This window comes from Tsukamurella strandjordii (assembly GCF_039525985.1).
GTDB lineage: Bacteria > Actinomycetota > Actinomycetes > Mycobacteriales > Mycobacteriaceae > Tsukamurella > Tsukamurella strandjordii.
In genome coordinates this window covers 546804-603353 of the sequence record NZ_BAAAII010000004.1, presented here as the reverse complement: position 1 = coordinate 603353, position 56550 = coordinate 546804, and the positions used below count along the sequence as shown (strand labels likewise).

At 70.3% G+C, this 56550-nt stretch carries 53 protein-coding genes and 1 riboswitch (2 of these 54 running past the window's edge); of the genes, 22 read left to right on the top strand and 31 right to left on the bottom strand.

What is annotated here, in order from left to right; genetic code table 11:
• The 4 genes from ABD108_RS08990 to mrf all read right to left on the bottom strand — a co-directional run.
• Positions 1-34, bottom strand: the 5' portion of a protein-coding gene (locus ABD108_RS08990; RefSeq protein WP_220658057.1) for a trimeric intracellular cation channel family protein. The gene continues 635 nt to the left of window position 1, outside the view; the window shows 34 of its 669 coding nt (coding positions 1-34); it begins with the start codon at positions 32-34; its stop codon lies off the left edge, out of view.
• Positions 35-118: 84 nt separating this feature from the next.
• A complete protein-coding gene (gene rpmF, locus ABD108_RS08985) occupies positions 119-292 on the bottom strand; it encodes a 50S ribosomal protein L32 (RefSeq protein WP_013127873.1) in 174 nt (57 codons plus the stop codon).
• A gap of 80 nt (positions 293-372) precedes the next feature.
• On the bottom strand, positions 373-636 hold the full coding sequence (locus tag ABD108_RS08980) for a type B 50S ribosomal protein L31 (protein WP_305110999.1): 264 nt from the start codon (positions 634-636) through the stop codon (positions 373-375).
• Positions 633-1841 carry a ribosome hibernation factor-recruiting GTPase MRF gene (mrf, locus tag ABD108_RS08975; protein WP_425579773.1) on the bottom strand — a complete coding sequence of 403 codons (1209 nt, stop codon included), beginning with the start codon at positions 1839-1841 and terminating at the stop codon, positions 633-635. Before mrf ends, ABD108_RS08980 begins: the two co-directional genes overlap by 4 nt.
• 55 nt (positions 1842-1896) lie before the next feature.
• On the opposite strand from mrf, the gene rpmB reads away from it, so the two are divergent.
• From rpmB to ABD108_RS08940, 7 genes are all read left to right on the top strand, one after another.
• The gene (rpmB, locus tag ABD108_RS08970) at positions 1897-2133 is read left to right on the top strand and encodes a 50S ribosomal protein L28 (RefSeq protein ID WP_305111001.1); all 237 of its coding nucleotides are present in this window, start codon (positions 1897-1899) and stop codon (positions 2131-2133) included.
• A complete protein-coding gene (gene rpmG, locus ABD108_RS08965; protein ID WP_220658053.1) occupies positions 2133-2297 on the top strand; it encodes a 50S ribosomal protein L33 in 165 nt (54 codons plus the stop codon). The genes rpmB and rpmG overlap by 1 nt, the downstream gene beginning before the upstream one ends.
• Positions 2297-2602 carry a 30S ribosomal protein S14 gene (rpsN, locus tag ABD108_RS08960; RefSeq protein WP_013127878.1) on the top strand — a complete coding sequence of 102 codons (306 nt, stop codon included), beginning with the start codon at positions 2297-2299 and terminating at the stop codon, positions 2600-2602. The genes rpmG and rpsN overlap by 1 nt, the downstream gene beginning before the upstream one ends.
• Before the next feature lie 4 nt (positions 2603-2606).
• The gene (rpsR, locus tag ABD108_RS08955; protein ID WP_220658052.1) at positions 2607-2837 is read left to right on the top strand and encodes a 30S ribosomal protein S18; all 231 of its coding nucleotides are present in this window, start codon (positions 2607-2609) and stop codon (positions 2835-2837) included.
• 95 nt (positions 2838-2932) lie between these two features.
• The gene (locus tag ABD108_RS08950) at positions 2933-3862 is read left to right on the top strand and encodes an AEC family transporter (RefSeq protein ID WP_220658051.1); all 930 of its coding nucleotides are present in this window, start codon (positions 2933-2935) and stop codon (positions 3860-3862) included.
• Between the two features lie 135 nt (positions 3863-3997).
• Positions 3998-5077, top strand: coding sequence for a hypothetical protein (locus tag ABD108_RS08945; RefSeq protein WP_343930076.1), 1080 nt, complete (start codon positions 3998-4000; stop codon positions 5075-5077).
• 27 nt (positions 5078-5104) lie between these two features.
• Positions 5105-5707, top strand: coding sequence for a DUF1707 SHOCT-like domain-containing protein (locus ABD108_RS08940; protein ID WP_343930075.1), 603 nt, complete (start codon positions 5105-5107; stop codon positions 5705-5707).
• On the opposite strand, the gene ABD108_RS08935 is transcribed toward ABD108_RS08940, so the two are convergent.
• The 4 genes from ABD108_RS08935 to ABD108_RS08920 form a co-directional block, all read right to left on the bottom strand.
• Entirely contained in the window at positions 5708-7681 is a 1974-nt protein-coding gene (locus ABD108_RS08935) for a vWA domain-containing protein (RefSeq protein ID WP_343930074.1), read from the bottom strand.
• On the bottom strand, positions 7674-9098 hold the full coding sequence (locus ABD108_RS08930; protein WP_343930073.1) for a sigma 54-interacting transcriptional regulator: 1425 nt from the start codon (positions 9096-9098) through the stop codon (positions 7674-7676). Before ABD108_RS08930 ends, ABD108_RS08935 begins: the two co-directional genes overlap by 8 nt.
• A gap of 87 nt (positions 9099-9185) precedes the next feature.
• The gene (locus ABD108_RS08925; RefSeq protein WP_220658046.1) at positions 9186-10049 is read right to left on the bottom strand and encodes an SCO6745 family protein; all 864 of its coding nucleotides are present in this window, start codon (positions 10047-10049) and stop codon (positions 9186-9188) included.
• 43 nt (positions 10050-10092) lie between these two features.
• Entirely contained in the window at positions 10093-10557 is a 465-nt protein-coding gene (locus tag ABD108_RS08920; RefSeq protein ID WP_343930072.1) for an SRPBCC domain-containing protein, read from the bottom strand.
• Positions 10558-10573: 16 nt separating this feature from the next.
• Here ABD108_RS08920 and ABD108_RS08915 point away from each other — a divergent pair, with 16 nt between their 5' ends.
• On the top strand, positions 10574-10909 hold the full coding sequence (locus ABD108_RS08915; protein WP_343930071.1) for an ArsR/SmtB family transcription factor: 336 nt from the start codon (positions 10574-10576) through the stop codon (positions 10907-10909).
• An 84-nt stretch (positions 10910-10993) separates the two neighbouring features.
• Here ABD108_RS08915 and purH read toward each other — a convergent pair whose 3' ends face one another.
• The 5 genes from purH to ABD108_RS08890 all read right to left on the bottom strand — a co-directional run bounded on the left by purH (position 10994) and on the right by ABD108_RS08890 (position 16785).
• On the bottom strand, positions 10994-12538 hold the full coding sequence (gene purH, locus ABD108_RS08910; RefSeq protein WP_343930070.1) for a bifunctional phosphoribosylaminoimidazolecarboxamide formyltransferase/IMP cyclohydrolase: 1545 nt from the start codon (positions 12536-12538) through the stop codon (positions 10994-10996).
• A complete protein-coding gene (gene purN, locus ABD108_RS08905) occupies positions 12535-13149 on the bottom strand; it encodes a phosphoribosylglycinamide formyltransferase (protein ID WP_343930090.1) in 615 nt (204 codons plus the stop codon). Before purN ends, purH begins: the two co-directional genes overlap by 4 nt.
• An 83-nt stretch (positions 13150-13232) precedes the next feature.
• On the bottom strand, positions 13233-14705 hold the full coding sequence (locus ABD108_RS08900; protein WP_343930069.1) for a cell division protein PerM: 1473 nt from the start codon (positions 14703-14705) through the stop codon (positions 13233-13235).
• A 57-nt stretch (positions 14706-14762) separates the two neighbouring features.
• Entirely contained in the window at positions 14763-15827 is a 1065-nt protein-coding gene (locus ABD108_RS08895) for a DUF5336 domain-containing protein (RefSeq protein ID WP_343930068.1), read from the bottom strand.
• Positions 15828-15885: 58 nt separating this feature from the next.
• Positions 15886-16785: a LysR family transcriptional regulator gene (locus tag ABD108_RS08890; protein ID WP_220658040.1), complete on the bottom strand. Its 900-nt coding sequence runs from the start codon at positions 16783-16785 to the stop codon at positions 15886-15888.
• 74 nt (positions 16786-16859) lie between these two features.
• Here ABD108_RS08890 and ABD108_RS08885 point away from each other — a divergent pair, with 74 nt between their 5' ends.
• Positions 16860-18071, top strand: a complete 1212-nt coding sequence (locus ABD108_RS08885) for an MFS transporter (RefSeq protein WP_220658039.1) — start codon at positions 16860-16862, stop codon at positions 18069-18071.
• Positions 18072-18144: 73 nt separating this feature from the next.
• Here the strand turns inward: ABD108_RS08885 and sucD are convergent, their stop codons facing one another.
• Both sucD and sucC read right to left on the bottom strand, forming a co-directional pair.
• A complete protein-coding gene (sucD, locus tag ABD108_RS08880; RefSeq protein WP_220658038.1) occupies positions 18145-19047 on the bottom strand; it encodes a succinate--CoA ligase subunit alpha in 903 nt (300 codons plus the stop codon).
• 16 nt (positions 19048-19063) lie between these two features.
• Positions 19064-20227 carry an ADP-forming succinate--CoA ligase subunit beta gene (sucC, locus tag ABD108_RS08875; protein WP_343930067.1) on the bottom strand — a complete coding sequence of 388 codons (1164 nt, stop codon included), beginning with the start codon at positions 20225-20227 and terminating at the stop codon, positions 19064-19066.
• Between the two features lie 307 nt (positions 20228-20534).
• Here sucC and ABD108_RS08870 point away from each other — a divergent pair, with 307 nt between their 5' ends.
• On the top strand, positions 20535-21314 hold the full coding sequence (locus ABD108_RS08870; protein ID WP_343930066.1) for an LppX_LprAFG lipoprotein: 780 nt from the start codon (positions 20535-20537) through the stop codon (positions 21312-21314).
• 31 nt (positions 21315-21345) lie between these two features.
• The gene (locus ABD108_RS08865) at positions 21346-21726 is read left to right on the top strand and encodes a DUF4189 domain-containing protein (protein ID WP_305111013.1); all 381 of its coding nucleotides are present in this window, start codon (positions 21346-21348) and stop codon (positions 21724-21726) included.
• A gap of 53 nt (positions 21727-21779) precedes the next feature.
• On the opposite strand, the gene ABD108_RS08860 is transcribed toward ABD108_RS08865, so the two are convergent.
• The 8 genes from ABD108_RS08860 to ABD108_RS08825 all read right to left on the bottom strand — a co-directional run bounded on the left by ABD108_RS08860 (position 21780) and on the right by ABD108_RS08825 (position 32056).
• Entirely contained in the window at positions 21780-23666 is a 1887-nt protein-coding gene (locus tag ABD108_RS08860) for an acetoacetate--CoA ligase (RefSeq protein ID WP_343930065.1), read from the bottom strand.
• Between the two features lie 4 nt (positions 23667-23670).
• Positions 23671-25296: an AMP-binding protein gene (locus tag ABD108_RS08855; RefSeq protein WP_343930064.1), complete on the bottom strand. Its 1626-nt coding sequence runs from the start codon at positions 25294-25296 to the stop codon at positions 23671-23673.
• A gap of 28 nt (positions 25297-25324) precedes the next feature.
• Positions 25325-26167 carry an HpcH/HpaI aldolase/citrate lyase family protein gene (locus tag ABD108_RS08850; RefSeq protein ID WP_343930063.1) on the bottom strand — a complete coding sequence of 281 codons (843 nt, stop codon included), beginning with the start codon at positions 26165-26167 and terminating at the stop codon, positions 25325-25327.
• A gap of 3 nt (positions 26168-26170) precedes the next feature.
• Positions 26171-26680 carry a MaoC family dehydratase gene (locus tag ABD108_RS08845; protein ID WP_305111018.1) on the bottom strand — a complete coding sequence of 170 codons (510 nt, stop codon included), beginning with the start codon at positions 26678-26680 and terminating at the stop codon, positions 26171-26173.
• A complete protein-coding gene (locus ABD108_RS08840; protein ID WP_305111019.1) occupies positions 26677-27825 on the bottom strand; it encodes an acyl-CoA dehydrogenase family protein in 1149 nt (382 codons plus the stop codon). The genes ABD108_RS08845 and ABD108_RS08840 overlap by 4 nt, the downstream gene beginning before the upstream one ends.
• 2 nt (positions 27826-27827) lie before the next feature.
• Complete coding sequence (locus tag ABD108_RS08835; RefSeq protein ID WP_343930062.1) at positions 27828-29795, bottom strand: acetyl/propionyl/methylcrotonyl-CoA carboxylase subunit alpha; 1968 nt, start codon at positions 29793-29795, stop codon at positions 27828-27830.
• 8 nt (positions 29796-29803) lie between these two features.
• On the bottom strand, positions 29804-31336 hold the full coding sequence (locus ABD108_RS08830) for a carboxyl transferase domain-containing protein (RefSeq protein WP_220658028.1): 1533 nt from the start codon (positions 31334-31336) through the stop codon (positions 29804-29806).
• Positions 31337-31435: 99 nt separating this feature from the next.
• Positions 31436-32056: a TetR/AcrR family transcriptional regulator gene (locus ABD108_RS08825; RefSeq protein WP_220658027.1), complete on the bottom strand. Its 621-nt coding sequence runs from the start codon at positions 32054-32056 to the stop codon at positions 31436-31438.
• 57 nt (positions 32057-32113) lie between these two features.
• Positions 32114-32289: riboswitch (M-box (ykoK) riboswitch) on the top strand.
• Positions 32290-32563: 274 nt separating this feature from the next.
• Here ABD108_RS08825 and ABD108_RS08820 point away from each other — a divergent pair.
• The 4 genes from ABD108_RS08820 (at position 32564) to ABD108_RS08805 (ending at position 37598) form a co-directional block, all read left to right on the top strand.
• Positions 32564-33286, top strand: a complete 723-nt coding sequence (locus ABD108_RS08820; protein ID WP_220658026.1) for an MgtC/SapB family protein — start codon at positions 32564-32566, stop codon at positions 33284-33286.
• A complete protein-coding gene (locus ABD108_RS08815) occupies positions 33283-35049 on the top strand; it encodes an ABC transporter permease (protein ID WP_255585674.1) in 1767 nt (588 codons plus the stop codon). Before ABD108_RS08820 ends, ABD108_RS08815 begins: the two co-directional genes overlap by 4 nt.
• Positions 35050-35097: 48 nt before the next feature.
• Complete coding sequence (locus tag ABD108_RS08810; protein WP_343930061.1) at positions 35098-36420, top strand: ABC transporter ATP-binding protein; 1323 nt, start codon at positions 35098-35100, stop codon at positions 36418-36420.
• A gap of 191 nt (positions 36421-36611) precedes the next feature.
• Entirely contained in the window at positions 36612-37598 is a 987-nt protein-coding gene (locus tag ABD108_RS08805) for a M23 family metallopeptidase (protein WP_305111023.1), read from the top strand.
• Positions 37599-37663: 65 nt separating this feature from the next.
• Here the strand turns inward: ABD108_RS08805 and pcrA are convergent, their stop codons facing one another.
• The 3 genes from pcrA to ABD108_RS08790 all read right to left on the bottom strand — a co-directional run bounded on the left by pcrA (position 37664) and on the right by ABD108_RS08790 (position 44078).
• Positions 37664-40084 (bottom strand): DNA helicase PcrA, encoded by a 2421-nt coding sequence (pcrA, locus tag ABD108_RS08800; protein WP_305111024.1) that lies wholly within the window; start codon positions 40082-40084, stop codon positions 37664-37666.
• 193 nt (positions 40085-40277) lie between these two features.
• Complete coding sequence (locus ABD108_RS08795) at positions 40278-42122, bottom strand: hypothetical protein (protein ID WP_343930060.1); 1845 nt, start codon at positions 42120-42122, stop codon at positions 40278-40280.
• 204 nt (positions 42123-42326) lie between these two features.
• The gene (locus ABD108_RS08790; RefSeq protein WP_343930059.1) at positions 42327-44078 is read right to left on the bottom strand and encodes a hypothetical protein; all 1752 of its coding nucleotides are present in this window, start codon (positions 44076-44078) and stop codon (positions 42327-42329) included.
• A gap of 67 nt (positions 44079-44145) precedes the next feature.
• On the opposite strand from ABD108_RS08790, the gene ABD108_RS08785 reads away from it, so the two are divergent.
• The 5 genes from ABD108_RS08785 (at position 44146) to ABD108_RS08765 (ending at position 49048) form a co-directional block, all read left to right on the top strand.
• Positions 44146-44430, top strand: a complete 285-nt coding sequence (locus ABD108_RS08785; RefSeq protein ID WP_013127915.1) for a chorismate mutase — start codon at positions 44146-44148, stop codon at positions 44428-44430.
• Positions 44431-44527: 97 nt separating this feature from the next.
• A complete protein-coding gene (stf0, locus tag ABD108_RS08780) occupies positions 44528-45325 on the top strand; it encodes a trehalose 2-sulfotransferase (RefSeq protein ID WP_220658021.1) in 798 nt (265 codons plus the stop codon).
• Complete coding sequence (gene cysD, locus ABD108_RS08775; RefSeq protein ID WP_220658020.1) at positions 45322-46248, top strand: sulfate adenylyltransferase subunit CysD; 927 nt, start codon at positions 45322-45324, stop codon at positions 46246-46248. The genes stf0 and cysD overlap by 4 nt, the downstream gene beginning before the upstream one ends.
• Positions 46248-48137, top strand: coding sequence for an adenylyl-sulfate kinase (gene cysC, locus ABD108_RS08770; RefSeq protein ID WP_343930058.1), 1890 nt, complete (start codon positions 46248-46250; stop codon positions 48135-48137). Before cysD ends, cysC begins: the two co-directional genes overlap by 1 nt.
• Positions 48134-49048 carry a formylglycine-generating enzyme family protein gene (locus tag ABD108_RS08765; RefSeq protein WP_343930057.1) on the top strand — a complete coding sequence of 305 codons (915 nt, stop codon included), beginning with the start codon at positions 48134-48136 and terminating at the stop codon, positions 49046-49048. Before cysC ends, ABD108_RS08765 begins: the two co-directional genes overlap by 4 nt.
• Here the strand turns inward: ABD108_RS08765 and ABD108_RS08760 are convergent.
• A complete protein-coding gene (locus ABD108_RS08760; RefSeq protein ID WP_343930056.1) occupies positions 49022-50482 on the bottom strand; it encodes a sulfatase family protein in 1461 nt (486 codons plus the stop codon). The two genes, ABD108_RS08765 and ABD108_RS08760, sit on opposite strands and share 27 nt — an antisense overlap.
• A 67-nt stretch (positions 50483-50549) precedes the next feature.
• Positions 50550-52013, bottom strand: coding sequence for an NAD-dependent succinate-semialdehyde dehydrogenase (locus tag ABD108_RS08755; RefSeq protein ID WP_343930055.1), 1464 nt, complete (start codon positions 52011-52013; stop codon positions 50550-50552).
• A 55-nt stretch (positions 52014-52068) separates the two neighbouring features.
• Between ABD108_RS08755 and pgi the strand changes: the two genes are divergently transcribed.
• Positions 52069-53727 (top strand): glucose-6-phosphate isomerase, encoded by a 1659-nt coding sequence (gene pgi, locus ABD108_RS08750; protein WP_343930054.1) that lies wholly within the window; start codon positions 52069-52071, stop codon positions 53725-53727.
• Positions 53728-53734: 7 nt separating this feature from the next.
• Here pgi and ABD108_RS08745 read toward each other — a convergent pair whose 3' ends face one another.
• Entirely contained in the window at positions 53735-54835 is a 1101-nt protein-coding gene (locus ABD108_RS08745) for a serine hydrolase domain-containing protein (RefSeq protein WP_343930053.1), read from the bottom strand.
• The gene (locus ABD108_RS08740; RefSeq protein ID WP_220658014.1) at positions 54832-55053 is read right to left on the bottom strand and encodes a hypothetical protein; all 222 of its coding nucleotides are present in this window, start codon (positions 55051-55053) and stop codon (positions 54832-54834) included. The genes ABD108_RS08745 and ABD108_RS08740 overlap by 4 nt, the downstream gene beginning before the upstream one ends.
• Positions 55054-55255: 202 nt before the next feature.
• Between ABD108_RS08740 and ABD108_RS08735 the strand changes: the two genes are divergently transcribed.
• Positions 55256-56485: an HNH endonuclease gene (locus ABD108_RS08735; protein ID WP_343930052.1), complete on the top strand. Its 1230-nt coding sequence runs from the start codon at positions 55256-55258 to the stop codon at positions 56483-56485.
• Between the two features lies 1 nt (position 56486).
• On the opposite strand, the gene ABD108_RS08730 is transcribed toward ABD108_RS08735, so the two are convergent.
• Positions 56487-56550: the 3' end of an SDR family oxidoreductase gene (locus ABD108_RS08730; RefSeq protein ID WP_305111034.1), read on the bottom strand. The gene runs 629 nt beyond the window's last position; only the last 64 of its 693 coding nucleotides appear in the window; its start codon lies beyond the right edge, outside the window; the stop codon is at positions 56487-56489.

The following is a 56550-nucleotide window of genomic DNA, read 5'->3' as shown; positions in this document are numbered from 1 at the left end:
CGATCCCCGCGTAGTTCAACACGGCGAGCAACACGTCAGACCCCTAGGGAATGGACCCGGATAGACCTCGAGAGCGGGCCGGCCTCGAGGGCCGACCCGCTCTCGCGGTCAGTTCTGCTTAGCGGCGGTCGAGATCGACCAGGCCCAGCTTGGCGGCGCGCACGAGGCGGCGCGGCACCAGGTGGGTGCGACCGCCGACCTGCACGGCCTGCAGCTCGGGGTTGTTCGCCTTCCACTGCGAGCGACGGGCATGCGTGTTCGCCCGCGACATACGACGCTTCGGTACAGCCATGATTCTTCCTATCGGTCTTGACGTTAGAGCTTCTCCGACGCGAGCTCTCAGCGAGCTTCCAACGTCACAAGCACTGAAGTCTACCGTGCAGCGGCCCGCCCGCCAAAACGTGCGTACTTCTCCTGGAACTTCTGCACCCGGCCGGCGGTGTCGACCACCCGCTGGGTGCCGGTCCACAGGGGGTGCGAATCGGCGGTCACGTCCACCACGATCAGAGGATAGGTGACCCCGTCGACCTCGACGGTGCGGTCCGAGGTCGCGGTACTGCGGGTGAGGAAGACCTTCCCGGTCGAGGCGTCGCGGAAGGCGACCGGGCGGTATTCGGGGTGGATTCCCTGCTTCATTTCATCTCCTCCTGATCAGCCTCCGGGCGGACGCCCGGGGCGAGGTCTTCACACGGGTCCTCGTGCAGGTCGCCGAACGGATCGGGCCAGCCGGCCCAGGCCGACGGTCCGGCGGCGAATTCGGTTTCGGTGAGCTCCGCCCAGCGCAGCATCTCCAGGACGCGGTCGGGTTCGGCGCCGGCGAGCAGGGCGACGAGGTTGGTCGCGCGGTCGCCGAACTCCGGGTCCCAGGCGGCGGAGGCCATCGCCCAGCGCTCGGGGGATCCCTCTCCCCCGGCGGCGAGCCACCGTCCGGCGGGGCCCACGCGCAGTCCGGAGCCCGCGGACTCCAGCCACAGCGCGTCGTGATCCCGGGTGGCGAGCCAGATCCGGCCGCGGGCCTGGACCACCCCGTCGAGCAGCGCGTCGATGGCCTCGTGGAATCGGCCCGGGTGCATCGGCCGGCGCGCGACGAATTCGACGATGCGCACGTCCCCGTCGGGTTCGAGCGGCGGGCAGCCGAGCAGCAGCGGGTCGAACGGTCCGGGGACGGGGCGCCGCGCGGGCAGGCGGTCCACGAGGCGGTCCAGCGGGACCCGCTCGCGGGCGATCGGCGCGCCCGGCGCGAGCCGCCGGAGCACCGCGCGCAGGCGGGCCGGGTCGGGGCTGTCGCCGGTCACCACCAGCAGGTCGGCGTGGGCGGCGTGCCCGACGGCGAGCTGCGCGACGGTGCGCTCGTCACCGTCGACCACGGCGAAGCGCTCCTCCAGATCCTCCTCGCCGAGGGCGTCGTCGAGCCAGGTGGCGCCGTCGACGAAGCCGATCACGCCGATCACCTCGACATCGCGGGCGGCGGGTCCGGGGATCTCGCCCACCATGTCGACGATCACGTGCTCGATCGCGTCGATCAGCGCCTCGGCCTCGAGCGTGGGGTCGAGGCGGATCACGATGCGGCGCACGCCGGATCGACGGTGCAGCGCCCGCAGCAGCGGCAGCAGGTCTTCGCGGAGCGTGCAGGAGACGCAGCCGTGCGCGAGTTCCAGGAGCGCGACCCGCTCCTCGGCGACCCCGTCGGGCCGGACGGTGCTCTCGGTGCGCACCACCATCCCCTGGCGCAGGCCGGACAGGTCGTGGTGCACCACGACGGTGCCGGGTTCGGCGAGTTCGAGCGCGCGCTCCTGTCCGCCGAAGCCGGTCAGGAGCAGGACCGGAGTTCTATTGGAAATGATTCCCATTTCTAGTACGTTACCTTATCGACAACCATTCGCAAGAAGGAGAATCATGTCCGCACACTGCCAGGTCACGGGTCGCGCACCCGGCTTCGGCAAGCGGGTCTCGCACAGTCACGTGCGCACGAACCGCCGCTGGGACCCGAACATCCAGCGCCGCCGCTACTACGTGCCGTCGCTCGGGCGCACGGTCACGCTCCGGGTGTCCACGAAGGGCATCAAGACCATCGACCGCCGCGGCATCGACGCCGTGGTCGCCGACATCCAACGCCGAGGGGAGAAGCTGTAATGGCCCGCAACGAGATCCGACCGATCATCAAACTCAAGTCCACCGCCGGCACCGGGTACACCTACGTGACCCGCAAGAACCGCCGCAACGATCCCGACCGGATGGTGCTGCGCAAGTACGACCCGATCGCCCGTACCCACGTCGACTTCCGCGAGGAGCGCTGATGGCCACCACGGCGAAGATCGCGAAGAACGAACGGCGCAAGGAGCTCGTCGCGCGGTACGCGCAGCGGCGGGCCGAGCTCAAGCGCGTGATCGCGCATCCGTCCACCGATCCCGACGCCCGGGCCGCGGCGGTCTCCGCGCTGGCCAAGCTCCCGCGCGACAGTTCGGCCACGCGCGTGCGCAACCGCGATGCCGCCGACGGCCGCCCGCGCGGGCATCTGCGCAAGTTCGGCCTGTCCCGGGTGCGGGTGCGGCAGATGGCGCACGACGGTCAGCTGCCCGGCGTCCGCAAGTCGAGCTGGTGAGCCGATGAAGCGCACCACGACCCGTGTCACCGCCGGCCGGAAGGGGCTGGTCAAGGTCCCCGAGGGGGCACTGGACTACAAGAACGTGCAGTACCTGCGCACCTTCCTCAACGAGAAGGGCAAGCTGCGCAGCCGTGGCGTCACCCGGCTCTCCCCGCAGGACCAGCGCCGGCTGGCGCTGGCGGTGAAGAACGCCCGGGAGATGGCCCTGCTCCCCTACGCCACGCGCCGCTGACCGTCGCGAAACTGCTCTCCACGGACCACTCGTGGACATAGTGGCCGCATCCGCCCGCAGGAGAGCGGTTTCGCGAGGCGCTAGCCTTGATCGTCGTGACCTCCGTGCTGGCCGGCTTCGCCGTGATCGCGATCATCATCGCGGCGGGTTGGATCGTCGGCCGGCTCGGAGTGCTCGGCGAACAACCCGAGCGGCAGCTCTCGCTGCTGGTCTTCTACCTGCTCACTCCGGCCCTGCTGCTGCACGCGCTGGCCACCACCGATGTCTCGGTGCTGTTCAGCTCGCGGCTCGCGGTGAGCGCGGCATCGGCCCTGGCCATCGCGACGGTCTACTACGTGATCGTGCGCGTCTTCTGGCGCCGGACCATGGGCGATGCCACCATCGGCGCGCTCGCGTCGAGCTACGTGAACTCCTCGAACCTGGGCATCCCGATCGCGGTCTTCGTCCTCAAGGACACCTCCTACGTGGCGCCGCTGCTGCTGTTCCAGATCCTCATCTTCTCGACGATCGCGCTCACCATGCTCGACCTGTCGGAGCGCCGCGGGACGCGGCAGCCGCTGTGGCGGACGGTGGCCACTCCCCTGCTGAACCCGATCGTCGCGGGCGCCCTGATCGGCCTGGTCATCTCGCTCACCCGGTGGCATCCGCCGGAGTGGTTGATGAGCCCGGTGAAGCTGCTCGGCGACGCCTCGGTTCCGATGGCGCTGATCGTCTTCGGGCTCTCCCTGGGCGGGGTCACGGTGATGCAGAAGGGGCAGGCTCCACGCCGCGACATCGCGCTGGCGTCCGCGCTCAAGATGATCGCAATGCCGGTGCTGGCGTGGGCGATGGCGCGGTACGCCTTCGGCCAGAGCGGTCATGCCCTGTTCGCGCAGACCGTGACCGCCGCGCTCCCGACCGCGCAGAACGTGCTGGTCTACGGGCTGCGGTACAACCGCGGCGTGATCCTCGCCCGCGATACCGGACTTATCACGACGGCCCTCTCGATACCGGCGATCATGCTGATCGCGGTTCTTCTCACCTGAGGAATGTGACGGACGACCCCGTCACATTAGGGCTGTGACGCTGGTTTCCACTTGGGTTCGCGAAGCTACTCATGGGTTAATGAGGCCACCAGCGGCGCATTCCGCTACGCCGCGTGCACATTCGCAGGAGAACTCATGGCTAAGACCGCCGCAGCGCGCGCCGTCGACGTGTTCGTCTCTGCCGTCGAGTCCCGTGGGGGCAAGGCAGAGGTCACGACGAAGGGCATCATCACGCACGTCACCGTGATCGCGGGCGACGTCGTCACCACCCTCCGGGTCAAGGGCACCGATGGCGATGCCTGGCAGGCCCGCAAGACCGAGGCCACCGTCGCGAAGGCGCCGGTCACCGCGTGGGCCCTGGTGGACCTGTCCGACGGTGCGCCGATCGCCCTCGTCTCGGCCGAGGATTACGCCGCGCACGTGCAGAAGCTGGCCACCACCTGGGAGAGCAAGAACCCGGGCAAGCCGCTGACCGCCGCCACCACGCTGGCCGTGACCGCCGATGCGGTCGCCGGCTGGGAGGACGACTGGGCCCTGATCGGCCTCGGCGGCCTGGGTGCGAAGGTCACCAAGGCCACCAAGGGCGCCGAGCAGGCCGTCATCGACACCACGGCCAAGGCCGCGAGCAAGGTGGCCGGCAAGGTCGCGGAGAAGACGGTCGAGAAGGCCGGCGAGAAGGTCACCGAACGGACCGCCGCCAAGCGGACCGCCGCGAAGAAGGCCGTGAAGGCGCCGGCCAAGAAGGTCGCCGCGAAGAAGACCGCGGTGAAGTCCGCCGCCGCCTCCAAGGCCGCCGCCGCGAAGAAGGCCCCGGCCAAGAAGGCTGCCGCCGCGAAGTCGGCCGTCGCGTCCAAGGCTGTCGCGTCCAAGGCTGCTGCGTCCAAGGCCGCCAAGAAGGCTCCGGCGAAGGCGCCCGCGAAGAAGGCCGCCGCGAAGACGCCGGTGAAGGCCTCGGAGGCGAAGATCACCCCGATCGCCGCGCAGAAGGAGGCCGCCGCGCAGGGCAAGGCGCCCGCCTCGGTGGCCCCGAAGAAGGACACCAAGCCGGCTGCGAAGCCCGCCGCCACGAGCGGGAAGGCCACCGCGAAGGAGTCGGCGAAGCCGGCCGCGAAGGGCCGAGGGCAAGGCCAAGGATTCGAAGGACAAGGGCAAGCAGAAGAGCCTCCTGCAGCGCATCCCGGTGGTCGGCCGCCTCCTGTGAACCGGTCCGGCTGAGCGCCGGTTCTCCCCTACAGTTGGGGCATGTCCGACGAACTCGAGCCGAGGCGTGACGCCCTTCGGGCGTCCGATCAGGATCGCAACCGTGTGGTCAGCATGCTGTCCGACGCACTGGGGCAGGGGCAGATCACCTTCCCCGAGTACGAGGAACGATCCCAGCAGGCGGTCGAGGCCCGCACCTTCGCGGACCTCGACCGCCTCGTTCTCGATCTGCCCGCGGTCTCGGTGAATCCGGCCGCGCCCGCCGTTCCGGCCTATCAGGGCCCGGCGATCCCGCCCGAGGGGCTGCCCCGGTTGGGCGATCACAAGCTGGCGGTGATGTCGGGCACGAACGTGCGCGGGCCGATCGCCGTGGGCGCCGAGCACTCCGCGTCGGCGTTCTGGGGCGGCGTGCGGCTGGACCTGCGCGAGGCCACGTTCCTGGTGCGGGATGTGACGATCAACGCCTACGCCCTGATGGGCGGTGTGGAGATCATCGTGCCGCGGGGTGCGATCGTGGACGTGGACGGGCTCGCGATCATGGGCTCGTTCGAGAACAAGGTGCACTACGTGGGCGACGGGTCCGGTCCCCGGATCCGGGTGACCGGCTTCGCCTTCTGGGGCGGCGTCGAGGTGAAGACGAAGTAGTCAGCCGCGCCGGCGACGGCTGCCGAGGTAGTCGCTGACCACGGCGGCGCCGAGGCCTTCCAGATCGGGCGAGATGAGGCGTCCGCCCACGCGCCGGACGACGGCGTCGAGGAATCGTGTCAGGCCCGGATCGTCGCCGAGTTGGAAGACGGTGATCTGCGCCCCGGCCGCCGCGGCGGCGTCGAGTCCGCGCACCGTCATCGCGAGCGTCCGCGGGTGCGGTGGGTAGTCGAAGAAGGCCTCGCCGTCGCGTTCCAGATGCGCGGTGGGTTCTCCGTCGGTGACCACCAGCAGCACGGGCTGGGCGTTCGGATTGGCGCGGAAGTGCTGCTGCGCCAACATCAGCGCATGGTGCAGGTTGGTGCCCTGCTCGTACACCCCGTCGAGCCCGGTGAGCTCGTCGACGGTGAGCGTGCGGGCGTGCCGGCCGAAGCTGATCAGCGCCAGCTTGTCGCCGCGGAACCGGGTGGAGATCAGCTGGTGCAGGGCCAGCGCGGTGCGTTTCATCGGCAGCCAGCGGCCCTCCATCACCATGGAGAAGCTGGTGTCCACCAGCAGCGCCACGGCGGCGTGGCTGCGGGCCTCGGTCTCGGCGACCTCGATGTCTCGGGCATCGAGCGCGATCGGTCCCGACACCCCTTCCCCGGCCTGGCGCAGGACGCCGTTGAGCACGGTGCGGGTGGCGTCCCACGGTTCCGTATCGCCGAACCGCCACTCCCGGCTGGCGCCGGTGGCCTCGCCGGTGGCGCCGCTGCGGGCGGTGTTGCGTTCGCCGCCGCGGGAGGTCAGACGGTTGGCCACGTCCCGCAGGATCGATTGTCCGAGTTGCCGGATCGCCTTGGGCGAGAGGCGTAGTGCGCCGTCGGGATCGCGGGAGAAGTAGCCCTGGTCCTTGAGGGCCTTCTCCAGTTCCGCGAGGGTGCGGGCGTCGGCCACGGCCTCGTCGCCGAGCTGGCGTTGCAGGGCGTCGAGATCGATGTCGTCGAGGGCGGCGCCGTTGTGCTGCTGACTGAGTTGTTCGGCAAGGGATTCCAGGTCGGCGATGTCCTGCATGGCCTGGGTGGCGTCGCCGAGCCCCATGCCCCGATCGCCCTCGAACTCCTGGCTGCCGTTCCAGTCCTCGCCGGGGCGGGCCTGCTGCAGTTTGCCGGTGAGGTCGCTGAGGGCCTGGGACAGCTGCGGAGATCCGAAGGCCGCCTGCGAGAGTTCCTCGAGTTCGGCGCGCTGCTCCGGCGTGAGGCTGTTGTAGAGCCGCTGCGCGGCGGCGCTGCGCCGAGCGAGGGCATCGATGAGCTCGTCGATGTTCCGCGGGTTCTCCGGGAAGTACTGGCCGTGTTCGGCCATGAAGTCGTCGAAGTCGTCCTGTGTGGCCTGGCCGGCGTTGTGCTTGTCCAGCAGCGTGTTCAGGTCGTCGAGCATCTTCTGGATCTGCGCGCGGTCTTCCTCGGTGGCGTTCTCGAGGGCCTGCTTGATCCCGGAGAACTGCTGGTCGAGGAGCTCGCGGCCGAGCAGATCGCGGATCTGTTCGTACTTCTGCGCGGCCTCGGGCGAGCGCCACGGGTAGTCGGCGAGCTCGCGGACGGCCTGCGCGGCCGAGGGCGGCAGGCCGTCGATCTGCATCTCCTGGAAGCGGGCGTCGTCGTCGAGCGCGCGGGCGAGTTCCTTGCGTTCGGCGAGTACGGCCTCGTCGAGCAGCTGGCGGACGTCCTCGAAGGTCTGACCGAGGTTGTTGCGCTGCAACAACTCCTGGCGGCGCCGGTTCGCGAGCTCCGCGAGTTTGTCGAGGCCGCGGCGGTTCTGGCCGCCGCGCCGCAGGTACTCCTGCAGGGCGCGTCGCGGCGAGACGCCGTTCATCACGTCGCGGCCGATCTCGTCGAGGGCGTCGCGTACGTCCACGGGCGGCGCCAGCGGGTCGGGTCCGCCCGTGTACCGCCGGTACTGCGCCAGATGGCGCCTGCGCGAGCCTCTAGCCATAGACGGTCTGCCCGTCGTCGTCGGACTCCTTGCCGATGCGGCGGGCGAGGTAGAGCCCCTCGAGCGCGAACTCGGCGGCGGCGGCCCGCTCACCCGGCGTTTCGGCTTCGAGACGGCGGTAGACCTCGGCGAGTACGGGCACCTCGGGCAGGTTCTCCAGGAGCTCGGCGGCGGTCACATCGTCGCCGGTCACGATGGGTCCTCCGGCGTCGATGGCCTCCACCAGCGGCGTGAGGTCGACGCCCAGCAGGTACTCGTTGATGGTCTCCGCCACCGCGCGGCGCAGCAGGTGCACCAGCACCGACAGCTCGCGGCCCTCTTCGCCGGCCTCGAACTCGACCTTGCCGCGCAGCACATCGGGCACCGTCTGCAGGTCGATCACGCGGGCCACGGGCAGTTCCTCGCCGCCCACGGCGGCGCGGTGCAGGGCACCGGCGGCCACGGTCTCCTGGGCGGCGATGGCGAACCGGGCGGAGACGCCGGAGCGCTGGTCGACGGCCGGGGATTCGCGCAGCGCCCGGGTGAACCGGGCGAGCACCTCGGTGAGGTACTGCGGCACGGAGGCCACCACGTCGGCCTCCTGCTCGATCACGGCCACCTCGTCCTCGAGATCGAGCGGGTAGTGCGTGCGGATCTCGGCGCCGAAGCGGTCCTTGAGCGGGGTGATGATGCGTCCGCGGTTGGTGTAGTCCTCGGGGTTCGCCGAGGCCAGGAGCAGCACGTCGAGCGGCAGGCGCAGCGTGTACCCGCGCACCTGGATGTCGCGCTCCTCCATCACGTTGAGCATCGCCACCTGGATGCGTTCGGCGAGGTCGGGCAGCTCGTTGACGGCGACGATGCCGCGGTGCGCCCGCGGGATCAGGCCGAAGTGGATGGTCTCGGGATCGCCGAGGCTGCGGCCCTGCGCCACCTTCACCGGGTCCACATCGCCCACCAGATCGCCGACGGAGGTGTCGGGGGTGGCCAGCTTCTCCGAGTACCGCTCGTCACGGTGCTTCCAGGCGACGGGCAGATCGTCGCCCAGTTCCTGCGCGCGACGGATCGAGGCGGGGGTGATCGGGTGGTACGGGTGCTCGCCGAGCTCAGCGCCGTCGATCACCGGAGTCCACTCGTCGAGCAGGCCCACGATGGTGCGGATCAGGCGGGTCTTGCCCTGGCCGCGCTCGCCGAGCAGGACCACGTCGTGGCCGGCCAGGAGGGCGCGTTCGAGCTGCGGAATGACGGTGTCGTCGAAGCCCTGGATGCCGTCCCAGGGGTCGGTGTCGGCGCGCAACGCGGTGAGCAGGTTGTGCCGGAGTTCGTCCTTGATCCCGCGGTAGACGTGGCCGGAGGCCTTCAGTTCGCCGAGCGTAGCGGGAAGCCCAGTGGGAAACCCAGCGGGGCGATCAGAACGTGATTCGGTGCGTGCGGAAGTCACGTCCTCCACGCTACGCCGATCACGGCGGCGCGCTCGACGGAGTACGCCCGCAGCGAAATCGATGATTCCGCGGGAATAATCCGGCCGCTAGGTCTTCTTGGTCCCCGGGATCACGCCGGCGTCGATCACGGCCTTGGTGATCGGGCGGACGCGGTCGATGAGGCCGGCGGCATCGGGACCGAAGGCGGTGGCGCTGATCGCGTCGGTCCCGGCCTCGATGTCGAGGTAGGTGGCCATGCCCTCGGCGGTGAGCCGGTGGTCCTCCGGGCCGCCCTCGACGAGGCCGCGCGCGGTGAGGTCCTCGACGGCGGCGGCCCACCGCTCCTCGCTCCAGCCGCGGGTGAGGCGGAAGAACCGGCGGCCCATCACGCGGCGGCGCACCGTCGGGTCGGGGAGGTCGGCCTCGTGCAGGACGCCGGCCTCGAGGCCGGTGAGGCCGTGCCGGATGAGTTCGGCGAGGTGGTTGTCGCCGCGCCACTCGCGCAGCACGCTGATGTGGCGCCACAGGGCGAGCACCGGTTCGTCGGGGATCGCGCTGGCGGCCCAGGCCGCGGCGAGGGTGCGGCCGGAGAGCGGCAGATCGGCCACGAGGGCGCCGAAGTCGGTGGCGAGCGCGGCGATCTCGGCCGGATCGATCCCGGCGAGGATCTGCCGGTACTGCTCGTCGAGCACCCGGTAGCGGCGTTCGTCGATCTCGGCGAGTCCGGCGTCGCGCGCCACGCGCCAGGACTTCTCGATCAGGGCGGGCGCGAAGTTGTAGAAGGCGGCGGTGATCACCGCCGCGTTCGCCTCGCCGATCGGTGCGGCGCGGGCGCCCACGTAGAAGGACTGCGGGTCGATGCCGAGGTCGCGGAGCGCGTCGTTGATGCCCGGGTTGAAGTAGGCGACCACGTGGAAGGGCTCCACGGTCTCGTACGCGCGGCGGGCGAGGGCGACTGCGGTGTCCGACATGCCCTTCACACTGTCAGGGCGCGGGCCGGATGTCGATGGCGGGTTACTTGTAGAAGCCCTCGCGCAGGTTGATGCCGTGCTCGACCCAGGCCTTCATCGCGGCGAGCATGCCGGTCCAGCCCATGCAGTTGCCGAAGGCGCTCTTGGCGCCGTCCTCGGTGGCGGTCCACGCCGATTCGGTGATGGTGACCAGGGTGCGGGTGTCGTCGTCGATCGGGGCGAATTCGAAGGTCGTGGTGGTGTGCCCGTCGGCGGCGGCGGCCTCGGCGTCCCAGCGGATCACGATCCTGCTGTGCGGGGTGGCCTCGACCACCTGGACCGGGAAGGCGCCGGGGAAATCGGCGAAGTCCCAGGTGACTTCGGTGTTCGACTCCAGCCGGCCGCGGGCGCCGCCGGTGGTGAAGTAGTGGGAGAGCTGCTCCGGATCGGCGACGGCCTCGTAGACCTGCGCGGTGGGGCGCGACACGTAGCCGGAGACGGTGAAGGTGAGTTCCTTGAGTTCAGACATGTGATAAAACTACAACATGTCTACCGACGGTCGCAAGGGCGAGATCGACGACGCCGACGAACTCGTCTTCAAGGCGCTCGCCAACGGCACTCGCCGCCGGATGCTTGACGTGCTCAAGGAATCCCCCCGCACCACCGGCGAGCTGTGTGCGCAGTTCCCCGACCTCGACCGCACCACCGTGCTGCAGCACCTGCGGGTGTTGGAGCGGGCCGAGCTGGTGATCGGCCGCAAAGTGGGCCGCGAACGGCACCTCACCCTCGCCCCGGTCCCCATCAAACGCATCCACGACCGCTGGATCGGCGATTACGCCCGCGCCGCCGTCTCCCTGCTCGACGACCTCGCCCGCGACTGAGCCGCCGGGCGCCGGACACGCGAACGCCCCCGGGGCGAGATCCGTCCCGGGGGCGTTCGCCACACCCTGATCAGTGCACGAAGATCAGTGGAAGAAGTGGCGGGTTCCGGTGAAGTACATCGTGACCCCGGCCTCCGCGGCCGCCTCGACGACCTCCTTGTCGCGGATGGAACCACCGGGCTGCACGATCGCCTTGACGCCGGCGTCGATGAGGATCTGCGGGCCGTCGGGGAACGGGAAGAAGGCGTCGGACGCCGCCACCGAACCGAGTACGCGGTCACCCGCACGCTTCACGGCGAGCTGCGCGGAATCGACGCGGTTCACCTGCCCCATACCCACACCCACGGACGCGCCGCGCGAGGCCAGCAGGATCGCGTTCGACTTCACGGCACGGCAGGCGCGCCAGGCGAATTCGAGATCGGCGAGGGTGGCCTCGTCGGCGGGCTCGCCGGTGGCCAGGGTCCAGTTCGCGGGATCGTCGCCCTCGGCGTCGATCGCATCGGAGTTCTGGACCAGCAGGCCGCCGGTGATCTGCTTGATCTCCGTCGCCAGCACGGGCGGCTCGGCGAGCAGCACGCGGATGTTCTTCTTGCGCTGCAGGACCGCGAGCGCACCGTCGGCGTAGCCGGGGGCGATGATCACCTCGGTGAAGATCTCCGAGACCTGCTCGGCCATCTCCAGGCTCACCTCGCGGTTGGCGGCGATCACGCCGCCGTACGCGGACACCGGATCGCAGGCGTGCGCCTTGCGGTGGGCCTGCGCCACGTCCTTGCCGATCGCGATGCCACACGGGTTGGCGTGCTTGATGATCGCCACGGCCGGCTCGCGGAAGTCGTAGGCGGCGCGCCACGCGGCGTCACCGTCGGTGTAGTTGTTGTAGCTCATCTCCTTGCCGTGCAGCTGCTGCGCCTGCGCCAGCCCGGTGCCGGAGTCGTTGACGTACAGCGCCGCGCCCTGGTGCGGGTTCTCGCCGTAGCGGAGCACCGCATCGCGGGTCCAGGTGCCGCCCATCCATGCGGGGAAGGCGGTGTCGGGCTCGGGAGCCACCACAGAGGTCAGGTACGAGGCGACGGCCACGTCGTAGTCGGCGGTGTGCCGGAAGGCCTTCGCGGCGAACTGCTTGCGCTCATCCAGGGAGAATCCGCTGCGCGCGCGATCGGTGACGGCCGTGTAGTCGTCGGGCGAGACCACCACGGTCACGGAGGGGTGGTTCTTCGCCGCGCCGCGCACCATCGACGGTCCGCCGATGTCGATCTGCTCGATGCACTCGTCCTCGGTGGCGCCGGAGGCGACGGTGTCGCTGAACGGGTAGAGGTTCACCACCACCAGCTCGAACTTCTTCACGTCCAGCTCGCGGAGCTGTTCGAGGTGCTCGGGCAGCCGGGTGTCGGCGAGGATGCCGGCGTGGATCTTCGGGTGCAGCGTCTTGACGCGGCCGTCGAGGCACTCGGGGAAGCCGGTCACCTCCTCGACGCGGGTCACGGGCACGCCGGCGTCGGCGATGACGCGCGCCGTCGAACCGGTCGAGACGATCTCCACCCCCGCCTGTGCCAGGCCGGTGGCGAGTTCCACCAGTCCCGACTTGTCGTACACGCTGATCAGAGCGCGCTTGATGGGGATGTTGCTCATGAAATCGTGACCTTTCGTCCGTCCGTGCGGTAACCGCTTGCGGCCACCGCGGCGACCACCTCGGTGAGGAGGCGCCGCTCAACGATCTTGATGCGTTCGTGGAGGGTCTGTTCGGTATCCCCCGGCTCCACCGGGACGGCACGCTGGGCGAGGATCGGGCCGGTGTCGAGGCCCGCATCCACCAGGTGCACGGTGGAACCGGTGAGTTTGACGCCGTGCTCCAGCGCGGCGGGCACTGCGTGGGCGCCGGGGAAGGCCGGGAGCAGGGCGGGGTGCGCGTTGATCACCCGTCCGCCGAACGTCGCGAGGAACTGCGGGCCCAGGATCTTCATGAAGCCCGCTGCCACCACGAGGTGGGGATCCAGGTCGGCGACTGCGGCGGTCAGCGCGGCGTCCCAGGCGGCCCGGTCGTCGTAGGCGGGCAGCGGCACCTCGGCGCTGGGCACGCCTGCCTCGTCGGCCACCGTCAGCGCGCGGCAGGTGCGGTCGGCCACGACGCCCACCACCGAACCGGGGTAGCCCTCCTCCGCGGACGCCGCGAGCAGCGCCTCGAGCAGCGAGCCGGTGCCGGAGGCCAGCACGACGATCCGCGCCGGCGCGCACGGCGGCACCACCACGGTGGGGCTGGGCGTGGTCAGGATGTTCTCCTCGCAAGGGGGACGATGCGGCTTCAGCCTAACGCCGTCGCTTCGCGCTACTGACCGAAGGTGTAGCTGTCGAGCTCCTCGACGTCCGAGACGGCGCGATCGCGGTTCGGGGTCCGGGTGCTGCGGACCGGGCGCACGGGGCTGGTCGGCTGCTCGGCGAGGGCGTCGAAGTCGCCGGTGTCGGCGTCGTCCGGGCGCGCAGGTGCGGCACCGGGGTCGACGGTGAGCTCCTCGGTCACCTCGTGGTCCTCGCGGTCGGCGGGCACGATCTCGACGGTCTCGGCGGCGGCCGTCTTCTCGTCGACGACATCGGCCTCGTCGGCGTAGGTGGTGTAGCCCGATGCGGCCTCGTCCTCGGCCCTGCGGGCGGCGCGCACCAGGCGGGAGTCGCCGAACTGTTGCAGCACGAGCGCGGAGAGCACGCCGATCAGAGCGATCCAGGCGAAGGTGAAGCCGAAGAGCTGGGGCAGATCGGCCCCGGCGTATCCGAAGCCGCCCAGTTCGCCGCCGGCGGCGAAGGCGGCGGCGGTGAAGCCGACGGCGGTGAGCGCCGCCGTGGTGGTCACGGAGGCCACGGTGGGCCCGAGGTTGAGCGAGCGGGCGGCGCACCGTCGGCCCACCTGGACCGCGACGGCGGCGGGCACGACGAGCAGGAGCATCAGGTACCAGGGAGCGTCGCTCTGCGGCAACACCGCCAGGATCGGCACGCCCGGCGCGCGCCCCGGGGCGGCGGAGAACAGGCTCATCGAGATGGGGCCCAGCTGCACGCCCACACCCAGCGGCAGGGCGGCGGCCGCGATCACCGCGTTCGGCAGGTACAGCAGCGAGAGCAGCACGAGGGCGATCATCCCCACCGCGTCGTTGCCGGAGCGGACGAGCTCGAAGACGGTCTGCCACTGCCAGATCAGGCGCACCACCACGATGACGAGTCCGACGGCGAAGAAGGTCGCCAGGGCGCGTCCGGCCATCCGGGCGCAATCGGCGAACCACCCGGGCAGCCCGAGGTAGCGGGAGACGGCGGGCCAATAGGCGGGGGCCAGGCCCAGCAGCGCGCCGCCGAGGTGCACGGCCACGGTGCACAGGAAGGCGGTGAGCGGCGGCGGGGTGGCGATGGTGAACCGGCCGGCGGCGTCGTTGATGACGGCGAGAGCGATGGCGGTGAACAGGGCCGGTCCGGCGATGGCGCACAGCAGCAGCGAGCGCAGGTCCGACAGGCTGCGACCCTCGCCCCCGGCCCGTTGCGCGGCGCGGGCGACGCCCCAGACGAGGGCGATGGGGGGGACCAGCGGGAGCACACCGAGCGTGATGTCGCTGATGGTCACGGGCACCTGGTGCACCGCGAGCCACAGCCCGGCGACGGTGGGGACCAGCGCGCCGAGGCCGGTGGAGGAGCTGAGAAGCACGATCGCGCCGACCACGAGGGCCGACGCGAGCGTGATGAGCGAGGGCCCGAAGGCCACGACGAACAGCGGCCGGGTCTCGCTCGAGCCCGACCCGGCGGCGCGCGCTGAATCCGTCATCGCAATCCACTCTGTCATCAGAGCGGCCGACGGCGGTTCAGGCGCGCCGCGCCGGGGTCAGTTCTGCTGGCCCGGCTTGTCTTCGCCCTCGACCGAGTGCGCACCGTGGGTGGGCGCGGCCGGCGAGCCGAAGGACTGGGTGCTGGGCGTGAACGCGGTGGTCACGTCGTCGCTCGAGGCCGAGGCGCCCGGGTTCGACGGTGCCGCGGGCGGCGCCGGGTAGCCCGAGGCGGCCGGGGCCTGGCTCGACGGGGTCGAGCTGGGCTGGTAGCTGCTGCCGTAGCTGGGCCACTGCGCGGCCGGCTGCGACGGCGACGAGGTGGGGGCCTGCGCCTGGCTCGAGTCGGTGGCGGCCGGGGTGGCGGCGGTGGCGGGAGCCGAGGCGTCGGCGGCGGTCGCGTCGGCGTCCTTGGCGGCATCGGCCGGGTTGGTGATGATGCCCGAGTCGACCAGCACCAGCACGGTGGCGGCCACGGCGGTCAGCAGGCCGAAGACCAGGCCGATCCAGAACCCGTAGGCCAGGTTATTCCAGGTGAACAGCCCGAACAGCAGCACGAGGAAGCCCGAGATCGCGAGGGCGGCGGCCGGGGTGCGGCCGGTGTTGCCCTTGGAGATCAGGCTCAGACCCGCGGACACACCGCCCGCGAGGAGCAGCGCGAGCGCGACGAGCGGAAGCCCGTCGAATCCGTTGCTGGACGCCGTTCCGTACGGGCCGACGCTGACCGACTGGAAGTCGAGGAAGCCGAGCAGGAAGGTGATGACACCGAGCGCAGCGGTGGTGATGGACAGCACCAGCGCCAGGTCGATCGGCTTCGCCGGGGCGGCGGGGGCCTGCTGCTGGTAGCCGCCGTACTGCTGGCCGTAGCCCTGCTGCGGGTAGCCCTGGCCGTAGCCCTGCGGCGCCTGGCCGTAACCCTGCGGCGCGGGCTGACCGTAGCCGCCCTGCTGCTGACCGTAGCCGGGCTGGCCGTAGCCGCCCTGGGGCGCGGGCTGGCCGTAACCGCCCTGGCCCTGCTGCTGGCCGTAATCGGGCTGGCCGTAACCGCCCTGTGCCGGCTGTCCGGGCTGCTGGCCGTAGCCCCCCTGGCCCGGCTGCTGCCCGTATCCGCCTGAATAGGTCATGAAGTCATCTCCCCGAACGGTCGACATCGGCCCCCGTGGGGACCAGTACGTCACCACCCTATACACCATCTCCGACCGTTCTGTGGTTCACCTCACTGAGAGTTCGGTCGACGATCGACAGCAGCGCCCGCGCCGCCGGACTGAGCAGCTTCGAATGCACGAGGTACTGGGTGCGGGTCGGACCGTCGACGAGCGGCACGGCAGCGAGGGCGGCATCGTCGGGCACGGTGTCGGGTGCGGCCGTGCCCACGCACAGGCCGGCTGCGATCAGCGCGAGCATGGTCTCGGAGCGGTCCACCTCGAAGGGCACGGACCGCTGGACCCCGGCGGCGGCGAAGGCGAGGTCGGTCTCGGCGCGTCCGGCCCCGCCGGCCGGGTAGTCGGCGAAGGGCTCGTCGGCGACATCGGCCAGGGTCAGCGGCCCGACGAGGCCCCGCGCGGCAGGCGCGACCAGCACGAGGCGCTCGAATCGGAGTCTCCGGGCGATCACCCCGGCGGTGGAGAAGCCCTCGGGCACACCGAGGAGGGCCAGGTCGAGCGTGCCGCGCCGCACCTCGTCGATGAGGTCCTCGCTGGGCCCGCTGCGCACGCGCACGGCCGCGTCGGGGTGGGCGCACCGGTACTGGCGCAGCACCTCGACCACGTCGAAGGCGGTGAAGGTGGGGATCATGCCGACGGTCACGGTGCCCCGCACACTGCCGAGTGTGGAGGCCACCTCGTCGACGGCGCGTTCGGTGGCGGCCAGCGCGGCGCGCGCCTGCGGGAGGAAGGCCTCCCCCGCTGCGGTGAGCCGGACGGAGCGGTTGGTGCGGTCGAACAGCCGCGCCCCGAGCTCGCGTTCGAGGGCGGCGATCTGGTGGCTGAGCGCGGATTGCACCACGTGGCACCGCTCCGCGGCGCGGGTGAAGTTCAGGGTCTCGGCGGTGGCGATCACGTAGCGGAGTTGCTGCAGCTCCATCGATCAATCCCATCGATCATTCGATCTCAACCATGTGTTGTACTCATCGCTTGCGGCCGACGATAGTCGATGAGGTGACCACGACCTCCACCGCAGCGCCCACCGCCTCCCGCTCCGGACTGCTGCGCCTCATGGCCCTCGCGACGGGACTGTCCGTCGCCGGGAACTACCTCGCCCATCCGATCCTCGGCCTGCTGCAGGAACGCCTCGGCATGTCCGAGACCGCGGCGGGCCTGCTCGTGACCGCCGCCCAGGCCGGATACGCGGTGGGACTGGTGCTGCTGGTGCCGATGGCGGATGCGGTGCGGCGGCGCCCGCTGGCGCTCACGCTCCTGCTCATCACCGCCGCGGCGTTGGTGGCGGCGGGCGCGGCACCGTCGGGCACGGTGCTGTTGATCGCGGCGACGGTGGCGGCGGTGACCTCCGTGGGCGCGCAGGTGATCGTGCCGTACGCGGCCGAGCTCGCGGGTCCGGAGCATCAGGCCCGCGCGGTGGGCATCGTGATGAGCGGACTGGTGCTGGGCACCGTGGTGAGCCGCTTCCTCTCGGGCGTGCTCTCGGACCTGTCCGGGTGGCGCACGCCGTACCTGGTGCTGGCGGGGGCGATCGTCCTGGTGACCGCGGCCCTGGCGCGGGCGCTCCCCCGGCACGATCCGGGTCGGCCGGGCCTCACCCCGTCGGGCTACCGCGCGCTGCTGGCGTCGATGGCCGGACTGATCCGCGAGCTGCCCGTGCTGCGACTGCGGTCGGTGCTGATCGGCTTGGCGCTGGCATCGTTCATGGTGCAGGGCGCGGCGGTCACGTTCCTCCTGGCGGGCCAACGGTTCGGCTGGACGCCGGCGGCGATCGGCGCGGTCGGTCTGCTGGGCGCCGTGGGCGCGCTCTCGGGCCCGACGATCGGGCGGTTCGTGGACCGCGGCCACGGCGCGCGGATCACCGCGGGCGGTCTGGCGGTGCAGTCAGCGGCGTGGTTGGTCATGATTCCCGCGGCGGGCGCCATCGGCCTGCCGGCGCTGATCGTGGGCCTGGTCCTCATGGGGATCGGGCAGCAGGCCGCGCTGAATTCCTCGCAGGCGGTGGTCTTCTCGCTGCGGCCGCAGGCGCGCGGTCGGATCAACGCCGTGTTCATGGGCACGTTCTTCCTGGGTGGCACGCTGGGCTCCGCGGCGACGGCGGCGCTGTGGCCGATCGCCGGGTGGACGGGCGCCTGCCTGCTCGGCGCGGGGCTGGCCGCGGCGGCGCTCGTGCTGTACCTGGTGTTCCGGAGCGTCGAGCACACCGCCTAGAAAACGCCGCCTGGAAACGGGACGGCCCCGCCGTCCGCGAGGACGACGGGGCCGTGGACCGAATTGCCGTGCGTTACAGCGACTGCAGGATCTCGCGGGCGAGAGCGGCGGTCTCGGAGGGGGTCTTGCCCACCTTGACGCCGGCGGCCTCGAGGGCCTCCTTCTTGGCCTGCGCGGTGCCCGAGGAGCCGGAGACGATGGCGCCGGCGTGGCCCATGGTCTTGCCCTCGGGGGCGGTGAAGCCGGCCACGTAGCCCACGACGGGCTTGGTGACGTTCGCCTTGATGTACTCGGCGGCACGCTCCTCGGCGTCGCCGCCGATCTCGCCGATCATCACGATCACCTTGGTCTCGGGGTCCTTCTCGAAGGCCTCGATCGCGTCGATGTGGGTGGTGCCGATCACCGGGTCGCCGCCGATGCCGATGGCGGTCGAGAAGCCGAAATCGCGCAGCTCGTACATCATCTGGTAGGTCAGGGTGCCCGACTTGGACACCAGGCCGACGGGGCCGGTACCGGTGATGTTGGCCGGGGTGATGCCCACCAGCGCCTCGCCCGGGGTGATGATGCCGGGGCAGTTCGGGCCGATGATCCGGGTCTTGCGGCCCTTGTCCACGTTGTAGGCCCACGCGTACGCGGAGTCCTGCACCGGGATGCCCTCTGTGATCACCACGAGCAGCGGGATCTCGGCGTCGATGGCCTCGACGATGGCGTCCTTGGAGAAGGCCGGGGGCACGAACGCGATGGAGACGTCCGCGCCGGTCTTCTCGATGGCCTCGGCGACCGATCCGAAGACGGGCAGCTCGATGGCGTTGCCATCCTTGTCGGTGTGCGAGACGGTGGTGCCGGCCTTGCGCGCGTTGACGCCGCCGACCACGTTGGTGCCGGCCTTGAGCATGAGGGCGGTGTGCTTGGTGCCCTCGCCGCCGGTGATGCCCTGGACGATGACCTTGTTGTCCTTGGTCAGGAAGATAGCCATGTTGTCGTTGTCTCCCTTACTTGTTCGCCAGCTCGGCGGCCTTGTCGGCGCCTTCGTCCATGGTCTGCGCCAGCGTCACCAGCGGGTGGTTCGCGGCGGCCAGGATCGCCCGGCCCTCCTCGACCTTGTTCCCGTCGAGGCGCACGACGAGCGGCTTGGAGGCCGATTCGCCGAGGGTCTTCAGGGCGCCGACGATGCCGTTGGCCACCGCGTCGCACGCGGTGATGCCGCCGAAGACGTTCACGAAGACGCTCTTGACCTGCTCGTCACCGAGGATCACGTCGAGGCCCGCGGCCATGACCTCGGCCGAGGCGCCGCCGCCGATGTCGAGGAAGTTGGCGGGCTTGACGCCGCCGTGGTTCTCGCCCGCGTAGGCGACCACGTCGAGGGTCGACATGACCAGGCCCGCGCCGTTGCCGATGATGCCGACCTGTCCGTCGAGCTTGACGTAGTTGAGGTCGTGCTTCTTCGCCTTGACCTCGAGCGGGTCGGTGGCGCCGGTGTCCTCGAAGACGAGGTGATCGGGGTGCCGGAAGTCGGCGTTCTCGTCGAGCGTCACCTTGCCGTCGAGGGCGAGGATCTGGTCGTCGGGGGTGCGCACCAGCGGGTTGACCTCCACCAGGGTGGCGTCCTCGCCGACGTAGACCTCCCAGAGCTTCTGGATGGTCACGGCCGCGGCGTCGAGCACCTCGGCGGGCAGCTTGCCCTTCTCGGCGATCTCGCGCGCCAGCGCCAGGTCGACGCCCTTGGTCGCGTCGATGGCGACCTTGGCGAGCGCGTCGGGGTTCTCCTCGGCGGTGACCTCGATCTCGACGCCGCCCTCGACGGAGCACATCGCGAGGTGGGTGCGGTTCGCGCGATCGAGCAGGAAGGAGATGTAGTACTCCTCCGCGATATCGCTGGCCTCGGCCACCAGGAGCTTCTTCACCACATGGCCCTTGATGTCCAGACCCAGGATGTTCTCCGCATGGGTCTCCGCGTCGTCGGCGGCGGGGGCGTACTTCACGCCGCCGGCCTTGCCGCGGCCGCCCACCTTCACCTGCGCCTTGATCATCACGGGCTTGCCGATTTCCTCAGCAATTGCGCGTGCATCAGCGGCGGTGTCCGTCACTCGGCCCGGCGTGGTTGGCACACCGTGCTTAGCGAACAGTTCCTTCGCCTGGTATTCGAAGAGATCCATCAGCTCACCATCTGTCTGGTTACTCGGTCCACCCGCATTCGCACGGGTCCGCGTTCGACTCTATGCCCCGCCCGATCAGCGCTGACGGGGACCCGTTGCAAATGGCGTATCTCACTGACCGAGGTGGACGATCCGGACCTTCGATGGGGCATGACCTGCGGTTATCTCGGTCCCGATGCTACCGGTGAGTAGGTTCCGCCGGCAGCGGCGACAACCTGCGGGAACGGTGCCGGTTCAGGCGGACGCAAGCCCCGGTTAAGAGCCCTGGCCGACAGTTCTCCCATCGAACTACGAGGAGATCGCACCCATGAAGTCGTCCCGCCCCACAGTGATCGCCGCGGCCGCCGCGCTCGCGCTCACCGTCACCCTGACCGGATGCTCCGATAAGGGCGGCGGAACGGGCTCAGAGACCAGTGCCGCGGCGTCCGCCGTCGACGCCGCCGGATTGGTCACGAGCGCCACCGACGCCTCGAAGAACGTCGCGAGTGCGCACTTCGAGCTCGCCACCACCGGCACGATCCCGGACCTTCCGGTGACGAAGGTGAGCGGCGATCTGCAGAACAAGCCGTCCGTCGCGGCGAAGGGCACGGCGAGGGTGAACGTGGGCGGCACGGTGGAGGCGAAGTTCGTCTTCATCGACGGCCGCATGTACGCCGATCTGACGGGCGGCGCGTACACCGACTACGGCCAGGGCGATTCGATCTACGACGTGACCGCGCTCTTCGATCCCGCCAAGGGCATCCCGAACATTCTGGCCAAGCTCAAGAATCCGAGGTCGGCGGGCAGCGAGACGATCGACGGGCAGAAGACCGAGAAGATCACCGGCTCCGTTCCCGCATCCGATATCGCGGCGATCAGCGGATCGCGCGTGACCACGGGCGGCGCGAACACCGAGGTGGGCACCACCGTGTGGATCCAGCCGAGCGGCGATCACCAGGTGGTGCGCATCTCCGTGATCCCGGTGCAGGACGCGACGCTCGCGCTGACCTTCTCGAAGTGGGGCGAGAAGGTGACCGTCACCAAGCCCGACGTGGCCCCTGCCGCCCCCGCCGAGGGCGGCGAACAGAAGTCCCTCGACGGCAACTGATCTCAGAACACTCCCCCGGAAGGAATCCATCATGACGTTCTCTCGTACCCGGCGTCTCGCCGCCGGCGGCCTGGCCGTGATCGGCATCGCCGGTGGTCTGTCCACCGTGGCGCCCGCCGCCTCCAACGCCGCGCCCGGCGTCTTCTACGGCGCGATCGCCGTGGGCAGCAACGGCGCTTGGGGCCGCGCCCTCGATTACGGCAACCGTGCCACTGCGGAACGCGTCGCCCTCAGTTACTGCAACGGCAATTGCCGCATCCTGGCCTCGTTCGCCAACGGCTGTGGCGCCGTGGCGAAGACCCGCGCCAGCTACTGGGGCAACGTGGGCGACACCCTGGGCGTCGCCCAGAACCGCGCCCTGCGCAACGGTGGCTACATCTACACCTGGGCCTGCACCTCGAACCACGCCTGATCCTCGGATCAACAAGGGCGGCGACGGAACTCGGCGCCGCCCTTGTCCGCGCATCACCAGGTGTGCGCGCGGCCCTGGTCCTCGTACCACCCGAGCAGGTCGGGATCGTCGACGGACTTGGGGTCCACGTTCACCTCACGGCCTGCGAGCATGCCGGTCACGGGGATCTCCAGCTTCTTGCCGGTCTTGGTGTGCGGGATGCCGGGGGCGAGGATGATCTCGTCGGGCACGTGTCGCGGCGAGAGCCGCGTGCGCACGTCGGTGCGGATCCGCGCCACCAGTTCGTCGGTGAGCTCCGCACCCGGTACCAGGGTGAGGAACATCGGCATCCAGTACTTCGCGTCCGGCCCGTCCACACCCACGACCATCGCCTCGGCGACCTCGGGCACGGCCTCGACCACCTCGTAGATGTCGGCCGAGCCCATCCGGATGCCGTTGCGGTTCAGCGTCGCATCGCTGCGGCCGTGGATGGTCACGGACCCGCGGTCGGTCAGCTCCACCCAGTCGCCGTGCCGCCACACGTTGGGCGCGATTCCGCCGGACCCGGGCACATCAGCTCTGTCGGTCCACTCGTGCTCGAAGTAGGCGGCCCGGTACTTCGCATCGCCGGGGTCGTTCCAGAAGTGCGTCGGCATCGACGGCATCGGCTGGGTGATCACCATCTCCCCCACCTCGTCCACGAGCGGCGTGCGGTCGGGCGCCCAGGCCTCCAACGCGCAGCCGAGGTAGCGCACCGTCAGCTCCCCCGGAACGTGCGGCACCGAGGCGGTGCCGCCGCAGAAGGCGCTGCACACATCCGTGCCACCGGACACCGAGCTCACCGGGAGGCCTTGGGCGACATGCTCGTCCACCCAGGTGAACAGGTCGGGCGCGAGCGGCGAACCGGTACTCCCCACGGTGCGGAGCACCAGCGAGTGCTGCGTGCCGGGGTCGAGATCCGCCTTGCGCGAGGCCTGGAGCTGGCCCGGGCTGGTGCCGAAGAAGGTGACCTTTTCGTCCTCGCAGATCTGCCACAGCCGGTCCGCGGTGGGCGCCAGCGGGTGACCGGAGAAGCACACCACGGTGGCACCCATGAGCAGGCCGGCCACCTGGTAGTTCCACATCATCCAGCTCAGCGCTGTGTGCCAGAAGAAGACGTCGCCGGCGGCGATCTCGTTGTGCAGGCCCAGAACCTTGACGTGCTCGATGAGGATGCCGCCGTGGCCCTGCACGATGCCCTTCGGTTTGCCGGTGGTCCCCGAACTGAACAGCACCCACAGCGGGTGGTCGAAGGGCACGCGCACCGGTTCCAGCGGCGGCGTCTGCGCCGTCGGCTCCGGCAGTGCGGTGATCACGTGGGAGGTGGGAACGCCGAGCAGCGCAGCCAGTTCCGCGGTGTCGGCGCGCTTGTCCACGTCCTTATCGCCGAACCGGTAGCCGTCGCGCGCGAACAGCACCGTCGGCTGCAGCTGGGCCATCCGGCCGGCCGCGCCCTCGGGCGCGTAGTCCTGCCCGCAGCCCGACCAGATCGCGCCGATCGACGCGGTGGCGAGGAAGGCGATCACCGCGAAGGGCTCGTCGGGCAGGTAGGCGGCCACGGTGTCGCCCGTGCCCACCCCGAGCGAACGCAGCAGCTCGGCGGTGGCGGAGACCCGCGCCGGCAGCTCCGCCCACGGGATCGCCACGCGCGTACCGTCGTCCGACAGCCCGACGATCGCGTCACCCGGCAGCGACGACCACCTGAGCACCTGGTCGACGTAGTTCAGTTCCACTTCGGGAAACCACTGCGCGCCGGGCATCTCGCGGGACACCAGCACCGGGCCGGTGCGCTCGCCCAGCTCGAAGAAGTCCCACACGCCGCCCCAGAACTGTTCGGGCTGCTCCACGGAATAGCGGAACACCGCGTCGTAATCGCCGGTGGGGACGCCGACGGAGGCTGCGAAGCGATCGATCGAATGCACCCCGTCAGCCTTCCAGACCGAGCAGCGTCACGGACTCTTCCCGCATCTGCACCTTGCGAATCTTTCCCGATACCGTCATAGGGAAGGCCGATACCACGTGCACGTACCGCGGGATCTTGTGCCGAGCGATCTTCCCGTCGGCGAAGGCCTTGAGATCATCGACGGTGAAGGAGTCCACCCCCTCGCGCAGCTGGATCCAGGCCATCAGCTCCTCGCCGTACTTCTCATCGGGAACGCCGATCACCTGCGCGTCGAGGATGTCGGGGTGGGTGTAGAGGAACTCCTCGATCTCGCGGGGGTAGATGTTCTCGCCGCCACGGATCACCATGTCCTTGATCCGGCCGGTGATGCGCACGTAGCCGCGCTCGTCCATCGTCGCGAGATCACCGGTGTGCATCCACCCGTCGGTGTCGATCGCCTCGGCGGTCTTCTCCGGGTTGTTCCAGTAGCCCGTCATCACGGAATAGCCACGCGTGCACAGCTCGCCGACCTCACCGCGCGGCACCGGGGTGCCGTCGATCGGATCGATCACCTGGATCTCCAGGTGCGGTCCGACTCGCCCGACGGTGCCCACCCGCAGCTCCAGCGCATCGTCGACCCGGGTCTGGGTGGACACCGGGGAGGTCTCGGTCATGCCGTAGCAGATCGACACCTCGCTCATGCCCATCCGATCGACCACCTTGCGCATCACCTCTTCGGGGCACGGTGAACCGGCCATGATGCCGGTGCGCAGGCTGGACAGGTCGTAGGAATCGAATTCGGCGAGAGCGAGTTCGGCGATGAACATGGTGGGCACACCGTAGAGGCTGGTGCACTTCTCGGCGGCCACCGCGGCCAGCGCCTCCTGAGGCACGAAGGCCGGACCCGGGATCACCATGGCCGCACCGTGTGTGATGGCCGCGAGGTTGCCCATCACCATGCCGAAGCAGTGGTAGAAGGGCACGGGGATGCAGATCGAGTCCTGCTCGGTGTAGTTCAACAGCTCGCCCACGAGGTAGCCGTTGTTGAGGATGTTGGCGTGGCTCAGCGTGGCGCCCTTGGGGAATCCCGTGGTGCCCGAGGTGTATTGGATGTTGATGGGATCGTCTGCGCTGAGCTGATCACCGAGGTCGGTGAGGTCGGACAGTTCGTCGTCCGACGGTGTCGTGAGGTACTCCGCCCAGCCGTCACCGTCGAAGGTCACCACGTCGCGGAGTTCGGGCGCCTCGGGGCGGGCGGCCTCCAGCATGGCGGCGTACTCGGAGGTCTTGAAGGAGCTGAGCGTGAACACCGCCACGATCCCGGCCTGGTTCAGCGCGTACTCCAGCTCGCGTTGCCGGTAGGCCGGGTTGAGGTTGACCAGGATCACCCCGGCGAGCGCGGTGCCGAACTGGACGATCACCCATTCGGGGGTGTTCGGCGCCCAGACGCCCACCCGGTCGCCGCGCCGGATGCCCTTGCGCACCAGCGCCGCCGCGACGGCGCGCGCATCGTCGAGCAGCTCGCCGTAGGTCCAGCGGCGGCCCGAGGGCACGTCCACGAGGGCGGTGCGATCACCGAACCGGTCGGCGGTCAGCTCCAGCTGAGCGCCGATGGTGAGGGTGAGCAGGGCGGGTTCGGCGGCGCCTCGATCGTAAGACGGGGTGGTCATCTCGGTCTCCTCCAAGAAGCGGTTGTGATCAGTCGAGTCGGGCGACGATGGCGCGGGCCTGGGCGAGCAGCGGGGCGTCGATCATCTGCCCGCGCACCTGGTACACGCCGTTGTTCCCGGCCTCGGCGTCGAGTACCTCGCGCGCCCACGCGATCTCGTCGTCGGTGGGGCGGTAGGCGGCGCGGATCACGGGCACCTGGGACGGGTGGATGCACACGGTGGCGGCGTAGCCCAGCGCCACGGCGTCGAGCGCTTCCGCCGTGAGTCCGTCGGTGTCGGCGATGTCGATGTACACCGAGTCCAGGGCGAACCTGCCGTGCGCGGCGGCGGCCAGCCGCACGGACGAGCGGACGTGCCGCGGCACATCGCGGTAGGTACCGTCGGGGAACCGGCTGGACCGTCCGCCCATCGCGGCGACGAGATCCTCGGCGCCCCACATGATGCCGATGCAGCGGGGGTGGGCCGCGATCTCGTTCAGGGTGACGGCGCCGAGCGGGGTCTCGATGAGGGCGATCACCTGCAGGCCGTCCACCTGGGCCACCTTGTCGAGCTGGTGCGCCGATTCGGTCTTGGCCAGCATGATCACCCGGTACTGGGTGCGCCGCACGGTCTCGATGTCCTGCGCGAAATCGTGAGTGCCGAAGGCGTTCACCCGCACGATCGTCCGGGTGGGATCGAGCGGGGTCGCGAGCAGCGCATCGCGGGCGGCCGGCCGCGCATCGGCGGTCACCGCATCCTCCAGGTCGAGGATCACCGCGTCGGCGCGCTCGGCGGCCTTGGCGTACCGCTCGGGCCGGTCGGCCGGGCAGAACAGGATCGCCGGACCGGGCGGCTGCCAGGCGGGGGCGTTGAGGTCCTCGTGGTGGAACATGACCTACCCCTCCGACGGCGCTTTGCGCACCAGCGTCGATCGTTCGGCGACGGCGACGACCACGCCGTCCTGATTGCGTGCGGTGTGCCGCAGGGAGACGATGCCCTCCCCCGGCCGGGACTTGGACTCCCGCTTGCCGGTGCACAGCGTCTCTGCGTAGAGGGTGTCGCCGGCGAAGACGGGGGCGGGGAAGGCGATCTCGGAGAAGCCGAGGTTCGCCACCAGGGTTCCCTGGGTGAGCTGCGCGACGGACAGACCCACCAGGGTGGACAGCGTGTACATCGAGTTGACCAGCCGCTGCCCGCCGAAACCGGGCTGCTGCTCGGCCCAGTGCGCATCGAGGTGCAGGGCCTGGGTGTTCATCGTCAGCTTGGTGAACAGCACGTTGTCGGCCTCGGTGACGGTGACGCCGGGGCGGTGCTCGTAGAGCACGCCCTCCTCGTACTCGTCGAACCACAGGCCGCGCTGCACCACCCGCTTGTGCGGGGCGCCGATCTCGTCGGGCGCGCTCACGCCGTCAGCCCCAGGGAGCGGGCGATCAGCATGAGCTGCACCTCGGTGGTGCCCTCGCCGATCTCGAGGATCTTCGAGTCGCGGTAGTGCCGGGCCACCGGGTACTCGTTCATGAAGCCGTAGCCGCCGTGGATCTGGGTGGCCATGCGGGCGTTGTCCATCGCGGCCTCGGAGGAGATCATCTTGGCGATGGCGGCCTCCTTCTTGAAGGGCTTGCCGGCCAGCATGAGCCGGGCCGCCTCGTAGTAGGCGACGCGGGAGGTGTGCGCCCGCGCCTCCATCCGCGCGATGGCGAAGGCGATGGACTGGAACTCGCCGATCGGCTTGCCGAAGGCGTTGCGCTCCTTGGCGTACTTCACCGATTCGTCCACGCAGCCCTGCGCGGCACCGGTCGCCACCGCGGCGATGGCGATGCGGCCCTCGTCGAGGATGGACAGGAAGTTCGCGTAGCCGCGCCCCTCCTCGCCGAGCAGGTTCTCCCGCGGCACCCGCACGTCCGCGAAGCTGAGCGGGTGGGTGTCCGAGGCGTTCCAGCCCACCTTGTTGTAGGCGGGCTCCACCGTGAAACCGGGGGTGCCGCTGGGCACGATGATGGTGGAGATCTGCTTGCGGCCGTCCGGTTTGGTGCCGGTCACCGCGGTCACCGTCACCAGGCTGGTGATATCGGTGCCGGAGTTGGTGATGAACTGCTTGGAGCCGTTGATCACCCAGGTGTCGCCGTCGAGCTTGGCGGTGGTCTGGGTTCCGGACGCGTCCGAGCCGCAGCCGGGCTCGGTGAGGCCGAAGCCGGCCAGGTTCTCGCCCGCGGCGAGGCTCGGCAGGTACTTCTGCTTCTGCTCCTCGGTGCCGAACTTGTAGATCGGCATGGCGCCGAGTCCCACTCCGGCCTCGACGGTCATCGCGACCGACTGGTCGACGCGGCCCAGTTCCTCCAGTGCGAGGGCGAGCGCGAAGTAGTCGCCGCCCATCCCGCCGTACTCCTCGGGGAAGGGCAGGCCGAACAGGCCCATCTGGCCCATCTGCTTGACGACCTCGTACGGGAAGGAGTGCTCCGCATCGTGCTTGGCCGAGACGGGCGCCACCACCTGGTTCGCGAAATCGCGCACCGTGTCCCGAAGATCGGCGTATTCGCTGGTCAGTTCCATCGTCAGTTCTCTCCCGCTTGTTCCGCTGCGCCTTGCTCTGCCGTGACCACCGCGAGTACCTGTGCGGCGTTCACCTTGTCTCCCACGCGAACCGCCACCGTCACCGTGCCGTCGATCGGTGCGGTCAGCGGTTGCTCCATCTTCATGGCCTCGATGATCACCAGGGTCTCGCCCTTGGTGACGGCCTGCCCGTCGGTCACCGGCACGGCGACCACGGCGCCCGGCATCGGGCTGGCCACCTCGCCGTCGTGCGCGCCGTCCCGGTCCTTGGAGGCGCTGCGTGCGATCGCCAGCTCGAAAGAACCGTCCACACCGCTCACCCAGTAGGTGCCGCCGGTCACCGCGACGGTGACCGGGGAGGTCCGCCCGTCCACGGTGAGCCGGTCACCGTGGAGCCGGGCCGTTCCCGCCCAGTCGATGCCCGGCCCGTGCACCGTGACCGCATCGTGGGCGACGGACACCGCGACGTCACCGTCGAAGCGGATCACCACCGGCGCGGCGCCGCCGATGCGCCAGCCCGTCTCCGTGCCCCACGGTCCCTCGCCCAGGGAATCGGCCACGGCACGCAGTCCTGCCGCGGCGTAGGCCCGGGCGGTGGGTTCGGGCCGGGTGTAGCTGGGCGCCAACCGATCCAGCAGCTCGGTGTCGAGATTGCCGGAGATCACATCGGCGTCGTCGAGCACGAACCGGCAGAAGTCGACGTTGGTCCGCAGGCCGGTGAGCTGCGTGGCCGAGAGCGCCTCGTCGAGCCGGCGCAGGGCCTGCTCGCGGTCCGCGGCGTGCACGATCACCTTGGCCAGCATCGGGTCGTAATCGCTGCCCACCACGGTCCCGGCCTCGATGCCGGTGTCCACCCGGATGGGACCGCGGCGAGAGTGCCGCGGGTAGCGCAGCCCGGTCACGGTGCCACCGGTGGGGAGGAAGCCCGCGGCCGGGTCCTCGGCGTAGACGCGAGCCTCGACGGCGTGGCCGGTGAGTGTGATGTCGCCCTGCTCGACGCCCAGCACCTCACCGTTGGCGACGCGGATCTGCTGCTCCACCAGGTCGACTCCGGTCACCAGCTCGGTGACGGGGTGCTCCACCTGGAGCCGGGTGTTCATCTCCATGAAGAAGAACTCGTCCGGACGGTGCGCCGAGACGATGAATTCCACGGTGCCCACGCCTGTGTACCCCACCGAGCGGGCGGCGTCGCAGGCGGCGCGCCCGATGCGCTGGCGCGTGGCCTCGTCGAGTAATGCCGACGGGGCCTCCTCGATCACCTTCTGATGGCGGCGCTGCAGCGAGCACTCGCGCTCGCCGAGATGCACCACGTTGCCGTGCTTATCGGCCAGCACCTGCACCTCGATGTGGCGCGGTGTGTCCACGAAGTGCTCCATGAACAGGGTGTCGTCGCCGAAGGCGGCGGCGGCCTCGCGGCGGGCCGCGGCGACCGCGGCGGGCAGGTCCGCCGGGTCCTCCACCCGATGCATGCCCTTGCCGCCACCGCCGGCGCTGGGCTTGATCAGCACCGGGAAGCCGATGTCCTCGGCGGCGGCGATCAGGTCGGCGTCGGTGAGGCCGGGGCGGCTGATGCCCGGGACCACGGGGACGTCCCGCTCGACCACGGCGGCGCGGGCGGTGATCTTGTCGCCCATCGTCTCGATGGCGGCCACCGGCGGGCCGAGGAACTCGATCCCGGCCTCGTCGAGCGCGCGGGCGAAAGCGGCATTCTCGGAGAGGAATCCGTATCCGGGGTGGACGGCATCGGCGCCGGTGGCGCGGGCGGCGTCGACCACGGCGTCGATGCGCAGGTAGCTCTCCGTGGCGGCGGCGGGACCGAGCCGCACGGCCTCGTCGGCCAGCTTCACGTGGCGCGCATCGGCATCGGCGTCCGAGTACACGGCCACGCTGGCGATGCCGAGGTCCCGCAACGTCTCGATCACGCGACAGGCGATCTCGCCGCGGTTGGCGATCAGTACCTTCTCAATCATCTGCTCTCTCACATCCGGAAGACGCCGTAGGAGACCTCGGCGAGCGGCGTGCGCGACGCCGCATCGAGCGCGAGGCCCAGCACGGTGCGGGTGTCGGCGGGGTCGATCACGCCGTCGTCCCACAGCCGGGCCGTGGAGTAGTAGGCCTGGGACTGGCGGTCGAACTGGTCGCGCACCGATTCCTTGAACTCCTCGATCCCGTCCTGATCGCGGCGCACCGAGGCCAGAGTGTCGGCGGCCTGCGGCCCGCCCATCACCGAGATTCGTGCATTGGGCCACATCCACAGGAAGCGGGGCGAATACGCGCGGCCGCACATGGAGTAGTTGCCGGCGCCGAAGGAGCCGCCCACGATCACGGTGAACTTCGGCACCCGCGCGCAGGCGACGGCCGTGACCATCTTGGCGCCGTGCTTGGCGATGCCGCCCTCCTCGTACTGGCGTCCCACCATGAAGCCGGTGATGTTCTGCAGGAAGACCAGTGGGATGCGGCGCTTATCGCACAACTCGATGAAGTGCGCACCCTTCTGGGCGGCCTCGGCGAACAGCACTCCGTTGTTGCCGATGATGCCCACCGGGTGGCCGTGGATCCGGGCGAAGGCGGTCACCAGGGTGGTGCCGAAGTTCTCCTTGAACTCGTCGAATTCGCCACCGTCGACCACGATCTCGATCAGCTTGCGCACGTCGTAACCGATCTTCGGATCGGTGGGCACCACGTCGTAGAGGTCGCTCTGCGGGCGGGCGGCGGGCAGCGCCGGGCGCACGTCCCACTGCCGCTCCCCCTCGGGACCGAGCCGCGCGACGATCTGCCGCACCTTCTCCAGCGCCTCGTCGTCGGAGTCGACGAGGTGGTCGGTGACGCCCGACTTGGTGGAGTGCATGAGACCGCCGCCGAGATCCTCGGCGGTCACGTCCTCGCCGGTGGCGGCCTTCACCAGGGGCGGCCCCGCGAGGAAGATGGTGCCCTGATCGCGGACGATGATGGTCTCGTCGCTCATCGCGGGCACGTAGGCACCGCCGGCGGTGGAACTGCCGAGCACGGCGGCGATCTGCGGGATGCCCGCGGCGCTCATGTTCGCCTGGTTGTAGAAGATGCGGCCGAAGTGCTCGCGGTCGGGGAAGACATCGTCCTGGTTGAGCAGCATGGCGCCGCCGGAGTCCACCAGGTACACGCACGGCAGCCGGTTCTGCATCGCGATCTCCTGCGCGCGCAGGTGCTTCTTGACCGTGATCGGGTAGTAGGTGCCGCCGGAGACGGTGGCGTCATTGGCCACGATCATCACCTGCCGGCCGGACACGGTGCCGATCCCCGCCACGGCACCCGCGGAGGGCGCCTTCCCGTCGTACATGTCCTCGGCGGCGAGCGCGCCGACCTCGAGGAACGGGCTGCCCACATCGAGCAGGCGGCGGATGCGCTCGCGGACCATCAGCTTGCCGCGGCCCTCGTGGCGCTCGCGCGCCCGCTCCCCGCCGCCCTGCGCCACGCGGTCGAGCCGCGCACGCAGGTCGGCGAGGTTCGCCTCGTGCTCCTCACGGAAGGTCACTCCGCACTCCTTTGAGTTAATCGTCACTAACTGACAATCAGGATAGGGGTGATCCGGGTCACCTGTAAAGAGTTTGCGCTTTTCGGCCGCGCGGCGGGGTCAGTCGGCGATGCCGAGCGCGGCCAGCGCCTGCTCGCGCAGCACCGCCCGCAGCCGCGCGGCCGGCAGAGTCGGCAGGCTCGGCGCGGCGTTGAGCAGGCCGAACACCGCGTGCACCCGCGCCCGGTTCTCCACCGGATCGCCGCCCAGGCGGTTCAACTCGTCGGCCCACAGCTCCACGTACTGCCGCTGCAACCGGCGCACCCGGCGCGCCGAATCCGGCGCCAGCGACCACAGGTCGCGGTACTGCACCCGGATCAGGTCCGGCTCGGAGGCGGCGAACTCCACGTGGAAGTCGACCAGATCCACCAGCGCCCGGCGCGGATCGTCACCGCGATCGGCCGCCACGCGCCGCCCGCCCTCGTAGAGGTACTCGGAGATCTCCACCAGCAGCGCCGCCAGCACGTCCTGCTTCCCGGCGAAGTGCCGGTACATCGCGGGGCCGGAAACCCCTGCGGCCGCGCCGATGTCCTCCAGGCGCACGCCCGCGAAGCCGCGCTCCGCCATGAGTTTCGCCGCCGCCGCGAGCAACTCGCGCCGCCGCGCGGCCTTCGCCCGCTCCCGCGCCGTCGTCGGCTGCGCCGCGGGCGCCGCCGACACTCCGGTCGTACCAACCTCCATGGCGGCAGAGTACTCGGCTTGCCCCGCGACAGAGTGCATGTCATCCTTGACCGGCAAGGCGCCATTCGTTCGCTGAGGCTCCTTCGCGGAAACAGGCCAGCGACCCCGAACGTCGAGAGACGCCCCGGGTCAGGACAGGTACATCCGGCTTAAGGGTGTGCCCCGATTGGCTCCCGTACTGCACGTGCGGGTTTACGCCGCGAAGTGCTGAAGGTCTGACGTGGAGGGGCGTGATCTGTTCACCTCCCCTTCACCGGCGCGTGGAACGCGATTCATGGAGGTGATGTCATGTCGGACGACAGTCATAGTCCTCGGCTCGGCGGCATCCGCATCACCCAGGGAACCCGCTGAGCCGCAACACAAATCGGACAGATTTGTCGCGAAATGGTAGCAATCCACCGAGCCTCGCGGCGATCACTGCATTGTCCGGCTGAAATCGCAGGCACGCCACCGTCGCTCCGCTGAGCGGCGGGCAGACGCGTGCCCTCGGCAGGGAGGCCTACGCCCATGCACGTCACCACCAACGTCGACTCGCTCGACATCCTCATCCGGATCCTCGCCAGTCTCGGCTGCGGCACGCTCATCGGCATCGAACGCCAGTACCGCGCCCGCATGGCGGGACTGCGCACCAATGCGCTGGTCTCGGTGGGGTCCGCACTCTTCGTCGTGCTCTCGGCGTACGGCTTCGCCGGCGGCGATCCCACCCGCGTCGCGGCCCAGATCGTCTCCGGCATCGGCTTCCTGGGCGGTGGTGTGATCCTCCGCGACGGCCTCACCGTGCGCGGCCTCAACACCGCCGCCACGCTGTGGTGCTCCGCCGCCGTCGGCGCGCTGTGCGGTGCGGGACTGTTCCTCCCGGCCATCATGGGCACCGTCGTCGTGATCGTCGTCAACACCGCCCTGCGGACGGTGGGGCACGCGGTCGACCGCGCCCCCGACACCGGCAAGGAGGCGCCCAGCCGCTACGAGTTCGTCGCCGTCACCCGCGACGAGAACGAGTCGCACGTGCGTGTCCTGCTGGTGCAGGCGCTCACCCGCACCGCCTTCCACCTGCAGTCCATCAGCAGCAGCAACACCACCGACGGCCAGGTGGAGGTGCGCGCCACCCTCACCGCCGACGGCCGCGACGATCGCGCGATGGAATCGGCGATCAGCCAGCTGAGCATGGAACCGTCGGTCACCTCGGTCCGCTGGGACGTGCTGCCCGAGCCCCAGGAGGCGGACCTGTGAGCACCACTCCCCTCGCGGGCTCGCTGCTGTCGGCCCGCGGCCGGGCCGAGGGCGGGCGCCGCGGTGCCGGCATCGCGGCCGACATCCTCGTGGTGGCCGGCGCCGCCGCCCTGATCTGGCTGGTGATCCGCGTCGGCCAGGGCATGGACACCCCGATCGATCTGCAGCACGCCGACGCCCGCGTCGACACCGATCCGTCGAACCTGCCGTACTACGCCGCGCGCTCGCTGCTGCGGATGTTCGTCGCGCTCGGCGCCTCGATCGTCTTCACCTTCGCCTACGCCACCCTCGCCGCCCGCTCGCGCCGGGCCCGGGCGGTGCTCATGCCCCTGCTCGACGTGCTGCAGTCGGTCCCGATCCTCGGCTTCCTGTCGATCACGGTCACGCTGTTCATCGCCCTGTTCCCGGGTTCCACCCTGGGCCTGGAGCTGGCCGCCATCTTCGCCATCTTCACCTCGCAGGCCTGGAACATGACCTTCGCCTTCTACCAGAGCCTGATCAGCCAGCCCCGCGATCTCGGCGAGGCGGCCGAGGACATCGGCCTGTCGCGCTGGCAGCGGTTCTGGCGGCTCGACGTGCCCAGCGGCATGATCCCGCTGGTCTGGAACGCCATGATGAGCTTCGGCGGCGGCTGGTTCTTCCTCACCGCCTCGGAGGCGGTCTCGGTGGCCGGCAACGAGTACGCGCTGCCCGGGATCGGCGCGTACGTCGCGAGCGCCTCGGCCGACGGTGACCTGGGCCGGGTGGGCTGGGCCATCGGCGCGATGATCGTGGTGATCGTGGCGGTGAACTTCTTCTTCTGGAGCCCGCTCACCGCCTGGGCGGAGCGGTTCCGGCTCGAGGACTCGGCCACCGGCCGCGAACCGAAGTCGGTGGTGCTCACCGTCTTGCGGCGCTCGCACGCCGCCGATGCCTTCGGTCGCATCGTCAACCCCGTCATCGTCGCCTCCGACCGGTTCTTCGGGATGTTCGGCCGCTCGGCGCCCGCGCACGACGTTCCGCCCGCGCGGCGCCGCATCGGCGACATCGTCTTCGGCGTCGCCGTGCTCGCGGTGGTGGGCTACGGCCTGTGGCGGGCCGCGGAGACGATCCTGCGCGACTCCGGGCTCGACGAGGTGGCCAATGTCTTCCTGCTGGGCCTGGCCACCATGGGCCGCGTCGCGCTGGTGATGATCTTCGCGACCCTGTTCTGGGTGCCGATCGGCGTGATCATCGGCCTCAACCCCAAGCTCAGCCGGGCCCTGCAGCCGTTGATCCAGGTGTGCGCCAGCTTCCCCGCGAACTTCCTGTTCCCGATCATCACCGCCGTCCTGGTGGCGTGGAACATCTCGCTCAACCTGGGCGGCGTGGTCCTCATGGCGCTCGGCACCCAGTGGTACATCCTGTTCAACGTGATCGCGGCGGCCAGCGCCATCCCGGGTGATCTGCTCGAGGCCTCCGACGATATGAACCTGCCCACCTGGATGCGGTGGCGCTACGTACTGCTGCCGGGCATCTTCGCCGGGTACGTGACGGGCGGGATCACCGCCGCCGGCGGCGCCTGGAACGCCTCGATCGTGGCCGAGGTGGTGTCCTACGACGGGGTGACCTATCACGCCTTCGGCCTGGGCGATTACATCGCCGACGCGACCGCCTCGACCGGTCCCGACCACGTCTCCCGGCTGCTGCTGGGAATCATCGTGATGTGCCTGTTCGTGGTGGGCACCAACTCCGCCCTGTGGCGCCGCCTGTACCGGGTGGCCGAACGCCGCTACTCGCTGTAGCGGCCCACCCCTTATTACTAGTAGCCCTTGTCCTCAGGAGTACCTCTCATGACCACCGTCACCCGGCCCGGCGCCGCACCCCTCATCCGTCTGTCCGGCCTCACCAAGAGCTTCGAGGGGGCCGCCGGCGACACCCTCACCGTGCTCGACGACATCGATCTCACGATCGCCGACGGCGAGATCGTGGCTCTGCTCGGCCGGTCCGGCTCGGGCAAGTCGACCCTGCTGCGCATCATCGCGGGGCTGATCCCGCCCTCGTCCGGCACCGTCGAGGCCGACGGTGCGCCCCTGCGTGGACCCAACCCCGGCACGGCCATGGTCTTCCAGTCCTTCGCGCTGATGCCCTGGCTCACCGTCCAGGACAACGTGGAGCTGGGGCTGGCCGCCCGGAACGTGCCGCGCGACGAGCGGCAGGCCCGCGCGGTCTCCGCGATCGACACGATCGGGTTGGACGGCTTCGAGTCCGCCTACCCGCGCGAGCTCTCGGGCGGGATGCGCCAGCGCGTCGGCTTCGCCCGCGCGCTGGTGGTGCGGCCCGACCTGCTGCTCATGGACGAGCCCTTCTCCGCACTCGACGTCCTCACCGCGGAGAACCTGCGCGGCGAGCTCGTCGAACTGTGGACCCAGGACGATTTCCCGATCCGCAGCGTGTGCATCGTGACGCACAACATCGAGGAGGCCGTGCTGCTGGCCGACCGCGTGGTGGTCCTCGGGTCCAAGCCCGGCCGCATCGTGCACGAGACCCGGATCGACATGCCGCGGCCCCGCAACCGCACCTCCGCCGATTTCGAGGCGATCGTCGACGAGCTGTACGAGGCCCTCACCGGCCGCACCGCCGAGATCGAGCACGCACCCGACCCGGGCGAGGCGACGCCGGTGAGCCGTCCGCTGCCCGACGCCACCGTCGGTGGGCTGGCCGGTCTGGTGGAGCTGGTGCACATGCACGACGACCGCGCCGACCTGCCGGACCTGGCGAACGACCTCAACTTCGAGCTCGACGACATCATGCCGCTGGTGGACGCCGCCGCGATGCTGGGCTTCGTCGAGGTCGACGGCAACGACATCAAGATCACCGAGGAGGGGCGCACCTTCGTCGAGGTGCCGCTGTCGGAGGCCGGCGAGGTGTTCGCCCGGCAGGCGTCGCAGCGCGCTCCCCTGGTGCGCACGGTGCTGCGAGCGCTGCGCAGCACCAGCGACGGTGCGCTGCGGCTGGGCTTCTTCCTGGACCTGCTGCGGCGCGGTTTCGGCCCCGAGGACGCGGAGCGGCAGATGCGGATCGCCATCGACTGGGGCCGCTACGGCAGCCTCTATGATTACGACGCCGATGACGACCGGATCCGGCTGGATCCGAAGGCCGAGACCCAATTGTGATCAAAGCCACATTCCGACACTCGGGATCGCAACAGGTTGTCTCGTCGCAATCATTTCGTTATCGTCGACGGGACGCGGATCACGAAGCGGTCACGATGGAGACATCGCCCGGTCACTTCGAGGTCGTCGACAAGCGGTTTCACGAGCGGAGTAGGGCGAGTATGACACGGAGTCGCGAGGAAGCCCGCGAGGTGAGTTTCAGCAGCGCCACGCAGGTTCTCGACCATGAGTCGATCACCGCGATCATCCCCCTCGACGAGATCGAAGCCCGCCTTGAGGCTGCGTACGCCGAGAGCTGGGCCGACGCACCCGAGGGCGAATCGGCGCTCGGCTACCGCCCCACCCACTCGGAGCTCACCCAGGATCTGATGATCCCCGAGGTGCTGTTCACCGGCACCCCGCGTTTCGACGCCCCCGCCGAGGACGACGAGGACACCGCCTTCCTCGCCCCGGTTCCGGAGGTCGCCCCCGAGCTCGCTCCCGCTCCCGTCCGCAAGGGCGGCAAGCACCGTGTCGCCGCACCGCCGCACGCGCTCAAGGGCCGCGCCGCCCTGCTCGCGCTCGCCGCGGGTGCCACCGTCGCCGGTGCCGCCGTGGCCACCACCTCGACCGATGGCCCGGCCACCTCGCAGCAGCCCGTGGTCCCGCCCGCCGGTGGCCCCGAGTCGAACGTCGCCCGCCAGGCTCCGGTTCCCGCCGCGCAGGACATGGATCAGTTCAGCGCCGCGCTCGCCGGCGGCAAGGCCCGCAAGGACGCCGATGACAAGAAGGTCATCGACTCCATGCGCCCGAAGGTCACCGCGCCCGTGAACGGTGCCACGCTCACCTCGAACTTCGGCACCCGCTGGGGCGCCATGCACGGCGGTCTCGACCTCGCCGCGCCGCTCGGCACCCCGCTCTTCGCCGCGGCCGACGGTGTGGTCACCGACGCCGGCCCCGCCTCGGGCTTCGGCATCTGGGTCAAGATCCGCCTGTCCGACGGCACCGTGCTGCTGTACGGCCACATGTACAACGTCAACGTGCAGCCCGGCCAGGTGGTCAAGGCCGGCGATCTCATCAGCTGGGTGGGCAACAACGGCTACTCGACCGGCCCGCACGTGCACTTCGAGGTGCACACCCCCGGCGGCACGAAGCTGGATCCGCAGAGCTGGCTCGCTGAGCGCGGCGTTCGGGTCTAGTCCGCCCCACGATCACAAGGAAGCGGCCCGGGAGATCATCTCCCGGGCCGCTTCTCTCGTTCCGGCTAGAGCTTCTCCATCGGCAGGCCGCCGAAGGTCATCAGGGTGACGGTGCCCGCGGACCCGAAATCGAGCGTGACCCGCTCCATGGGGCCCGTTCCCGTGACCGCGGTGACGGTGCCGAGCCCGAAGGAGTCGTGCGAGACGCGGTCGCCGACACCGAGCGTGAGCTTGTTGGCCCGCCGCGTGGGCTTGGGCGCCTTCTTGCTCTTCCACGCCGCATCGGAGCCGCCGCGCTTGTCACCCCAGGTGCGCTGGCCGCCCCACGATTCCCGGTCTCCGCCGAAGACACCGCGGGAACCGGCGAACTGCGAGCGCACGGGTTCCGTACGGCGCCAGTCGATCAGGTGCTGCGGGATCTCGGCGAGGAACCGTGATTCCGGGTTCTGCATGGGGTCGCCCCAGGTGGAGCGGATCATCGCGCGGGAGACGTAGAGCCGCTCGCGGGCACGGGTGATGCCCACGTAGGCGAGGCGCCGTTCCTCGGCCAGTTCGTTCTCGTCGCCGAGGGCGCGCATGTGCGGGAACTGGCCGTCCTCCCAGCCGGTCACGAAGACCACCGGGAACTCCAGACCCTTCGCGGTGTGCAGGGTCATCAGGGTGACGACGCCCGCATCGTCGTCCGGGACCTGGTCGGCGTCGGCCACCAGCGAGACGCGTTCGAGGAAGGCGGCCAGTGAGCCGGGTTCGGGCGTGCCCTCCTCGACGACGGCGTCGGTGAAGTCCTGCGCGGAGAACTCGCGGGCCACGCTGATGAGCTCCTCGATGTTCTCCAGGCGCGCACCGTCCTGCGGATCGGACGAGCCCTCGAGTTCGGCGCGGTAGCCCGTCTTCTCGACCACCGCGTCGAGCAGGTCACCGATATCGGATTCCTCGTCGGCCGCGATCCGGCGCAGCTCCGTCATGAGGCCGGAGAAGGTGGCGATGGCGTTGCGGGAGCGTGGATTCAGCATCGCGACGCCGCCGTCGACCGCGTCCTCGATGGCCTGGTTGAAATTGGTCCCGCGGTTCTCGGCGTGCACGGTGAGGCAGGCCTGTGCGCGGTCACCGATGCCGCGGCGCGGGGTGTTGACGATGCGCTGCAGGCTCACGGTGTCGTTCGGATTGTCGATGGCGCGCAGGTACGCCACCAGGTCGCGCACCTCCTTGCGCTCGTAGAAGCGCACGCCACCGACAACCTTGTACGGCACGCCGTGGCGGATGAACACCTCTTCCAGCACGCGCGCGGCGGTGTTGGTGCGGTAGAACACGGCCACGTCGCTGTACTTGATGCCGTTGTCGGAGAGCGCATCGATCTCGGACACCACGAAGCTGGCCTCGTCGTGCTCGTTGTCGGCCACGTAGCCGGTGATGAGCGCACCGTCGCCCTGGTCGGTCCACAGCTTCTTCTCGCGGCGGCCGGTGTTCCGCGAGATCACGGCGTTCGCGGCCGAGAGGATGGTCTGGGTGGAGCGGTAGTTCTGCTCCAGCAGAATGGTTTCCGCGTTCGGGAAGTCCCGTTCGAATTCCTCGATGTTGCGGATGGTGGCGCCGCGGAAGGCGTAGATCGACTGATCGGCGTCGCCCACCACGCACAGTTCCGACGGCGGCACGGCGTCGCCCTCGTCACCGTCGGCGGTCTCCACGCCCACCAGCTCGCGCACCAGGACGTACTGGGCGTGGTTGGTGTCCTGGTACTCGTCGACGAGGACGTGCCGGAAACGACGGCGGTAGTACTGCGCCACATTGGGGTGCGCCTGCAGCAGGCCCACGGTCTCGCCGATCAGATCGTCGAAGTCGAAGGCGTTCGCGCTGCGCAGCCGGGCCTGGTACGTGCCGAAGACCTCGGCGACGGTGACGGCGAAGGGCTCGCCCGTCTTCGCCGCATCGGCGGCGGCGTCCTCGGGGCCGATCAGCTCGTTCTTGAGGTTGGAGATCTGGGTGGCCAGCGCGCGCGGCGCGAACTTCTTCGCGTCCAGTCCCATGTCCTTGACGATCATGGTGAGCAGGCGCCGCGAATCGTCGGCATCGTAGATGGAGAAGTTCGAGTTCATCCCGGGCAGCAGGCCCGCCTGGGCGCGCAGGATGCGCACGCACGTGGAGTGGAAGGTGGACACCCACATGGTGTTGGCGCGCGGGCCGATCAGCTGCGCCACGCGCTCGCGCATCTCGGCCGCGGCCTTGTTGGTGAAGGTGATGGCCAGGATCTGGCCGGGGTGCATGCCCCGGGCGGCCAGCAGGTAGGCGATGCGGCGGGTGAGCACGGCCGTCTTGCCGGAGCCCGCGCCCGCCACGATGAGCAGCGGCGAGCCCTCATGCAGGACGGCCGCCTGCTGCTGTGGGTTCAGCCCCTCCAGTAGCTCCTGCCCTCGTTCCTGCTTCTCCTGCGGCCGGGAGAAGGGCTTGCGCTGGCGGAGTCCGGACTGCTGCGGTGCTGCTTCATTCATCTCCCATCCAGCCTAGCCGCCGGGTCCGACAGGTTCCGGCGACGGCTCCGCCCGCCCCTTCGCGAAACTGCACCCCAGCGGGCGGCCGTGGACACTATGGCCGCAGTCGCCCGCTGGGGTGCAGTTTCGCGATGGAGGGCGGACGGGTCCGGCAGCCTGCCGGACCCGTCCGCCTTCGCGATTCCTCGGCCGATCAGGCAGCCGCAGCCGTCTCGACGCCCGCGCCGTCCGACGCACTGCCGCCGGCCGCCGAGCCCGCGCTGCTGTCGGCACCGGAGGTCCCCTCGGAGGAACCACCGGTCGTCGGGGTCTCGATCGTCGGGACCTCAGCCTTCGGCGTCTCGACGGGCGTCTCCGCCTTCGGCGTCTCCGCCTTCGGCGTCTCGGTCTTCGGCGTCTCGGTCTTCGGCGTCTCGACCTTGGGCGTCTCCACCTTCGGCGTCTCAACGACCGGGGTCTCGACCTTCGGCGTCTCGACGACGGGCTTCTCGGGCGTCTCCGCCTTCGGCGTCGCGGGCGTCACCGACGATCCACCGGACACCGCAGCAGCTGAATTCGCGGAGCCGGCCGCGGAATCGCTCACGGCGACGGGTGCCACCGTGTCACCGGAGGCCCGAGCGACCCCGGGCGCGGGCGCCTTGCCGGACGCGCCGTCGATGAACGACTTGGTGACACTGAGCAATGCCGGCAGCAGTCCCGGCGAGAACTCCTCGCCCGGGGCGAAGATGCCGTTCACCACGGTGCCGAGCGAGGTGGCGATGCCTGCGGACACGGCCTGGAGCACGGCGAACGGATCGCCGGCCATCAGGGCCTTGCCCACCTTTTCGAGCTCGGCCAAGGGCACGGCGCCGAGATCGCGGGTGAAGTTGTACGCACCGAGGGTGAGTCGCAGCAGGTCGTTCGAGGCGGCGTCGAGCCCCTTGCCGAGCGGTCCGAGGAACGGGTTGAGCACGGTTCCCGTCTGCAGTACACCGGCACCCAGACCCAGCACCACGGCGCCGAGCACACCGTGGATCTTGGTGTAGGAGAACGACAATTCGCCCTTGGGCAGGTTCTTGGTGAAGACCTCGACCAGCGAGGGCAGGCCGTATTCGCCGGTCAGTCCCTCGGTGACCGTCTTGAACGTGTCCTGCCAGATCTTGCCGATCTCCTGCAGCTGCGGGAGGCCGGGGAACGCGGGCACCGCGGTGGGCGAGGCCGCCAGGGTGGCGGCGGAGGCCGGACCGAAGGACACCGGCGTGCCGTCCTTGGTGGCGAAGGGGCCCTTGGTGGCCCATTCCGATCCGGCGAGGCCGGAGATGATCGCGGGGATCAGCCCGGTGATGCCCTTGACCACACCGAAATCGCCGAACAGCGATTCGACGGTGAACTCGCCGACCTTGCGGGCGGTGCCGATGAGGGCGTTGACGGCCCCGACGGGGTCGCCGGCGGTGAGCGCCTTGGTGGCGGCGCCGATCCCGTCGAGCAGGTGCGCGGGCAGGGTCACGACGGTGGCGAGCGGCGGCAGGACCAGCCCGATGATCGGCAGCATCGCGGCCTGGAAGGCATCGGCCAGCGGCCCGATCTGCGGCCCGAGCTGGTTCATGATCGGCGTCATACCGTTGAGCAGGGCGCCGAGCACGGGGCCGGTGAAGGTGTTCGCGACGGCCTGCCAGGCGTCGCCGTACTTCCCGGCGGCGATCAGCTTCTGGGCCTCCGCGAGTGCGCCGGGAAGATCGTCGCCGATGCTGGTGATGATCTGCTGGGCGCCCTCCGCGAGGACACCGCCGATCACGGTGACGTTGCCGACCTGGTCGCTGACCAGCTTGATGACGCCCGTCAGTGGATCCTTGACGAACTTCATGCCGGAGTCCACGGCCCAGTTGGCGAGGGCGCTCGCGGCGCCGCCGATGTCCTTGACGATCGGCGGGACGGTGGGCGCGGTGACCCCGGCGGCGGAGGCCGCCATCGGGGTGACCGCCAGCGTGGCCGCGGTGAGGATTGCGACCCCCGCCCCGGCGTAGCGCGTCGAAGCGGGGGATTGAACTGCGAGGTTCATGAGCACAAGCCCTTCGAAATGAGAGGTGACGCCGATCACACACGGATCGGACTCCGCGAAAATATCCCCACTGTGGCTATTTCGCGGCACATTGAAAGAAGCTTTGCGACACCAAACGCTCAACTGTCGCAGCGACCGGCATCAGCGCAGTTCACGGCGATGTTTACGGGTATAGAAACGTGATTTCCGACGCCGGATCGGGCCTCATCGCTCGGGCGCCGAGGCCGGAATCAGGAGCCCGACGGGTCCGCCGCTCACGCACGCGACGAGTCCCGGCGACTCCGCCCGGGCCAGCAACCCGCCGCCCGCACCGGGCACCCGGACGTACAGCGTGTGCGGCCCCCGCTGGACGGGAACCCGCACGGGAGCCCCCGCGCGTTCCTGCTGCAGCACGAGCACACCGTCCTCCGCGGCGAGGTAGTTGACCTGCACCACCCATTCCCAGTAGGCCAGCGGCCCCTCGTACTGCAGGAGGACGGGCGCACCGTCGACCCGGGTGCCGCACCCGGGCACGTCCCCGACGGGCACCGACCGGACGCGGCTCACCCGGCCCGGCACGAACCGGCCCTGCCGATCGACGACGGTGGCCTCGGGCGAGGAGGTCCCGAACCGCGGCCGCTGCGCGGTGGTGGCCAGGAGGTGCGAGAGCGTGTTGTCCGGGTACGCGAGGCGGGCGATGACGTCGGTGCTGATCTCCTGATCGAGCATCGGCCGGCCGGCGTACGCCCGCGAGCCCTCGCGCACCTGCTCCAGGTATGAGCCGGTGGGGTTGTCCGCCCAGACCGGCGCGAACCGCACGGTGCTGGCGCTCGCGCTGACGGCGAAGACCAGCACCACCGCCGCCCACAGGCGCGGATCGAGCCGCCGACGCCGGGTGCGCGCCGTGATCACCAGCGCCCCGGCCAGCGCGAGCACCCACGCGAAATCGGCGAAGTACCGCAGCGACAGCGGCAACAGCGTGGACGTGTACTCCGAGCTGCGCAGGAAGAAGACCGGCGCCAGCGATGCCACGAAGTACGCGGCCGCCGCGCCCCAGGCGGCCAGGCCGCGCGGCGCCCGCCACCAGGTGACTCCGACGATCGCGACGATCGCGAGCAGGCCGATCACCGTGATCGCGACGTTCGGCACCACGACGGGCGGCCCCGGGTTCTCCCGCGTCCACGTCCACGGGCCGCCGAGCGCCGCGGGCGCCAGCACCGAGTTCACGGACCGGAACAGCGCGGAGAAGGTGAACGACACGGTGTGCTCCCCCGGCCGCGACGCGGTGATCGTGGACCAGAGCGCGAACCAGCAGACCACGATCAGCCCGTACCCCGCCCACAGCCACCGTCCCCGGCGCAGCGCCGGTCGCACCGCGTGACCGCGCACGTACCGTGCCAGAACCACGGCGGCCACAGCGACGAACGGGATCGCGAGGGCCTTCTCGAAGAACAGCAGGGAGACCAGCACCGCGGCGATCGCCCACAGCCCGGACCGCCGGTTGCCGCGCACGTACCGCACCGTCTCGGCCACCGCCACCGCCAAGCCGATCTGCAGCGGCAGGGCGTTGAGGCCGGACGCCCACCAGGCCATGGCGGGCAGCGTGAGCGGGGACAGGAGGAAGAAGACGAAGGGCACCAGGATGATCGGGCGGCGGCCGGCCACCACCACGAGTGCGCGGAGCGTGGCCAGCGAAGCGAGCAGCTGCAGCACCAGCAGGGTGCCGGCCGCGGCGGGCCAGCTCAGCGGCGCGAGCTTGGCGGTGAGTGCGGCGGTGAACAGTGCGGCGGGCATGAGATGCCCGTCGTAGTCGACGAACCACGCGCCCGGGTCACCCAGCGCCTGCCCGGACCGTCCCAGGAAGACCACGTCGTCCCAGTAGAAGCCGCCCCGGGCGAGCACGTATCCGCGCACCACCAGCTGCAGGCACAGCAGCAGCACCGCGCCGCCCCACAGCAACCGGTGGGGCCGCGTCACGGGCGAACGGAGGTGGCGAGGCACGGTCCCCGATCGTATGCGGCGCGACTGTGGAAAACTTCACCCCATGAGCACACCCGACAGCACCGGCGGCGGCACGCCCCTCGCCGAGGAGGAGATCGCCGCGCTGCGCGAGGAGATCGACCGGCTGGACGCCGAGATCCTCGCCGCGATCAAGCGCCGCACCGAGGTGTCCCGGATCATCGGCCGCACGCGGATGGCGTCGGGCGGGCCCCGGCTGGTGCACTCGCGCGAGATGAAGGTGCTCGACCGGTTCTCGGAGCTGGGCCGGGAGGGCCACACGCTCGCCATGCTGCTGCTGCGACTGGGCCGGGGGCCGCTGGGGCGCTAGTGCCGCAGCACACCGCTTCGCGCCCGTCAAGAGCCTCGCGCACACTGACGAAAAACCCCAGGTTGCGAGCGGTTTTTCCAGCATTACACTGGGCCGCATGTCACAGCCCGAGAGCTACCTGGTGTGCGCCAGTCAGCGCAGCGGTAGCACCCTGCTCGTGGAGTCCCTGGCCGCCACCGGTGTGGCCGGCAACCCGCAGGAGTTCTTCCAGTACTACCCCACCTCCTCGCTGTCGCCGCAGCCCCGCGAATGGTTCGCCGGCGTCGACGATCCCTCGCTGATCGACCTCCTCGATCCGATCGACCCGGGCACCGTCGATCCGCGGACCGCGGAGCAGTGGCGCGACGATCTGCTGGCGGAGGGTCGCACCCCCAACGGAGTGTGGGGCGGCAAGCTGATGTGGAATCAGACGCCGCTGCTGATCGCCCGTACCCGCACCGCCTCGGGGTCTGTGCGCACGGCCGTCCGTTCCCTGTTCGACGGTGCCGACCCCGTGTACGTGCACGTCTTCCGGCCGGACGTGGTGCCGCAGGCGGTGTCGATGTGGCGGGCCGTGCAGACCCGGATCTGGCGCGACGATCCCGATCACGACCGCGAGCGCGACGAGCGGGCCGTGTACCGCGCCGAGGGCATCGCGCATCTGGCCGCGATCCTGCTGGAGCAGGAGCGGTCGTGGCGCGCCTGGTTCGCGGCCGAATCGATCGAGCCGGTGGAGATCGATTTCAGCGAGCTGACCGCCGATCCCCGTAAGACCACCGCCCGGGTGCTGGAGGCCATCGGCCAGGACCCGGCGCTGGCTCCTCCGCCCCCGCTCAAGCCACAATCCAACGCCCGCTCGAAGGAGTGGGTGGAGCGGTACCGCGCCGACGCCGCACAGAACGGATACCCCGCATGAGCACTCTGACCGCCGTGGACGAATTGCGCGTCCTCGAAGCCGAGGCGGTGCACATCATCCGCGAGGTGGCCGCCGAACTGGAGCGGCCGGTGCTGCTGTTCTCCGGCGGCAAGGATTCGATCGTGCTGCTCCGGTTGGCCGAGAAGGCCTTCCGGCCCTCACCGCTGCCCTTCCCGATCCTGCACGTGGACACCGGGCACAACTTCGACGAGGTGATCGAGTTCCGCGATCGCCGGGTGGCGCCGACGGCCGAGAACCCGGAGGGGATCGAGCTCATCGTGGCCTCGGTGCAGGAGTCGATCGACACCGGCCGCGTCGCCGAATCCACCGAGGCGTCCGGATCGCGGAACCGCCTGCAGACCCGCACCCTGCTGGACGCGCTCGAGGCCGGGAGGTTCGACGCGGCCTTCGGCGGCGCCCGGCGCGACGAGGAACGCGCCCGGGCCAAGGAGCGGGTGTTCAGCTTCCGCAACGAGTTCGGCCAGTGGGACCCGCGGGCGCAGCGCCCCGAGCCCTGGTCGCTGTACAACGGGCGCATCCGCCGCGGCGAATCGGTGCGCGTCTTCCCGCTGTCGAACTGGACCGAACTGGACATCTGGCGGTACATCGAGCTGGAGGGCCTGGAGCTGCCGTCGATCTACTTCGCGAGCGAACGCGAGGTCTTCGAGCGCGACGGGATCCTGCTGGCGGTCTCGGAATTCACGCAGCCGCGCGACGGCGAGACCGCGAGCCGGGAGTGGGTGCGCTACCGCACCGTGGGCGATCTGACCATCACCGGCGCGGTCCGCAGCCGCGCCACCGACATCGGCGCCGTGATCGAGGAGATCTCGGCGGCAACGGTTTCCGAGCGGGGCGAGACCCGCGCCGACGACCGCACATCAGCGGCCGCCATGGAGGACCGCAAGAAAGAGGGCTACTTCTGATGACCGATGTGCTGGCCCCCACCACCACCCGCCAACTGCTGCGCCTCGCGACCGCGGGCTCGGTCGACGACGGCAAATCCACGCTGATCGGCCGGCTGCTGCACGACACCGGCAGCCTGCCCACCGACCACCTGGAGGCCGTGACCGACGGCGACGAGGTGGATCTCGCGGCGCTGTCCGACGGCCTGCGGGCTGAGCGCGAGCAGGGCATCACCATCGACGTGGCGTACCGTTTCTTCTCCACCGACACCCGCAGCTACGTGCTCGCCGATACCCCGGGCCACGAGCGGTACACCCGCAACATGTTCACCGGCGCCTCCAACGCGCACGTCGCGATCCTGCTGGTGGACGCGCGCAAGGGCGTGCTGCGGCAGACCCGCCGGCACGCGCGGATCGCCACCCTGTTGGGCGTGCCGCACGTGATCGCCGCCGTGAACAAGATCGATCTGGTCGACTTCTCGCAGGAGCTGTTCGCACAGGTCCAAGCGGAGCTGGCCGAGCTGGGTACGCAGCTGGGCCTGCCCGAGATCCCGGCGATCCCGTTGGCCGCCAAGCTCGGCGACAACGTGGTGCACCGTTCGCCGAACACCGCCTGGTACACCGGCCCCACCCTGCTGGAGTACCTGGAGGGCGTGCAGCTGCGGGCGCCGTCGGCGCAGGCGCGCGAGCTGCGCCTGCCGGTGCAGTGGGTCTCGCGGCCCACCACCGAGCAGCGCCGCCGCTACACCGGGCGGATGGCGGCGGGCACTCTGGCCGTGGGCGACGAGGTGCTGGTGCTGCCCTCGGGCAGCCGCAGCACCGTCACGGCCCTGGACACCCTGGACGACGAGCGGACGGTGGCCGTTGCGCCGCTGTCGGTGTCGGTGGAACTGGCCGACGACATCGACGTGGGCCGCGGCGACGTGCTGGTCTCCGGCGCCGCGGATGCGCATCTGCCGGTGGCGGCCCGCGAGATCGAGGCCACCGTGTGCTGGCTGGCCGAGAAGCCCTTGCGCGCAGGCGATCGCGTGGCGCTCAAACACGCGACGGCGACGGTGCGCGCCACGGTCCAGTCGCTGGAGCGACGGCTCGATCCGGAGACGCTGATCGAGCAGGTGGGGCCGAGCGAACTGACGCTCAACGACATCGGCACCATCACGCTGCGCACCAGTTCGGTGGTGGTCGCCGACCCGTACGCCCAGAACCGGGACACGGGCGCGTTCATCCTGATCGACGAGGCGAGCAACGACACCGTGGGCGCCGGGACCGTCGCCGAGGCCCGCGAGGTGGTGCCGGGACAGGCCACGCGCAACGACATCCGGTGGCATCCCAGTTCGCTGGGGCGCGCGGAACGCTGGGCCAAGACGGGGCAGCGCGGCGCCACGGTGTGGTTCACGGGCCTGCCCGCCTCGGGCAAGTCGACGGTGGCGGTGGCGCTGGAGCGGGCCCTGGTCTCCCAGGGCCGGGTGGCGTACCTCATCGACGGCGACAACATCCGGCACGGCATCTCCGACGATCTGGGCTTCTCGCCCGGCGACCGCGCGGAGAACATCCGCCGGGTGGGACATCTGACCCGCCTGTTCGCCGATGCGGGGGTGATCGCGATCGCCTCGCTGGTCTCGCCGCTGCGCTCGGACCGGGAGATCGCGCGCGAGCTCAACAAGGCCGCCGATATCGACTTCCTGGAGGTGCACGTCAGCACGCCGGTCTCCGAATGCCGCAAGCGGGACCCGAAGGGGCTCTACGCCCGTGCCGATCGCGGCGAGCTGCGCGGCCTGACCGGCGTGGACGGGCCGTACGAGAAGCCCGAGGATCCGGACCTCAAGTTCGACACCACCGGCGCCGACACCGACGAGCTCGCGCAGCGCGTGATCGCCCTGCTCGTCGCGCGGGGAATACTGGACGCGTGACCTGCTGCTCGCCCACCGGCCCCGAGCTGCCCGCGCGGCGGCTCGCCGCGGCCGGTGGCGGCGGCCACCCGATCCCCCAGGCCGTGGTGCCCGCCGGGGAGTTCGCGATGGGCGACGCGCACGGCGACGGCTACCGCGCCGACGGCGAGGTCCCGGTGCACCGGGTCCGGTTGCCCGGCTTCACGATCGATGCGACCACGGTGACGGTGGCCGCGTTCACCGCCTTCGCCGAGGCCACCGGCTATGTGACCGACGCCGAGCGGTTCGGGGCATCGGCGGTCTTCCACGCCTCGGCCGCCGAACCCGCATCGGGGGTGCCCGTGCCGGGCGCGCCGTGGTGGCTGACGGTGCGCGGCGCCACCTTCCGATCCCCGGGCGGGGCGGGCACCGTCGGGCGGCCCGATCACCCGGCCGTGCACGTCTCGCACGCGGATGCACTCGCCTACTGCGCGTGGGCCGGGCGGGATCTGCCCACAGAGGCGCAGTGGGAGTACGCGGCACGCGGCGGTCTCGACGGCGCGCGGTACCCGTGGGGCGACGGGCATCCGGTGCCCGGCGAGGACTGCAGCATCTTCGTCGGCGACTTCCCCGATGCGCCGCAGGGCCCGGTCGGCACCGTGCCCGCGCGGTCCTTCGCGCCCAACGGCTACGGCCTGTACCAGGCGGTGGGCAATGTCTGGGAGTGGTGCACGGACCGGTATTCGTCGCGCTACTACCGGATTTCGCCGGTGGACTCCCCCACCGGGCCCGATCGGGGCGCCGCCCGCGTGCTCCGCGGCGGCAGCCACCTGTGCCACGACTCGTACTGCTACCGCTACCGGGTGGCCGCCCGCAGCCACAACACCCCGTCGTCCTCGGCGAGCAACATCGGGTTCCGCACGGTGTCAGGCGTTGACGGCGCCCGGCACTGAACGATCGGGCCGGTCCGCGTCGGCACGCGCCTGTTCGGCTAACTCGCGGGCGGTCAGCTCGCGGCGCGCCCCCTGCGGACGGCGCGAGGGCAGCGGCACCTCGTCGGCATCGGGCTTGGCCCGTCCGGCGAAGAAGGCGGCCATGAAGTCCTCGGCGATCTTCGTGCCCTCGGCCTCGGTGGGCAGCACATCGCCGGTCTCCACGCGCCAGTTCGCCAGCACTCCGGCCAGGCGCCGCGCCACCCACTGGTAGGCGGGCTCGTCGATCACGTTGCGCCGTTCGTAGGGGTCCACGACGAGGTCGTACAGCTCGCGGCGGGCGCGGGGCGCGGCCGTCTCGTAGGGGTCGAGCGAGGAGGCCGACGAGCTGTCGGCGATGTCGAGCGGCAGCAGCAGCGCGGGGCGGTCGGCGTAGTTCTCGATGTAGCTGAACTGCTTGGTGCGCACGGCGCGGATCGGGTCGTAGGCGTCGTGGTAGGTCTTCTGCGTGAACAGGCCGGCCCGCACCTGCTCGCCGGCGGGCTCCAGCAGCTCGGCCGCGTGGGTCTCGCCGTCGAGGTCCTCGGGCAGCGGCACGCCGAGCAGATCGAGCACCGTGGGCGTGAGGTCGACGCCGGAGAACAGGTCGTCGTAGACCCGCGGCGCGAGGCCCAGGCTGCGCGGGGGCCGCACGATGAAGGCGACGCCGGTGCCCTCGCCGTACAGCGTGGACTTGGCGCGCGGGAAGGCGAGGCCGTGATCGGTGATGAAGACGATCCAGGTGTTCTCCGCGAGCCCGAGCTCGTCGACGGTGTCCAGCAGCCGGCCGACGGCGGCGTCGGCGTGGGTGATGCTGCCGTGCAGCCCGGACAGGTCCTCGCGGACCTGCGCGGTATCGGGCAGGAAGCCGGGCACGCCGATGGTGTCCGGGTCGGCCGGTTCGTACTGGTCGACGGGGTACGGGCGGTGCGTCTCGAAGAACCCGGCGGTCAGGAAGAAGGGCTCGGCGGCATCGGCGTTCTCGGCCAGCCACTCCTGCGAGCGGGCCACCACGTAGTCGCAGAGCGAGTCGGAGACGTCGACGGTGTCGAAACCGAGCTGCGACGGGTCCGCGCTCTCGTGCTGCATGCCGAACAGGGCGCTGCGGTACCCCGCCTGTCCGAGCAGGGCGGGGAGCGTCTGCACGCCCTCGCGGTACTCGAAACCGTGGTGGGCGAGGCCGACGAGGCCGTTGCGGTGCGGGTGCAGGCCGGTGAACAGCGAGCCGCGGGCGGGCGAGCACAGCGGGGCCGTGGCGTGGGCGTCGGTGAACCGGATGCCCTCGGCGGCGAGCCGGTCCAGGTGGGGGCTGACCACGCCCTCGGCGCCGTAACAGGTGAGGTGACGTCCCAGGTCGTGCCAGTGCACGAGGATCACGTTCTGCCGCGTGCCGGTGCGCTCCTGTAGGTCTGCCACCCTATGAAGTTGCCACACCCACCTGTGGTCCGGCGAGGTTTGCACTCACACTGAGCCAAGAGATCGGCTATTGCAGGGCGATGTACTTGGTCTCCAGGTACTCCTCGATGCCCTCGCTGCCGCCCTCGCGGCCGAAGCCGGACGCCTTGACGCCGCCGAACGGTCCGGCGGGGTCGGAGATCACGCCGCGATTGACGCCCACCATGCCGCTGTCGATGCGGTCGGCCACGCGCAGGGCACGGTCGAGATCGCGGGTGAAGATGTACGAGGCCAGGCCGTACTCGGTGTCGTTGGCGGCGGCCACCGCCTCGTCCTCCGTGCTGAAGCCGATGATCGGCGCGACCGGCCCGAAGACCTCCTCGCGCAGGATGCGGGCGTCGGCGGGGAGGTCGGCCAGCACCGTCGGCGGGAAGAAGTGGCCCTTGCCCTCGGGGGCGACGCCACCGAGCCGCAGCGTGGCGCCCTTGCCCACCGCGTCCTGCACCAGCTCGGAGACGATGTCGCGCTGGTCGGCGGAGACCAGCGGCCCGATGGTCACGCCGTCGTCGATGCCGGGCCCCACCACGTACTCGCTCATCTTCGCGACCAGCTTGTCGGTGAATTCCGCGAGCACGCTCTCGTGCACGTGGAACCGGTTGGCGGCCGTGCAGGCCTCGCCGCCGTTGCGGAGCTTGGCGAGCAGCGCCTGACCGACGGCGTGGTCGACATCGGCATCGTCGAAGACCACGAACGGGGCGTTGCCGCCCAGTTCCATGGAGGTGCGCAGGATGCCGGGCGCCGACTGCCCGATGAGCGCGGCGCCGACGCCGGTGGAGCCGGTGAAGGTGAGCTTGCGCAGCCGCGGGTCGGCCAGCAGGGGTCCGGTGAGCGCCGAGGACTTCGAGGTGGGGAGCACCGCGATCACCCCGTCGGGCACGCCCGCGTCCTTGAGCACCTCGGCCAGCAGCAGCATGGTGAGCGGCGTGAGGCCCGCGGGCTTGACCAGCATGGTGGCGCCGGCGGCGAGGGCGGGACCGATCTTGCGGGTGCCCATGGCCAGCGGGAAGTTCCACGGGGTGATGGCCAGACAGGGCCCGACGGGGACCTTGCTCACCAGGATGCGGCCGGTGCCGGCGGGTGCGGGCGTGTACCGGCCCGCGATCCGCACGGCCTCCTCGGAGAACCAGCGGAAGAACTCGGCGCCGTACTTGAGCTCGTTCGCCGATTCCGGGAGCGCCTTGCCCATCTCCAGGGTCATCAGCAGGGCGAAGTCGTCGGCGCGGGCGTGCAGCCCCTCGAACGCGGCGCGCAGGATCTCGCCGCGCTCGCGGGCCGGGGTGGCGGCCCAGGCGGGACCTGCGGCGACGGCCGCGTCCAGGGCGGCGGCACCGTCGTCCGCGGTGGCGTCGGCGACCTCGACAAGCACCTCCTCGGTGGCCGGATCGTGCACCGGAAAGGTTGCGCCGGAACTGGAGTCACGGAATGCCCCGTTCACGAAGATTCCCGTGGGGATCGTCTCGAGCAGGTCACGGACGCGCTGCGCGGTAGCCATACCAGCCACAGTAACCGCCCGGCGAGAACGCCCGCAGGACACTAGGCTGATGCGCATGAGCACGCTGGACATCACGACCACGACCGCCTGGCGAGCCCTGGACGCGAACCATCGCGCCGTCGCCCCGTTGCACCTGCGGGACATCTTCGCCGACGATCCGGCCCGCGGCACCGAGCTCGTTCTCCGGGTGGGCGACCTGTACATCGACTACTCCAAGCACCGGGTGACACGCGAGACCCTGGCCCTCCTGGCGGAGCTGGCCCGCGAGGCCGGGGTGGAGAGCAAGCGCGATGCGATGCTCGCGGGCGCGCACATCAACTCCACCGAGGACCGCGCGGTGCTGCACACCGCGCTGCGCGCCCCCGCGGACCCGCCGCTCACGGTGGACGGGCAGGACGTGACCGGCGATGTGCACGAGGTGCTGGGCCGGATGGGCGACTTCACCGATCGGGTGCGCACGGGCGAGTGGCGCGGCGCCACCGGCGAGGCCATCACCGATATGGTGAACATCGGAATCGGTGGCAGCGATCTGGGTCCGGCGATGGTCTACCGCGCTCTGCGGGCTTATGGCCAGCCCGGCCTCCGGTGTCATTTCGTCTCCAATGTCGATCCCGCCGATATCGTGGCCACGCTGGCCGGGCTGGACCCGGCGACCACGCTGTTCGTGGTGGCGTCGAAGACCTTCTCCACGCTGGAGACGCTCACCAACGCGCACGCCGCGAAGACCTGGCTGCTCGACGGGCTGGGGCTGGGCGACGAGGCGGTGGCCAAGCACTTCGTGGCGGTCTCCACCAATGCGGAGCGGGTGGCGGCCTTCGGCATCGACACCGCGAACATGTTCGGCTTCTGGGACTGGGTGGGCGGCCGCTACTCGGTCGATTCCGCGATCGGTCTGTCGGTGATGTGCGCGATCGGGCGCGAGCGCTTCGCGGAGTTCCTCGCCGGTTTCCGCGCGGTGGACGAGCACTTCGCCACCGCGCCGATCGAGCAGAACGCGCCGATCCTGCTGGGGCTCATCGGTCTCTGGTACTCGGACTTCTTCGGCGCGCAATCGCGGGCGGTGCTCCCCTACGCCAACGATCTGGCCCGGTTCCCGGCCTACCTGCAGCAGCTCACCATGGAGTCGAACGGCAAATCGGTGCGGGTGGACGGCACCGCGGTCACGGTGAACACCGGCGAGATCTTCTGGGGCGAACCGGGAACCAACGGTCAGCACGCCTTCTACCAGTTGCTGCATCAGGGCACCCGGCTGGTGCCGGCCGATTTCCTGGGCTTCGCGGAATCGACCGACGATCTGCCCACCACCGACGGCCTGGGCACCATGCAGGACCTGCTGATGAGCAACCTGTTCGCGCAGACCAAGGTGCTGGCCTTCGGCAAGACCGCGGAGGAGATCGCCGCCGAGGGAACCGATCCCGCCGTGGTGCCGCACAAGGTGATGCCCGGCAACCGGCCCAGCACCACGATTCTCGCGCCCAAGCTCACCCCGTCGGTGGTGGGCCAGCTGATCGCGCTCTACGAGCACCAGGTGTTCACCGAGGGCGCCGTGTGGGGCGTCAACAGCTTCGACCAGTGGGGCGTGGAGCTGGGCAAGGCGCAGGCCAACGCACTGTTGCCGGTGATCGCGGGGAGTGCTGCGCCGCAGGCGGATCAGGATTCGTCGACCGATGCGCAGGTGCGCTGGTACCGGTCCGAGCGGGGGCGCGCGGTCTAGCGCTTCCCTAGCGCGCGCAGAGCGCGGCGCCGAATGCGGCTTCGATGGCGTGCTTCTGCGCCTGGGTGGCGGGTTGCTGGTTCGCGACCACGGTGACGGCGCGGGAGGCGGTGGCGCCGTTGTAGGTGCGGTAGCCGGGAATGGAGCCGCCGTGCCCCCAGACGGTGCCGCACGGGGTGGGCAGTTCCGCCTGGCCGAGGCCGTATCGCAGGCCGTCGCGGTTGACGAGCGGTCGCGGGGCGCGTCGTGCCTCGGCGAGCTGCGCCGGCGGGATCACCGTGCCCTTCTGCACGGCGAGGAAGTAGCGGTTCAGGTCGGACGGGGTGGCCACCATCGCCCCGGAGGCGCCCGCCCACGACGGGTCGTAGGCGGTGATGTCGATCCGTTTCCCGTTCTCCACGGCGTATCCGGCGGCGTGGGGTGCGCGCGGCACGGTGTCGCCGGGGCCCGGGTAGTAGGTCGTCGTGAGCCCGTGCGGGGCGAGGATCCGGGTGCGGATCTCCTCCGCGAGCGGCCGCCCGGTGATCTTCTCCACGAGCAGTCCGAGCACGAGGTAGTTGGTGTTGCTGTACTCCGCGCGGGCGCCGGGGGCGAACCGCGGTGGGAACGCGGCGCGGGTCTTGCGTACCAGGTCGGCGGGATCGTGCACCGTCATCGCGGCGTCCTCGGTGTCGAGTTCGGGGAGGCCGAGATGATCGGGCAGCCCGGAGGTGTGCTGCAGCAGATCGCGGACGGTGATCCGGGTGCCGTCGATCCCGGCACCGTCGACGGTGTCGTCCAGGCCGATCCGCCGCTCGGCGACCAGCTGGAGGATCACGGCGGCCACGTAGGCCTTGGTGTTGCTGCCGATCCGCACGTAGCCGTCGGCGGGGAAGGGCGTGCGACGGTGGACGTCGCCGACGCCGGCGCTCGCGATCCAGTCCCGTCCGCCTTCGGTGACGACGACCTGCGCGCCGGGGTAGCCCGCGGTCACCATCGCATCGAGGGCCCGCTGAACGGATTGCCGTCCGGCGGTGGAGATCGGTTCGGCGGACGCGGGCGCGACCATGACGACGGTGGCGACGACCGTCGCGGCGCAGGCGGCGCTGAGGGTGCGGGCCGGATTCACGACGACTTGGGGGTGTTCCAGACGCCGCCCTGGCAGGCGATCACGAACCCGGCGTCCACGTCGAGGCCGAGGGTGCCGTCGGCGTAGGCGCAGGCGGCGCCGCGGCTCCCCTTCTTGTAGTCGTAGTCGTCGGGGGTCGCGGCGGCCATGCCGGTTCCGGCGACGAGGGCTGTTGCGGCGAGGGCCGCCACGCTGAGGGACTGAATGAATGTGCGCATTTCGCACCACCTTTCGACCCCTCTGACGCTACGAAGTTCGAAGGTCCAGCACATCCGGGCTCGGCCCCGATCATTCCCCCGGGTCCGGCCGGGACAACTCAGGGTCGTCTCGGGGTAGCCCGAGGTGTGCGGCGATGTTTGCGGTGGGCGGGTTTGCAGTGATGAAAACTTGTCGATGGGTGGTCGTAGTGTTCGGGTATGGATGAGGAAGACGAATCCGGTTTCCGCCGCAGGGGATGGCGGTGATGTCGGCGGTGGTGTGGTTGCGGGTCTTGCCGGGTTGGAGCGGGCTCGTGCGCGGGTGGTCTTCGATCAGTATCGGTTGATCGCGGAGTTGTTGCGGGTGCGGGTGTCTGAGCGGATCGCTGCCGGTGTCGCGCAGGACAGGTGGGAGACCGGTGTCGCGGCAGAGATCGGGTTGGCGCTGCGGGTCTCCCCGCATCGAGCCGCTTCCATGCTCAACCGCGCTCGGGTGTTGGCGGCGGATCTGCCCGCCACCGCGGCACGATTACGCGACGGGGATGTCTCGCCGGAGGCGGTGGAGGTGATCATCGCCGGTCTCTCGCATCTGGAACCCCGGCTGCGAACGGAGGCCGATACCGCGTTGTGTGGTGAGACCTTCGGCGCTGCCGGTTTGGGGTTGCGGCGATTGCAGGATCGGGTGCGGGAGGCCGCGTACCGGTTGGATGCGCGGGCCACGGTGGACCGGATCGGGCAGGCGGCGAAAGACCGGCGAGTCACGGTCCGTCCGGCGCCGGATTGCATGGCGCGGGTATCGATCCTGCTGCCGGTCGCGCAGGCCGTCGGGGTGTACGCCGCGTTGAAAACTGCAGCCGACGGGGTGTTCGGTGCTCCGGGGGAAGTGCGGAGTCGGGCGCAGATCATGGCCGATACCGCGTTCGCGCGGCTGACCGGCCGTGATGTGGCGAAGGGCCAACCGGTCTCGGTGAACCTCACCATCCCGGCGGCGGTGCTGCTCGGTGATCAGCCGGGCACCGCCCATCTCGCGAACGGCGGCACACTCCCGGCCGAGATCGCCCGCCACCTCATCGGCCGCGCAACCGAGCACGCCGTGGCCTGGGTCAAACGCTTGTACGTGCAACCGGAATCCGGAGCGGTGGACGCATTGGATTCCCGATCACGGCTCTTCCCGGCGGGGTTGGCGGAGGTGATCGCCGCTCGCGACCGGTACTGCCGCACTCCGTATTGCGATGCTCCGATCGCCCATACCGACCACATCGTCGCGCACGCGCGCGGCGGCCCGACGAGTGTGGAGAACGGGCAGGGACTGTGCGCGGCGTGCAACTACGCCAAGGAAGCCACCGGCTGGACCAGCCGCGCCGTCACCGACCCGTCGGGGAGGCACACCGTCGAAACCCGTACGCCCACCGGGCATGTGCACCGATCCACAGCGCCGCCCCAGGCGGCGTGAGTCAGATGAGGCGGCGGGTGAGCTCGTCGGGACCGTGTCGCAGCACGGCGCCCAGCGGTGCCCAC

Coding starts and splice junctions, on each gene's coding strand:
- rpmF (WP_013127873.1), bottom strand. CDS start 292: ATGGCTGTACCGAAGCGTCGTATGTCGCGGGCGAACACGCATGCCCGT.
- ABD108_RS08980 (WP_305110999.1), bottom strand. CDS start 636: ATGAAGCAGGGAATCCACCCCGAATACCGCCCGGTCGCCTTCCGCGAC.
- rpmB (WP_305111001.1), top strand. CDS start 1,897: ATGTCCGCACACTGCCAGGTCACGGGTCGCGCACCCGGCTTCGGCAAG.
- rpmG (WP_220658053.1), top strand. CDS start 2,133: ATGGCCCGCAACGAGATCCGACCGATCATCAAACTCAAGTCCACCGCC.
- rpsN (WP_013127878.1), top strand. CDS start 2,297: ATGGCCACCACGGCGAAGATCGCGAAGAACGAACGGCGCAAGGAGCTC.
- rpsR (WP_220658052.1), top strand. CDS start 2,607: ATGAAGCGCACCACGACCCGTGTCACCGCCGGCCGGAAGGGGCTGGTC.
- ABD108_RS08945 (WP_343930076.1), top strand. CDS start 3,998: ATGGCTAAGACCGCCGCAGCGCGCGCCGTCGACGTGTTCGTCTCTGCC.
- ABD108_RS08940 (WP_343930075.1), top strand. CDS start 5,105: ATGTCCGACGAACTCGAGCCGAGGCGTGACGCCCTTCGGGCGTCCGAT.
- ABD108_RS08935 (WP_343930074.1), bottom strand. CDS start 7,681: ATGGCTAGAGGCTCGCGCAGGCGCCATCTGGCGCAGTACCGGCGGTAC.
- ABD108_RS08925 (WP_220658046.1), bottom strand. CDS start 10,049: ATGTCGGACACCGCAGTCGCCCTCGCCCGCCGCGCGTACGAGACCGTG.
- ABD108_RS08920 (WP_343930072.1), bottom strand. CDS start 10,557: ATGTCTGAACTCAAGGAACTCACCTTCACCGTCTCCGGCTACGTGTCG.
- ABD108_RS08915 (WP_343930071.1), top strand. CDS start 10,574: ATGTCTACCGACGGTCGCAAGGGCGAGATCGACGACGCCGACGAACTC.
- purH (WP_343930070.1), bottom strand. CDS start 12,538: ATGAGCAACATCCCCATCAAGCGCGCTCTGATCAGCGTGTACGACAAG.
- ABD108_RS08900 (WP_343930069.1), bottom strand. CDS start 14,705: ATGACGGATTCAGCGCGCGCCGCCGGGTCGGGCTCGAGCGAGACCCGG.
- ABD108_RS08895 (WP_343930068.1), bottom strand. CDS start 15,827: ATGACCTATTCAGGCGGATACGGGCAGCAGCCGGGCCAGGGGGGCTAC.
- ABD108_RS08890 (WP_220658040.1), bottom strand. CDS start 16,785: ATGGAGCTGCAGCAACTCCGCTACGTGATCGCCACCGCCGAGACCCTG.
- sucD (WP_220658038.1), bottom strand. CDS start 19,047: ATGGCTATCTTCCTGACCAAGGACAACAAGGTCATCGTCCAGGGCATC.
- sucC (WP_343930067.1), bottom strand. CDS start 20,227: ATGGATCTCTTCGAATACCAGGCGAAGGAACTGTTCGCTAAGCACGGT.
- ABD108_RS08870 (WP_343930066.1), top strand. CDS start 20,535: ATGAAGTCGTCCCGCCCCACAGTGATCGCCGCGGCCGCCGCGCTCGCG.
- ABD108_RS08865 (WP_305111013.1), top strand. CDS start 21,346: ATGACGTTCTCTCGTACCCGGCGTCTCGCCGCCGGCGGCCTGGCCGTG.
- ABD108_RS08855 (WP_343930064.1), bottom strand. CDS start 25,296: ATGACCACCCCGTCTTACGATCGAGGCGCCGCCGAACCCGCCCTGCTC.
- ABD108_RS08850 (WP_343930063.1), bottom strand. CDS start 26,167: ATGTTCCACCACGAGGACCTCAACGCCCCCGCCTGGCAGCCGCCCGGT.
- ABD108_RS08840 (WP_305111019.1), bottom strand. CDS start 27,825: ATGGAACTGACCAGCGAATACGCCGATCTTCGGGACACGGTGCGCGAT.
- ABD108_RS08835 (WP_343930062.1), bottom strand. CDS start 29,795: ATGATTGAGAAGGTACTGATCGCCAACCGCGGCGAGATCGCCTGTCGC.
- ABD108_RS08825 (WP_220658027.1), bottom strand. CDS start 32,056: ATGGAGGTTGGTACGACCGGAGTGTCGGCGGCGCCCGCGGCGCAGCCG.
- ABD108_RS08820 (WP_220658026.1), top strand. CDS start 32,564: ATGCACGTCACCACCAACGTCGACTCGCTCGACATCCTCATCCGGATC.
- ABD108_RS08810 (WP_343930061.1), top strand. CDS start 35,098: ATGACCACCGTCACCCGGCCCGGCGCCGCACCCCTCATCCGTCTGTCC.
- pcrA (WP_305111024.1), bottom strand. CDS start 40,084: ATGAATGAAGCAGCACCGCAGCAGTCCGGACTCCGCCAGCGCAAGCCC.
- ABD108_RS08795 (WP_343930060.1), bottom strand. CDS start 42,122: ATGAACCTCGCAGTTCAATCCCCCGCTTCGACGCGCTACGCCGGGGCG.
- ABD108_RS08785 (WP_013127915.1), top strand. CDS start 44,146: ATGAGCACACCCGACAGCACCGGCGGCGGCACGCCCCTCGCCGAGGAG.
- stf0 (WP_220658021.1), top strand. CDS start 44,528: ATGTCACAGCCCGAGAGCTACCTGGTGTGCGCCAGTCAGCGCAGCGGT.
- cysD (WP_220658020.1), top strand. CDS start 45,322: ATGAGCACTCTGACCGCCGTGGACGAATTGCGCGTCCTCGAAGCCGAG.
- cysC (WP_343930058.1), top strand. CDS start 46,248: ATGACCGATGTGCTGGCCCCCACCACCACCCGCCAACTGCTGCGCCTC.
- ABD108_RS08755 (WP_343930055.1), bottom strand. CDS start 52,013: ATGGCTACCGCGCAGCGCGTCCGTGACCTGCTCGAGACGATCCCCACG.
- pgi (WP_343930054.1), top strand. CDS start 52,069: ATGAGCACGCTGGACATCACGACCACGACCGCCTGGCGAGCCCTGGAC.
- ABD108_RS08740 (WP_220658014.1), bottom strand. CDS start 55,053: ATGCGCACATTCATTCAGTCCCTCAGCGTGGCGGCCCTCGCCGCAACA.
- ABD108_RS08735 (WP_343930052.1), top strand. CDS start 55,256: ATGAGGAAGACGAATCCGGTTTCCGCCGCAGGGGATGGCGGTGATGTC.